The sequence below is a fragment of the Streptomyces sp. NPDC007901 genome, assembly GCF_042959465.1.
In the GTDB taxonomy this organism is placed as follows: domain Bacteria; phylum Actinomycetota; class Actinomycetes; order Streptomycetales; family Streptomycetaceae; genus Streptomyces.
This window is the reverse complement of the sequence record NZ_JBIBKW010000020.1, coordinates 57,019-114,566: the sequence shown is the minus strand read 5'-3', so window position 1 is coordinate 114,566 and position 57,548 is coordinate 57,019. Positions and strand designations below refer to the sequence as shown.

Here is a 57,548-nt window from a genome sequence, read left to right as displayed (position 1 = left end):
CGGATGTAGGTCTCCGCCATGTCGACGCCGATCAGCGCGCCCCCCGAGGAGTTGACGGCCACGAGTCCCCGGGGACGGCCGCCCGCCGAGTCCTCGAAGCCGACCTCCGTGATCATCCGGAGGTCGAGCAGCTCCCCGACGAGCGTGGCGACCGTGGCGACGCTCAGCCCGGTGGCGGCCGCCAGCGTCTGCCGGGAGGTGGGGGACTGGGCGATGATCTGGCGCAGCACCTCGTAGCGGTTCGCGGTGCGGATGTCGCGCGATGTGCGCTTCACGCGGCTGCCCCTCCCATCCCGTCACGACCGGCCGGGGCGTACGACGACACCGGCGCGGCGCAAGGCTATGGGCTTCGCGGGACTTTCGACAAGGGGTTAGGAAAGGGGCCGTAGAAACTTCCCCCGAGTCGACTGTCGTGCCCACCTGCGCCCAATGCATGGAAACGGCCCGCCAGTTGCCACTGGCGGGCCGTCGCAGAGCCACTCAGGGTGTCTTGTTCCACTCGGTGATCACGGGCCAGCCGTGCTCCGTGGAGAGCCGGCTGACGGTGCCGGTCGCCAGCTGGAACAGCCGGCCCTCGGCGGGCGGCAGCCCCAGGCGGCGGGCCGTCAGCACGCGCAGGAAGTGGGCGTGGGCCACCAGGATCACGTCACCCGTGCCGGTGTTGAGGGCCGTCTCGACCTTCCGGAGCACCCGGTCGGCCCGTGCGCCGATCTGCTCCGGCGACTCGCCGGGGTGGCCCGCCGGGCCCGGGGGCACGCCGTCGGTCCACAGGTACCAGTCGGGACGGGAGCGGTGGATCTCCGCCGTGGTGATGCCCTCGTAGCCGCCGTAGTCCCATTCGTGCAGGTCGGGGTCGGGTTCGGCCCCGGTGAGTCCGGCCAGTTCGGCCGTGCGTATCGCGCGGCTCAGCGGGCTGGCCAGAACCAGCGCGTAGGTCCGGCCGGTGAGGAGCGGAGCGAGTGACTTGGCCTGTTCCTCGCCGTGCTGGGTGAGGGGCAGGTCGGTCCAGCTGGTGTGCTGTCCCGACACGCTCCACTCCGTCTCACCGTGGCGGACCAGGAGGAGGTCGCCCACGGCGCACTACTCCTTCGACTCGACGGCGTGGCCGCCGAACTGGTTGCGCAGTGCCGCGATCATCTTCATCTGCGGCGAGTCGTCCTGCCGGGACGCGAACCGGGCGAAGAGGGAGGCCGTGATCGCCGGCAGCGGCACCGCGTTGTCGATGGCCGCCTCGACGGTCCAGCGGCCCTCGCCGGAGTCCTGCGCGAAGCCCTTCAGCTTGTCCAGGTGCTCGTCGTCGTCCAGCGCGTTGACCGCGAGGTCGAGCAGCCAGGAGCGGATGACGGTGCCCTCCTGCCAGGAGCGGAAGACCTCGCGGACGTTGTCCACGGACTTGACCTTCTCCAGGAGCTCCCAGCCCTCCGCGTACGCCTGCATCATGGCGTACTCGATGCCGTTGTGGACCATCTTGGAGAAGTGCCCGGCGCCGACCTTGCCCGCGTGGACATAGCCGTACGGGCCCTCCGGCTTGAGCGCCTCGAAGATCGGGTGGAGCCGCTCGACGTGCTGCTTGTCGCCGCCGACCATCAGGGCGTAGCCGTTCTGCAGGCCCCACACACCGCCGGAGACACCGGCGTCGACGAAGCCGATGCCCTTGATGCCGAGTTCGGCGGCGTGCTTCTCGTCGTCCGTCCAGCGGGAGTTGCCGCCGTCGACCACCGTGTCGCCCTCGGACAGCAGGTCCTTGAGCTCGTCGACGACGGACTGGGTGGCGTGGCCGGCCGGGACCATCACCCACACCACGCGCGGCGCGTCGAGCTTCTCGACCAGTTCTTCGAGGGACTTGACGTCGGAGACGTCGGGGTTGCGGTCGTAGCCGATGACGGTGTGCCCTGCGCGGCGGATCCGCTCGCGCATGTTGCCGCCCATCTTGCCGAGGCCGATGAGGCCCAACTGCATGGCTGTCATGTCAGTTCACTTCCTTGAGCGTGCGGTACGTCGAGACGAGGGCCGTGGTGGACGGGTCGAGGCCGGGCACGTCGGCGCCCTCGGTGAGGGCGGGCTCGATGCGCTTGGCGAGCACCTTGCCCAGCTCCACGCCCCACTGGTCGAAGGAGTCGATGTTCCAGATCGCGCCCTGCACGAAGACCTTGTGCTCGTAGAGCGCGACGAGCTGGCCGAGCACCGACGGGGTCAGCTCGCGGGCCAGGATCGTGGTCGTGGGGTGGCTGCCCCGGAAGGTGCGGTGCGCCACCTGCTCCTCGGCCACTCCCTCCGCGCGGACCTCCTCGGCGGTCTTGCCGAAGGCCAGCGCCTGGGTCTGGGCGAAGAAGTTCGCCATCAACAGGTCGTGCTGCGCCCTGAGTTCACCGCTGAGCTCGGCGACCGGCTCGGCGAAGCCGATGAAGTCGGCCGGGATCAGCTTGGTGCCCTGGTGGATCAACTGGTAGTAGGCGTGCTGGCCGTTGGTGCCGGGCGTGCCCCACACCACCGGGCCGGTCTGCCACTGCACCGGCCGGCCGTCCCGGTCCACCGACTTGCCGTTGGACTCCATGTCCAGCTGCTGGAGGTAGGCGGTGAACTTGGAGAGGTAGTGGCTGTACGGCAGCACCGCGTGCGACTGGGCGTCGAAGAAGTTGCCGTACCAGACGCCCAGCAGGCCGAGCAGCAGCGGCGCGTTGGCCTCGGCGGGCGCGGTGCGGAAGTGCTCGTCGACCAGGTGGAAGCCGTCCAGCATCTCGCGGAAGCGGTCCGGGCCGATGGCGATCATCAGCGAGAGGCCGATCGCCGAGTCGTACGAGTAGCGGCCGCCGACCCAGTCCCAGAACTCGAACATGTTGTCCGGGTCGATACCGAACTCCGTCACCTTGCCGGCGTTCGTGGAGAGGGCCACGAAGTGCTTGGCCACGGCCTTCTCGTCGCCGCCGAGCCCGTCAAGGAGCCAGGTGCGCGCCGAGGTCGCGTTGGTGATCGTCTCGATCGTGGTGAACGTCTTGGACGCCACGATGAACAGCGTCTCCGCCGGGTCCAGGTCCCGGGTCGCCTCGTGCAGGTCGGCGCCGTCCACGTTGGACACGAAACGGAACGTCAACTCCCGTGCCGTGAAGGCGCGCAGCGCCTCGTAGGCCATCGCCGGACCGAGGTCCGAGCCGCCGATGCCGATGTTGACGACGTTCCGGATGCGCTTGCCGGTGTGGCCGGTCCACTCGCCCGAGCGGACCCGGTCGGCGAAGGCGCCCATCTTGTCGAGCACGGCGTGCACGCCCGGGACGACGTTCACCCCGTCCACCTCGACCACCGCGTCACGCGGGGCGCGCAGCGCCGTGTGCAGTACCGCGCGCCGCTCGGTGATGTTGATCTTCTCGCCGCGGAACATGGCGTCCCGCAGCCCGAACACGTCGGTGGCGGCGGCCAGTTCCTGGAGCAGGGCGAGCGTCTGGTCCGTGATCAGGTGCTTGCTGTAGTCGATGTGCAGGTCGCCGACGCGGACGACGTACCGCTCGGCGCGCGCCGGGTCGGCCGCGAACAGCTCACGCAGGACCGGCCGGCCCTCGGCCCGGTGGTCCTCCAGGGCGGTCCACTCGGGACGCCGGGTGAGCTCGGGGGTGTCAGGCATGGGAGACGGTCTCCTTGGTGCCCTCGCCGCGCAGGGCGATGGCGTACATCTCGTCGGCGTCGAGGCGGCGCAGCTCCTCGGCGATCAGTTCGGAGGTGGCGCGGACCTTGAGGGCGAGGGTGCGCGGCGGCTGGCCCGGCAGGGTCAGGGTGGCGAGCGGGCCCTCGGGGCGGTCGATGACGATCTCGCCGCTCGCGGTCCCGAGCCGTACGGCCGTGACCACCGGGCCGGCGGAGACCACGCGGTCCACCGTGACCTTGAGGCGGGCCTCCAGCCAGCGGGCGAGGAGTTCGGCGCTGGGGTTGTCCGCCTCGGCCTCGACGGCCGCCGAGGTCACGGTGGCCCGGGCCTGGTCGAGGGCGGCGGCCAGCATCGACCGCCACAGGGTCAGCCGGGTCCAGGCGAGGTCGGTGTCGCCGGGCGCGTAGTTGCGGGCGCGGGACTCCAGGACCTGCATCGGCCGCTCGACCGCGTACAGGTCGGTGATCCGGCGCTGGGCGAGCGCGCCCAGCGGGTCCTTGGACGGGGTCTCGGGGGACTCCACCGGCCACCACACGACCACCGGGGCGTCCGGCAGCAGCAGCGGCAGCACCACCGAGTCGGCGTGGTCGGAGACCTCGCCGTACGTCCGCAGCACGACCGTCTCGCCGGTGCCGGCCTCGGAGCCGACCCGGACCTCCGCGTCCAGGCGGGAGGTGGTGCGGTCGCGCAGGGTGCGGGCGTGCCGCTTGATGACGACCAGGGTGCGCGAGGGGTGCTCGTGCGAGGCCTCCTCGGCCGCCTTGATCGAGTCGTAGGCGTTCTCCTCGTCCGTGACGATCACCATCGTCAGGACCATGCCCACCGCAGGGGTTCCGATGGCGCGGCGACCCTGCACCAGCGCCTTGTTGATCTTGCTTGCCGTGGTGTCGGTCAGGTCGATCTTCATGGCCTGCGCCAGCTCCGTCCGTCTCGTGCGAGCATCTCGTCGGCTTCCTTCGGTCCCCAGCTTCCCGACTCGTACTGGGCGGGCCTGCCATGCTTCGCCCAGTACGTCTCGATCGGGTCGAGGATCTTCCAGGACTCTTCCACTTCCTGGTGACGGGGGAACAAATTGGCGTCGCCGAGCAGCACATCCAGGATGAGCCGCTCGTACGCCTCCGGGCTGGACTCCGTGAACGACTCGCCGTAGGCGAAGTCCATCGTCACGTCCCGGATCTCCATCGACGTACCCGGCACCTTGGAGCCGAACCGGACCGTCATGCCCTCGTCGGGCTGGACGCGGATGACGATCGCGTTGGCGCCGAGCTCCTCGGTGGCCGTGGAGTCGAACGGGGAGTGCGGGGCCCGCTTGAAGACCACCGCGATCTCGGTGACCCGGCGGCCCAGCCGCTTGCCGGTGCGCAGGTAGAAGGGGACGCCCGCCCAGCGGCGGTTGTCGATGCCCAGCCTGACGGCCGCGTAGGTGTCGGTCTTCGACTTGGGGTCGATGCCGTCCTCCTGCAGGTAGCCGATCACCTTCTCGCCGCCCTGCCAGCCCTCGGCGTACTGGCCGCGCACGGTGTGCCGGCCCAGCTCCTCCGGCAGCCGCACCGACTTGAGCACCTTGAGCTTCTCGGTGAGCAGCGCGTCCGCGTCGAACGCGATCGGCTCCTCCATCGCGGTGAGCGCCATCAGCTGGAGCAGGTGGTTCTGGATGACGTCCCGGGCCGAGCCGATGCCGTCGTAGTAGCCCGCCCGGCCGCCGATGCCGATGTCCTCCGCCATGGTGATCTGCACGTGGTCGACGTACGACCGGTTCCAGATCGGCTCGTACATCTGGTTGGCGAAGCGCAGCGCCAGGATGTTCTGGACGGTCTCCTTGCCCAGGTAGTGGTCGATGCGGAACACCTGGTCCGGGTCGAACACGTCGTGCACGACGGCGTTGAGGTCCTGCGCGGAGGCGAGGTCGTGCCCGAACGGCTTCTCGATGACCGCCCGGCGCCAGGACCCCTTGGGAGGGGTCGCCAGACCGACCTTCTTCAGCTGCTGGACGACCTTCGGGAAGAACTTCGGCGGCACGGAGAGGTAGAACGCGAAGTTGCCGCCGGTGCCCCGGGAGCCGTCCAGCTCGTCGACGGCGGCCTTGAGCTGCTTGAACGCCGTGTCGTCGTCGAAGTCGCCCGGGATGAACCGCATGCCCTCGGCGAGCTGCTGCCAGACCTCCTCGCGGAACGGGGTCCGGGAGTGCTCGCGCACCGCGTCGTGGACGACCTGCGCGAAGTCCTGGTCCTCCCAGTCCCGGCGGGCGAAGCCGACGAGCGAGAAGCCCGGCGGCAGCAGCCCGCGGTTGGCCAGGTCGTAGACGGCCGGCATCAGCTTCTTGCGGGACAGGTCACCGGTCACCCCGAAGATGACCAGGCCCGACGGGCCCGCCACCCTCGGCAGTCGCCGGTCGCGCGCGTCGCGCAACGGGTTGTCCCAGTCGGCGGCGGGCACCACCGGCACCCGCACCTCCTTGGCGGTCTCGCTCATCACGCCTCAACTCCCTTGCTGTCCAGGGACTTCGCGACGGCGTCCAGCAGCTCCTGCCAAGCCGTCTCGAACTTGGCGACGCCCTCGTCCTCCAGCTTGCCCACGACCTCGTCGTAGGAGATACCGAGCTTCTCGACGGCCGCCAGGTCCGCGCGGGCCTGGGCGTAGCCGCCGGTGACCGTGTCGCCGTGGATGTCACCGTGGTCGGCGGTCGCGTTCAGCGTCCCCTCCGGCATGGTGTTGACGGTGCCGGGCGCGACCAGCTCGTCGACGTAGAGGGTGTCCTTGTACGCCGGGTCCTTGACGCCGGTGGAGGCCCACAGGGGGCGCTGCTTGTTGGCCTTGGCGCCGGCGAGCGCGGTCCAGCGGTCACCGGCGAAGACCTGCTCGTACGCCTCGTAGGCCAGTCGGGCGTTGGCCAGCGCGGCCTTCCCCTTCAGAGCGAGCGCCTCGTCCGTGCCGAGGACCGTCAGCCGCTTGTCGATCTCGGCGTCCACGCGGGAGACGAAGAAGGAGGCCACGGAGTGGATGGTGGAGAGGTCCAGGCCCTTGGCGGCGGCCTGCTCCAGGCCGGCCAGGTAGGCGGCCATGACCTCGCGGTAGCGCTCCAGGGAGAAGATCAGCGTGACGTTGACGCTGATGCCCTGGGCGATGACCGCGGTGATCGCGGGGAGACCGGCCTCCGTCGCCGGGATCTTGATCATCACGTTGGGGCGGTCGACCAGCCAGGCGAGCTGCTTGGCCTCGGCGACGGTGGCCGCGGTGTGGTGGGCGAGGCGCGGGTCGACCTCGATGGAGACCCGGCCGTCCCGGCCCTCCGTCGCGTCGTACACCGGGCGCAGCACGTCGGCCGCGGCCCGTACGTCCTGGGTGGTCATCATCCGTACGGCCTCGTCGACCGTGACACCCCGCACGGCCAGGTCGGCCAGCTGCTCCTCGTAGCCCTCGCCGGAGCCGATGGCGGCTTGGAAGATCGACGGGTTGGTGGTGACGCCCACGACGTTCTTCGACGCGACCAGCCCGGCGAGGTTGCCGGTGCTGATCCGCTTGCGCGACAGGTCGTCCAGCCAGATCGAGACGCCTTCGTCGGAGAGGTGCTGCAGTGCTCCCGCGGAGGCGGTTGCTTCGGTCACAGTGATCATCTTCCTCTGTTGAACTGATTCTGGCTGGCGGATCAGGCGGTACGGGCGGCGGCGAGGGACTCGCGGGCCTTCGCGGCCACGTTCTCGGCGGTGAAGCCGAACTCGGCGAACAGGGTCCTGGCGTCGGCGGAGGCACCGAAGTGCTCCAGGGAGACGATCCGTCCGGCGTCGCCCACGAAGCGGTACCAGGTCAGGCCGATCCCGGCCTCGACGGCGACCCGCGCCTTCACGGCCGGCGGCAGGACGCTCTCGCGGTACTCGCGGGGCTGCTCCTCGAACCACTCCACGGACGGCATCGACACCACCCGGGTGCCGGTCCCCTCGGCCTCCAGGAGGTCGCGCGCCTCGACGGCGAGGTGCACCTCGGAACCGGTGGCGATCAGGACCACCTCCGGGGTCTCGGTCGACGACTCGCGCAGCACATAGCCGCCCTTGGCCGCGTCCGGGTTCGGCGCGTACGTCGGCACGCCCTGGCGGGTCAGCGCGAGCCCGTGCGGGGCGGGGTGCGTGGCGTGCCTCTTCAGGATCTCGGCCCAGGCCGTCGCGGTCTCGTTGGCGTCGGCCGGGCGGACGACGTTCAGGCCCGGGATGGCGCGCAGCGCGGCCAGGTGCTCGACCGGCTGGTGGGTCGGGCCGTCCTCGCCGAGACCGATGGAGTCGTGCGTCCAGACGTAGGTCACGGGGAGCTGCATGAGCGCCGACATACGGACGGCGTTGCGCATGTAGTCGGAGAACACCAGGAAGGTGCCGCCGTAGATCCGGGTGTTGCCGTGCAGGGCGATGCCGTTCATCTCGGCGGCCATCGAGAACTCGCGGATGCCGAAGTGGACGGTACGGCCGTACGGGTTCGCCTCGGGCAGCGGGTTGCCCTTCGGCAGGAAGGAGGACGTCTTGTCGATGGTGGTGTTGTTGGAACCCGCGAGGTCGGCGGAGCCGCCCCACAGCTCCGGCAGCACCGGGCCGAGCGCCTGGAGGACCTTGCCGGAGGCGGCGCGGGTGGCGACGGACTTGCCCTCCTCGAAGACGGGCAGCGCGTCCTCCCAGCCCTCGGGGAGCTGACCGGCGACGACCCGGTCGAAGAGCCGGGCGTGCTCCGGCTGGGCGGTGCGCCACTCGTCGATCCGCTTGTCCCAGGCCGCGTGCTCCTCGGCACCCCGGTCCAGGGCGCGCCGGGCGTGGGCCAGCACCTCGTCGGCCACCTCGAAGGACTGCTCCGGGTCGAAGCCGAGGAGGCGCTTGGTGGCGGCGATCTCGTCCGCGCCGAGCGCGGAGCCGTGCGAGGCCTCGGTGTTCCGCGCGTTCGGCGCGGGCCAGGCGATGATCGTGCGCATGGCGATGATGGAGGGGCGCCCGGTCTCGGCCTGGGCCGCCTTCAATGCTGTGTACAAGGCCTGAACATCGACATCACCCTCGGCGGTGGGCTCGATGCGCTGGGTGTGCCAGCCGTAGGCCTCGTACCGCTTCAGGACGTCCTCGGAGAAGGCGGTCGCGGTGTCGCCCTCGATGGAGATGTGGTTGTCGTCGTAGACGAAGACCAGGTTGCCGAGCTTCTGGTGGCCGGCCAGCGAGGAGGCCTCGGCGGAGGCGCCCTCCTCCAGGTCGCCGTCGGAGACGATCGCCCAGATCGTGTGGTCGAAGGGGGAGGCGCCCTCGGCGGCCTCGGGGTCGAAGAGGCCGCGCTCGTAGCGGGCGGCCATCGCCATGCCGACGGCGTTGGCGACGCCCTGGCCGAGCGGGCCGGTGGTGGTCTCGACGCCGGCGGTGTGGCCGTACTCCGGGTGGCCCGGCGTCTTCGAGCCGTGGGTCCGGAAGGCCTTGAGGTCGTCCAGCTCGACCTCGTACCCGGCGAGGAACAGCTGGGTGTACAGGGTCAGCGAGGTGTGCCCGGGGGAGAGGACGAAACGATCCCGGCCGGTCCACTCGGGATCGGCCGGGTCGTGGCGCATCGCCTTCTGGAAGATCGTGTACGCCGCCGGGGCCAGGCTCATCGCGGTGCCGGGGTGCCCGTTGCCGACCTGCTGTACGGCGTCGGCCGCGAGGAGGCGGGCGGTGTCCACGGCGCGCCGGTCGAGGTCGGTCCACTCGAAGCCGTCTGTTGTCTCCGTGCTCATCTTCAAGAAGTCCTCGTTCGAAGCGTGCTGGCTGGGCTGACGCGTTCAAAACTAAAAGTCTGACTTTTGAGAAGGAAGGTTGGAGTGTGTCAGCCTGTGGTGAAAGTGGGACACGGATCTTCGACAGGGACGGCACGAGAAGGACATGGCGGACAGAACGCCCGACCGGGCAGGCGACGGTGACGGAATCAGAACCTTCCCCTTCCCGGTGGATCTGAGCGTCGGCGGGGTCGGTATACAGGTCGGCCCGATGGGCACCGAGCGCCTGTGGCACGCGGACGCCCCCCTGGAGCGCGTGCACCGCATCGACTTCCACGTCGTCATGCTCTTCACCGAGGGGCCGGTCCGCCACATGATCGACTTCGCCGAGTACGAGGCCGGGGCCGGCGACCTGCTCTGGATCCGCCCCGGTCAGGTCCACCGCTTCTCGCGCACCTGCGAGTACCGCGGAATCGTCCTGACCATGCAGCCCGGCTTCCTGCCGCGAGCCATCGTCGAGGCGACGGGGCTCTACCGCTACGACCTGCCGCCCCTGCTCCGCCCCGACCCGCCCCAGCTCGCCGCGCTCCAGGCGTCGCTCGCCAACCTGCGACGCGAGTACGAGGACGCCGAGACCCTTCCCCTGAGCCTGCACACCTCGGTGCTGCGGCACTCCCTCACGGCGTTCCTGCTGCGGCTCGCGCATCTCGCGGCCAGCTCTGCGGAGGCGGCCCGCCGCCAGGCCGACACCACGTTCACCCTCTTCAGGGACGCGGTGGAGAAGGACTTCGCCGCCAATCACAGCGTCAGCGCCTACGCCGACGCCCTCGGCTACTCCCGCCGCACCCTGGTCCGCGCGGTCCGCGCGGCGACGGGGGAGACTCCCAAGGGCTTCATCGACAAGCGCGTCGTCCTGGAGGCCAAACGCCTGCTGGCCCACACGGACCTGCCGATCGGCCGGGTGGGCGCGGCTGTCGGCTTCCCCGACGCGGCGAACTTCTCGAAGTTCTTCCACCTGCACACCGGACAGACACCGGTGGCGTTCCGGGCGGAGCTGCGCTAGCGCGAGAGCCGCGGGGCAGAGGGAGTCGGTCGGCGGCTGTGGCTTCGAGGGGGGCGCCCACCTCGGCGGCTCTCCGCCCTTCGCCGGTGCGGCGGGCGTGTTCGCGCCGTCGCGAGGCCGGGGGTCGGGGGCGGGTGGCCGGGGCGATGGGGCGAGGCGGCCGGGTGTCGCGGGCCGGCGGTGGGGCGTCAGGAGTCGGACGGCCGGGCTTCAAGGGGGCGGGAGTCGGGCGCCAGGTGTCTGGCGGCCGGGCATAAGGGGACGGCGGGGGCGGGGGTGTGTCGCGTGGGCGGTCCGTGACAGTGTCCGTCGGACCGCCCGCCTGGCCGTCTGGCCGCCGCCCGGCGGTCGGGCGTCAGGAGTCGTCGGACGGCCGGGCTTCAAGGGGGCGGGAGTCAGGCGCCAGGTGTTTTGCGGCCGGGCATAAAGGGACGGCGGGGGCGGGGGTGTGTCGTGTGGGCGGTCCGTGACGGCGTCCGTCGGACCGCCCGCTCGCCGTCTGGCTGCCGCCCGGCGGACCCGGTTCGTCAGGGTCGGCCACGGGGCACGCGGCCCGCCCGGGGGTGTCGGCTCCGGCTTCGCCCCTGGGGGCGGCGGTGTGCCGACGGTCTCCCGTAACTCGCTCAGTACGCGGAGTTGACGTTGTCGATCGAGCCGTAGCGGTGGGCGGCGTAGTTGGCGGCCGCGGTGATGTTGGCGACCGGGTCGGTCACGCTGCGGGCGGTGCCGGCCACGTGGTAGGCGTTGAAGGTGGGGTCGATGACCTGCAGCAGGCCCTTGGAGGGGGTGCCCTGCTGGGCGTTGACGTCCCAGTTGTTCTGGGCGGCCGGGTTGCCGCCGGACTCGCGCATGATGTTGCGCTTGAGGCCCTCGTAGCTGCCCGGGATGCCCTTGGACTTCATGATCTGCAGGGACTGCTTGATCCAGCCGTCGAGGTTGTTGCCGGTGCCGGTCTGCTGGGACGTGGAGCGGCTGCTGTCGCCGGAGGCGGTGACCGCGCTGGACACGTGCGCCTGCGTCATGTCGGCGGCCTGTGCGTTCGCCGGCATCAGGGTGAGGGCGGCGGCCGCGGCGCCGGTGGTGGCGAGACCGGTGAGGCCGAGGGTGCGCAGGCGGGCGATGCGGGTGCGGGTGTTCGTGGTCATGGAAAAGCAATCCTCCGGTTGGGGGGCATCGTCGGCGTCGGCTGCGGCCGGCGTCCGCGTGGTGCGGGTCGCTGGCCGCGGTCGAGAGTGGGCGGACCTGGCGGGGATCCGTTCGGTCCATCGCCCGTCTCCCGGCGACGACAGCCATGGTTAGCGGCGGGCGGCGCGGGGCGCAATGATGTGACGTACTACCCAACTTAGGAGAGAATGACTGAAATGGTAGGTTATATGGGCTTTGTCTCCTGTTCAGGGCGTTTCGTGGCTACGGTCCCGCATAGGATGTGATCTGGCTCCTATGGGTGGCGTCACGCGTTCAGGCCCTCCGGAGGGGTGGAATCGGCAGCGGAAGGCGCCCCGCGGGACCCCGCTCGCGGAGCGCCTTCCCGGCCGGTGTCAGTGGCCGAAGTCGAACCAGTTGACGTTCACGAAGTCCGCCGACTGTCCGCTGGAGAAGGTCAGGTAGACGTCGTGCGTGCCGGTCACCGAGCTGATGTTGGCCGGGACCGTCGTCCAGGTCTGCCAGCCACCGGTGCCGGCCACCGAGAAACTGCCGATGGGGGAGTTGGAGGGGCTGTCGAGCCGGACCTGCACCAGGCCGCTCACCCCGGAGGCCGCGCCGCTCGCCACCCGTGCGTAGAACTGGGTGGCCGCCGTGGATCCGAAGTTCACGCCCTTGTAGAGGGCCCAGTCGCCGTTGGCGATGTAGCCGATGTCCTGGCCGCCGCCGGTGTCCGTGGTGGTCTCGGCCGTGACGCCGGACTGGCTGTCGTAGGACTCGGCCTGGATCGCGCTGTAGGCGTCCCGGCTGCCGGTGGGCGGGGTCGTGGTACCGCTCCCACTGGCCGACAGCACCTGGACGTAGTCCACGACCATGGGGTGGCCGGACTCGGTGGCGCTGGTCGGGCCGCCGCCGAACGCGTCCGGGAAGCCGCCGCCCATGGCCACGTTCAGGATGACGAAGAAGCCGTGGTTGGTGGCGTTCGCCCAGGTGGTGGCGTCGACCTGGCTGGAGGTCACCGTCTGGTAGTTGACGCCGTCGACGTAGAAGCGGATCGCCTCGGGGCTCACCGAGCGGTCCCACTCCATCGTGTAGGTGTGGAAGCCGGACTGGCAGGTGGTGTTGGGGCAGGCGGTCGAACTGCCGATGCCCGTGGTCTCGTTGCAGGGGCCGCCGGGGCTGGTGCCGCAGTGCATGGTCGCCCAGACCGTGTTCAGGCCCTGCACGTTCTCCATGATGTCCAACTCGCCGACGCCCGGCCAGTTCTGGTAGTTGCCCCGGTAGGGCGCGCCCAGCATCCAGAACGCCGGCCAGTAGCCGTACGCGGCGGTGCCGGTCACGTTCGGCATCTGGATCCGCGCCTCGACGCGCAGCTTGCCGCCGGCCGGGGGCTGGAAGTCGGTGCGGGTGGTCTCGATCCGGCCCGACGTCCAGTTCCCGGACGAGTCCCGCACCGGGGTGATCTTCAGGTTGCCGCTGCCGTCCAGGGCGACGTTGGTGGTGCTGGAGGTCATCGTCTCGACCTCGCCGGTGCCCCAGTTCGCGGGGCCGCCGGAGTACGAGGTCCCGGTGTCGTACTGCCAGTTGGAGGTGTTGACGCCGGTGCCGGCGGTGCCGTTGAAGTCGTCGAGGAAGACCTGGCTCCAGCCGGACGGCACGCTGGGCGCCGAGGCGCTGGCGGGGAGGGTGGCGGTCGTGGCGGCCGCCACCGCCAGACCGAGGGTGGCGAGTGCGGCGACCAGGGCACGGCGGAACGAGCGCCGCCGTCTGCGATCCGCGGGGGGTATACCGGAGGTTTCACTCATGGGGTGCCTCTCGGGTACGGAGTGGGGGCGTGCGGGGTGTCCCTGAGAGCGCCCGATCGAGTTGAGAGCGCTCTCAAAGTGGGCCCAATGTGCTCTCCGTGCCTCCGGTCGTCAAGAGTTAAAACGAAGAATCTCCTTGTTTCCCAGGGGAGTTCAGGCGGTGAAGGCGGGCCCGGGTCAGACCGCGCTGCCGGCCTTCCAGTCCGACCAGGACAGGTTCCAGCCGTTCAGGCCGTTGGAGGCCTCGACGGTCTTCTCGCCGGAGTTCTTGACGATCACCACGTCGCCGAGCATCGAGCTCTCGTAGAACTTGTAGCCCGCGACCGAGGAGTCGTTCGCGCCCTTGGCGTCGTGCAGGCCGACACAGCCGTGGCTGGTGTTCTGGCTGCCGAAGACCGAGGTGGACGCCCAGTAGTTGCCGTGCACGAAGGTGCCGGAAGTGGTCAGGCGCTGGGCGTGCGGGACGTCGGAGATGTCGTACTCGTCGCCGAGGCCGACCGTGGAGGACTCCATCCGGGTCTGCTTGAACCGCTCGCTGATCACCATGATCCCGGACCAGGTGGTGTGCTGGGCGTTGCCGCCGGAGACCGGGTAGGAGGCGTAGGTGGCGCCGTCCCGCTTCACGACCATCTGCTTGGTGGACAGGTCGACGGTGCTGATCTGCTCCCGGCCGATGTGGAAGGTCACGTCCTTCGACTGCACCCCGTAGACGCCGTCCGAGCCCTCGACGTCCTTCAGCGCCAGGCTCAGCGTGATCGTGGTGCCCTTCGCCCAGTACGTCTCCGGGCGGAAGTCGATGCGGGTGTCGCTGAACCAGTGCCCGACGATCTCCACCGCCGGCTCGGCCGTCACGGTGATCGCCTTCTGGACCGCGGCCCGGTCCGTCACCGCGTGCGTGAAGTTGATCGACACCGGCATGCCGACGCCGGACGTGGAGTCCGCCTCGGGTGTGAAGTAGCCGATGAACGTCTCGCCGGGGGACTTCGTGGTGAAGGTGGCCACCGTCTCGTCGGTCGCGCCCTGTGCCTTCGCCGTCACCGTGTACTTCGTGCCCGAGTACGGGTTCTTCGCCGACGTCCACTTCGTCTTCGCGTCGTTGAAGGTGCCCGACAGCGACGACCCGTCGTTGCCCGCGACGGTCACCGAGGAAAGCGTGCCGTCGGCCACGGTGACCTCGACCGGGTCGGCGAAGTCCGCCTTCTTGGTGCCGGAGGCGGGCGTGACCGTGATCGTCGCCTTCTTGGTCGCGGACTTCACGGAGGCCGTGGCGCCCTTGTCGTCCGTCGAGGCGGAGGCGTCCGCTGAGGAACTGCATCCGGCCAGCGCCGCGCCCGCGGGCACCGCGCCGAGGGCGGCGAGGATCCCGCGCCGGGACCACTTCTCCGACTGCCGCCCGGACCGGTTCGATATGTGCTGGACGCCCACGACACGCCTTCCTGACTTGTCCACCTGTGTCTGGGCATCCTGCGCCTGTTGTATGGGTGGTTCCTTTGAATCACGGGGGTGATCCCTGAGATTCCGATGAGGAGGCCGAGGGGGCCCGCGTGCGCCGGTGCGGGGCGAGTCGGCCGGAACCCGGGTTGTCCGCGCGGGTGTTCGTGAACAGAGTATGAACGGCCGAGCGGCGGCCTGAGTTTCCGGTGAGATCCCCCTCCCGGGATGGTTTCCCCATCTGACCGGTCGGAATAGTAGAGAAGCAGTACGCCGATCCCGCCGGAGGTATTCCGTGACCGACGTCCGCAAGCGGCACAGGGTGGCCATCGTGGGAGCAGGCGCGGCGGGCACGCTGACCGCCGTCCAGCTCTGCGAGACGGCGCACCGCCGCCGGACTCCGCTCGACCTCGTCCTGATCGACCCGGCGCCGGAGGCCGGCCGGGGCACCGCCTACGCCACCCGCGACCCACGGCACCGCCTCAACGTTCCCGCGGGCAACATGAGCGCCTACCCGGACGACCCCGGGCACTTCGTCCGCTGGCTCTGCCGGCACGGCGAACCCACCGTCACCGGCGCCGACTTCGCCACCCGCTACCGCTATGGCGCCTACCTCGCCGACACCCTCGGCCAGGCCCTCGTCCGCGCCCACGGCACGGTCGCCGTACGCCGGCTGCGCACCCTCGCGGAGAGCTGTACCGGCACCCCCGAGGGCCGGGTGGAACTCCACCTCGCCGACGGGGGACCCCTGGTGGCGGACAGCACCGTCCTGGCCACCGGCCCCGCCGGGGCCACCGCGGCCTGGGCCCCGCCCGCCCTGCGCGCCTCACCCCGCTTCATCGGCACGCCCTGGGTGCCGGGCACCCTGGACCCCGTACGGGACAGCCCCGACGACGTCCTGCTGGTCGGCACCGGTCTCACCGCCGTCGACCTCGCCCTCACCCTCGACCGTCCCGGCCGCACCGTGCACGCCCTCTCCCGCAGCGGCCTGCTGCCCCAGCCGCACGCCCTCGGCCCGGCCGGCGCCATGCCCGCCCCGGACGGCCTCGACGACACCTCGCTGGGCCGGCTGCGCCGCGCGGTCTGGCGCCATGTGAGCCGTTCCGTGCGCACCCACGGCGACTGGCGCCCCGCACTGGACAGCCTCCGCCCGCACACCGCACGGCTGTGGCGCAGCCTCACCCCCGAGGAGCGCGAGGAGTTCCTGGCCCGCGAGGGCGCCCTGTGGAACACCCACCGCCACCGGATGGCCCCGGCCACCGCCGAGCACGTCTCCCGCGCCCGCATCGCCCGCCGGCTGCACGTCCACACCGGCACGGTCGCCCGGGCCACCGAGGGCGCGGACGGCTCCCTCGCGGTCGAGCTGTCCGGCGGTCAGGTGCTGCACGCCGGCTGGGTGGTCGACTGCACCGGACCGGGCCGCGGTCTCGACAGCCCGCTCTGGCAGGACCTGTTCGGCTCCGGTACGGCCGTCCCAGGACCGCTCGGCATGGGCGCCGCCACCCGCGACGGACGGCTCCTCGACGCCCGGGGCCGGGCCGTGCTCCCGCTCTTCACGCTCGGCGCCCCGCGCCGGGGCGAGCTGTGGGAGACCACCGCCGTCCCCGAGATCCGCGTCCAGGCCGCCGAGCTGGCCCAGCGGCTGCTGCCGCTCCCGGCACCGCGGCGGGCCTCCCGGCGGCCCGTCGACGGCCACGGGCTGCCCCTCTCCACCCACGCCGAGGCCGCCGCCGCCTACCGCGGCGGCCTCGACCGGGTCCTCAAGGTGCGCTCCGGCGGCGAGGACGCCCTCGCCCGCGCGGTCGCCCTCGACCCCGGCTTCGCCCTCGGCCACGCGGCCCTCGCCCTGCTGGGCCACGAGTGCGCCGCCCCCGTCGACGTGCCCCGCGCCCTCGCCGACGCCCAGCGCAGCGCCCGTGAACGCGCCGACGCCCGCGAGCGGTCCTTCGTGGACGTGGTGACGCGCCGGGTGACCGGCGACGACGGGGACGAGGCGCTCGTACGGCATCTGCGGGAGCACCCGGGAGACGCGCTGGCGCTCGCGGCCGCCGTGCCCACCATCGCGTTCTCCGGGGTGAGCGATCTGCAGGACGACGACGCCCTGCGGCTGCTCGAACTGACCTCGCCCGCCTACGACGGGCACTGGTTCCACACCTCGCTGCTGGCCTTCCTGCGCCAGGAGCAGGGCCGGCTGCACGAGGCGGGGGAGCTGGCCCACCGGGCGCTGGCCGCCGAGCCGGCCTCCGGGCACGCGGTGCACGCCCTGGCGCACGTGCACTACGAGTCCGGGGCGCACCGGGCGGGCCGGGACTGGCTGGACGGGTGGGTGTCCGGGCGCGGGCGGGGCGCGGTGCACCGGGCGCACTTCTCCTGGCACATCGCCCTGCACGAACTCGCCCTGGACGACCGGGCCGCGGTCCGCAAGCGCTGGTTCGCGCAGCTCGCGCCGGGCCGGGTGCGCGGGATGCGGGCGCTGGTGGACTCCGGTTCGCTGCTGTGGCGGGCGCGGCTCAGCGACAGCTGGGACGGTGACCTGCCCACGGCGGACGTGCTGGACTCGGTGGCCCGGGAGGTCCTGGAGCGGCCCGGCACGGCCTTCACCGCCCTGCACGCGGCCGTCGCCCTCACCGCCGCCGGGGACCTCCCGGCGCTGCGCAGGCTGCGCGACCACGCGGCCGGCGCCGACCCGGTGCAGCGGGAGGTGATCGCGCCGCTGTGCGAGGCGTTCGCCGCGCTCGTCGAGGAACGCTTCCAGGAGGCGGCCGGGGGGCTCGACGCCCTGCTGCCGGTGCTGCGCCGGGTCGGCGGCAGCGCGGCCCAACGCGAGGTCGTCGAGGAGACCTTGCTGTACGCGCTCGTCGCGGCCGGCCGCTGCGACGCCGCCCGGCGCCTGCTGGACGCCCGGCTCGACCGAAGACCGGCGCCCCGCGACCGGCGGTTGCGCGCGGCCCTGCCCGCCTGAGCCGAGGGCACCCCCCCGGGCCCGGTGAGCCGGACCCGATCATGTGATCATTCTGACGTCTCGGAGAGGGAACCTCCGGCCCCCGGATTCCCTCTCACGAGTCGAAACAGAGCGTTCACAGCGTGTGCATGGTCCTGGACCGACGGCAGAGATCACCATCGGTTCAGCAGCACGCACGCCGTCACACCGGGGGACCCGTATGTCCAGCCGCCGCCGCTTCCTCACCGGGGTCGCCGCCGCGCCCGTCGCGCTCGCGGCCGTCGCGGGGTGCGAGGACGGGGACCGGGCCCAGCCCGCCCACGAGGCCCGGCACACCGTCAAGCCCGCCGTGGCGGCACCGGACGCGCAGACCCCCTCGGACCGGCTCAACTTCGTCGTGATCCTCGCCGACGACCTCGGCTACGGCGAACTCGGCTCCTACGGCCAGAAGCTGATGCACACTCCCCGGCTGGACACCCTCGCCGCCGAGGGCCTGCGCTTCACCCAGGCCTACGCCGCCGCCCCGGTCTGCGCGCCCTCGCGCTGCTCGCTGCTGACCGGCCTGCACAGCGGGCACGCGACCGTACGGAACAACCCCTTCGGACCCGGCGGCCAGGGCGCCCTCACCGAGAAGGACTTCACCTTCGCCGAGGCGCTCCGGGCGCTCGGCTACCGCACCGGCCTGATCGGCAAGTGGGGCTTCGGACCCAACGCCCCCGACCAGCCCAGCCACCCCAACGCCCGGGGCTTCGAGGAGTTCTACGGCTACCTCACCCACCACCACGCCCACGACTACTTCCCCGAGTACCTGTGGCACAACGGCACCCGCGAGGAGATCCCCGCCAACAAGGACGGCGCCCAGCAGGTCTACGCCCCCGACCTCATCTCCGAACGCGCCCTCGGGTTCCTGCACACCCACCACAAGGAGCCGTTCCTCCTCTACCTCGCCCCGACCGTGCCGCACGCCCCCGGCAAGGACCCGCACCTCGGCGCGTACGCCGACCGGCCCTGGACCGGACCCGACAAGCGGCACGCCGCCCAGGTCACCACCTTCGACACCCTGGTCGGCGACGTCACCGACAAGCTCACCGCGCTCGGCCTCGCGGACCGCACCATCGTCCTCGTCACCAGTGACAACGGACCGCACGAGGAGGCCGGCACCGACCCCGAACTCTTCGACGGCAACGGCCCGTTGCGCGGCTTCAAGCGCAACCTGTACGAGGGCGGCATCCGCGTCCCGTTCGTCGCCTGGTCACCGCGGCACGTCCCGGCCGGCACCACGGACCGGCCCACCCCGCTCACCGACCTGCTGCCCACCCTCGCCGACCTCGCGGGCGCGCCCGCCCCGGCCGACATCGACGGCCTCTCGATCGCCCCACTGCTGCGCGGCTCCGCCCACCCGGCCCGCCACGACAGCCTGTACTTCTACCGCAACCACGCGGGCGTCACCGCCCGCCAGAACACCGTCGACCACGGCCGGGGCGACCGGCTCGCCGAGGCGCTGCGCCGCGGTGACCTCAAGGCGATCCGGTTCGCCCCGGGCCAAAGCCGCCGGGCCCCGGACGACCAGTGGGACGTGGAGCTGTACGACCTCGCCCGCGACCCCGGCGAGGAGCACGACCTCGCCGCCGCCCGGCCCGCGCAGGCGGACGCCCTGGTGAAGCTGATGCGCGCGTCCTGGGCGCCGGTGTACCCGCGCAAGCCCTTCGGCGTGACCCTCGACGTCACCGGCGAGGGCGGGGAGTTCACGGTCACCGCCACCCTCGCCAACGGCTCCGCCCGCCCCTGGAACGCGGCCCGGCTCACCCTCGACGCCCCGAGCGGCTGGCTGGTCCACGCCCGGAACCCGGCCGGCGCGACCCGGCTGGACCCGGGCGAACACCTCACGGCCCGCTGGCTGGTCACCCGCCCCCAGGTCTCCACCGCCACCACGCTCACCTGCCGGGGCACGGCCCACCACGCGAACGACGAGGTCACCTACACGGCGACGGCGACGCTCGGCTGACCCGCGCTCACGTGCCGTACGCGTGCCGGGTCCCGGCCGGCACCGCCCACCACTGGTCCGGGCGGTCCACGACCGGGGCGTCCGGGCCGGTGTCGAGGTACCGGGCCAGGCGCAGCAGGTAGGCCGCGATGCCCGCCGCGCCCTGCATCCAGGACGTGCCGGGCGGCAGCAGCGGGTTCTCGATGCGGTACTCCACGAACCGCCAGCGGGCGCCCGCCGCGTCCCGGATCGCCCGCTCCACCAGGGCGTCGCCCATCCGTACCGCGGCCTCCGCCAGCGTCCTCGCCCGCGGTGTTCCCGCGCAGTCCTGGGCCGCGTCCAGGAGGACGTCCCCCACCCCCGCGGTGCCGCAGCAGCGGCCGTCGTTGTCCCAGAACCCGGGGCGCAGCCGCTCCGGGAGTCCCGAGGTGAGGATCGAGGTCATGCAGCGCTGCCGCAGTTCCCCGACGTCGTGCCCGGCCACCTCGGTGACGCCCGCGTGCGCCAGCGCCGCGAACAGGTGCGAGGTGCCCGCCGGTCCGTGGCACCAGGTGTAGGTGACCGGTTCCACCTCGCGCTTCGACGGCGGGATGGTGTGCGGGACGACGAAGCCGCCGTCGGCCAGCGAGCCCATGGACAGCACGTGCCGGGCCCCTGCCACGGCGGCCGTGACGAAGTCCTCGCGGTGCAGGGCCGCGCCCGCCACCGCCAGGGCGGAGGCCACCCCGGCGGCCCCGTGCGAGTAGTTCGGGCACCGCCACTCCGTGTTCGGCGAGATCCCCCAGTCCAGGCCGGCCTCGGTGCGGTCGGCCATCCGCAGCAGTGCCTCGCCGCCGGTCGTCGCGATCGGTTCCGCGTACTCCCCGCCCGCCCAGACGGCCGTCATGACCACGCCCGCGACGCCCATGATGATGTCGGTCAGGGGCGCGTCGGAGTCCGGTACGAACCCGGTGGTGGTCCGCCAGCCCTCGGGGGCCGCGAGCTCGGCGAGCCGCCGCAGCACGACCGTCTCGCTGCCCGGTTCGAGCAGCCGCAGCGCCGTGGCGTGGCCCGCCAGGCCGAGGTAGAGGGAGGGTTCCGTCACGACGGCGGCCTGTGCCGACAGGCGGCGCACGATCCCGGCCGCCAGGGTCTGCTCCCGCTCACCGAGTTCCCGGTACCGGGCGATCTCCGCGAGCACCGGGGCCAGCCCCGCGATGCCCGCGTACAGCGAGTCCCGGTCCTCGGCGGGCGCGGGGTCCCCGGTGTCCTCCTCCCGCACGTCCTCCGGCAGCCAGGGGCCCTCGTCCTCCCGTATCTGGTCCAGTACCCACGACCAGGCGGCCTCGCCCAGCTCCCTGTACACCTCGCTCGCTGTCACCCGGTCACGCTACACGGCCTGGTCAGTCCGCTCCGGCCGCCAGCCGAGAGCCCGGGAGATTCCGCGGGCCGCCAGTCGCACCGCCGGGACCAGCGCCGGTACCTCGGCGTCCGCCTGCGGCACCACCACCGACACGGCGGCGGCCACCTGTCCCGCCGCCGCGCGCACCGGGGCCGCCACCGACAGCGCGTCGTCCGTGACCTGACGGCTGCTCACCGCGACCCCGGTACGCCGGACCTCGGCCAGCGAACGGCGCAACCGGGCCGGGTCCGTGAGGGTGTACGGCGTGAAGGCGGTCAACGGCCCGGCGCAGTAGTCCTCCTGGAACCCGGGCGTCTCGTGGGCGAGCAGGGCGAGCCCCACTCCCGTGGCGTGCAGCGGCCAGCGGGCGCCCACCCGGATGTGCACACCCACCGCCGAACGCCCGGACAGCCACTCGATGTAGACGACCTCGGCGCCGTCCCGCACCGCCAGCTGCACGTTCTCGTGCGTCGCCTCGTACAGGTCCTCCAGGTACGGCAGCGCGATCTGGCGCAGCGCGAGCCCCCGGGGCGCCAGTGCGGCGAGCTCCCAGAGCCGCAGCCCCACGTGGTAGAAGCCGTCCGCGTCCCGTTCCAGCGCGCCCCAGGCGGTGAGCGCGCCGACCAGGCGGTGCGCGGTGGTGAGGGTGAGCCCGGCCCGGCGGCTGATGTCCGTCAGGCTCAGCGCCGGATGCCCGTGGTCGAACGCGGCCAGGACCGCGAGCAGCCGGTCGGGCGCGGAGCGCGCGGTGGTGGTCATGGCCGGTCGGCGATGCGCTGCAGGAGCGCGTGGAGCGTGTCGCGCTCGGCGGTGTCGAGCGGGCCCAGCAGGTCGTTCGTCACCCGTCGGCCCGCCTCGTCGGTGTCCCGCAGGAAGGCACCGCCGGCGTCGGTGAGGACGACGATCCGGCTGCGGCGGTCGTCGGGGGAGGGGCGCCGCTCGGCGAAGCCCAGCTTCTCCAGGTCGTCGACCAGGCCGACGATCGCGCTCGGGTCGTAGCCGAGCCGGGTGCTCAGCTCCCGCTGGAGCGCGCCCTCCGACGTGGCGAGGAACCGGAGCACCGCGTAGTGGCGCAGTCGCAGCCCGGATTCCTGCAGGAACGTGTTGAAGAGCTGTCCGGAGCGCAGTCCCAGGCGGTACAGCAGGTAACCGGCGTCCGCGTGCAGCCCGCGCATCCACGGCTCGTCCGCGTCGATCGGGGGCGGGTTCTCGGTGTGCTGGCGGGTGATGGCGCTCTCCCTGGTCTGGGCCCCGGGCGGCGGGGGCGGTCTGCGGCGGTCGGTCTGTGGCAGAGATTCCAGCATGACGCACCCGTGGGTCGACAACAACTATTGACGTCAACAATTATTGCTCTTAGCTTCGATCTCGCAGTCGCCATCGTCGTCCGTGAAGGGACACCGCCGTGCCCACCATCGATCTCACCGGCAAGGCCGCCGTCGTCACCGGCAGCGGCCGGGGCCTCGGCCTCGCCTACGCCCACGCCCTCGCCGCCCACGGCGCCTCCGTGGTCGTCAACGACGTGGACGAGGCCGTCGCCGAGCAGGCCGTGAAGTCCATCGTCGAGGCCGGCGGCACCGCCGTCGCCGAGGTGGTCCCGGTCGGCACCGCCGAGGCCGCCGACCGGCTCGTGAACCGGGCCGTCGAGGAGTTCGGACGGCTCGACGTGCTGGTCACCAACGCGGGCATCCTGCGCGACAAGGTGCTGTGGAAGATGACCGACGACGACTTCGACGCGGTGCTCACCACCCACCTCAAGGGCACCTTCACCTGCGCCCGCGCCGCCGCCGTACGGATGCGCGAGCAGGGCGAGGGCGGCACCCTGATCCTGGTCGGCTCCCCGGCCGGGCAGCGCGGCAACTTCGGCCAGACCAACTACGCCGCCGCCAAGGCCGGCATCGCCGCCATGGCCCGCACCTGGTCCATGGAGCTGGGCCGGGCGGGCATCACGGTCAACGCGATCGTCCCGGTCGCCGCCACCGCCATGACCGAGACCATCCCCGCCTTCGCCCCCTACATCGAGGCCATGAGGAACGGTGAGCCGCTCCCGGGCTTCCTGCGCAAGGGCGAGGGCTTCGGCACCCCCGAGGACTGCGCGGCCCTCGTCCCCTTCCTCGCCTCCGAGGCCGCCCGCGGCATCACCGGCCAGGCCATCGGCATCGGCGGCGACAAGGTGGCACTCTGGTCGCACCCCCAGGAGATCCGGGCGGCCTACGCCGACGGCGGCTGGACCCCCGACACCCTGGCCGACGCCTTCCCCACCTCGGTCGGCGCCGAACTCCAGACGGTCGGCATCCCGGCGCCCAAGCTCCCGGAGGCGTGATGGACATCGAGGCCCTCACCGCGATCGACGTCCACACCCACGCCGAGGTCTCCTCCAAGGGCCACTCCTCCCTCGACGAGGACCTGCACGACGCCTCCTCCGCCTACTTCAAGGTCGAGGGCAAGCGGAAGCCGACCATCGAGGAGACGGCCGCCCACTACCGCGAACGGAACATGGCCGCCGTGATCTTCACGGTGGACGCCGAGTCCGCGACCGGCACCGCGCCCGTCCCCAACGAGGAGGTCGCCGAGGCCGCCGCCGCCAACTCCGACGTCCTGATCCCCTTCGCCTCCATCGACCCCTTCCGGGGCAAGGCCGGCATCCGGCAGGCCCGCCGCCTGGTCGAGGAGTACGGGGTCAAGGGCTTCAAGTTCCACCCCAGCATCCAGGGCTTCTTCCCGAACGACCGCGCGGTGGCCTACGGCCTCTACGAGGTGATCGAGGAGACCGGGACCATCGCCCTCTTCCACACCGGTCAGACCGGCATCGGCGCCGGGGTCCCGGGCGGCGGCGGCATCCGCCTCAAGTACTCGAACCCCCTGCACGTGGACGACGTGGCCGCCGACTTCCCGCACCTGAAGATCATCCTGGCGCACCCGTCCTTCCCGTGGCAGGACGAGGCCCTCGCCGTCGCCACCCACAAGCCGGGCGTGCACATCGACCTGTCCGGCTGGTCGCCGAAGTACTTCCCGCCGCAGCTGGTGCAGTACGCCAACACGCTGCTCAAGGACAAGGTCCTGTTCGGCTCCGACTTCCCCGTCCTCACCCCCGACCGGTGGCTCGCCGACTTCGCGAAGCTGCCGATCAAGGACGAGGTCCGGCCGAAGATCCTCAAGGAGAACGCCGCCCGCCTGCTCGGGCTGACCAAGCCGTAAGGGACCGCAGATGCGCAACGAGGGACTGGGATCGTGGCCCGCACGCCGGGCCCGCAAGACCCCGCACCGCACGGCCCTGGTGTTCGGTGAGCGGTCGACCGACTACCGCACGCTGTACACGCGCACCACCCGCCTGGCGCACGCCCTGCGCGCCCTGGGCGTCCGCCGCGGGGACCGCGTCGCCTACCTCGGCCCCAACCACCCCGCCTACCTGGAGACCCTGTTCGCGGCCGGCATCCTCGGCGCGGTCTTCGTCCCCCTCAACACCCGCCTGGCCGGCCCCGAGATCGCCTACCAGCTCGCCGACTCCGGCGCCAAGGCCCTCCTGTACGGCCCCTCGCACGCCGCACTCGTCGCGGGCCTGCCCGGCACCACCGACGTCCGGACGTTCGTCGAAGTCGGCCCCGAGTACGAGCAGTTGCTGGCCGCGGCGGCGGACGACCCGATCGACGAGCCCGTCCTGCCCGACGACACCTGCATCATCATGTACACCTCGGGGACGACCGGCCGCCCCAAGGGCGCCATGCTCACCCACGCCAACCTGACCTGGAACGCGCTCAACGTCCTGGTCGACACCGACCTGATCGCCGACGAACGCGCCCTGGTCTCCGCCCCGTTGTTCCACACGGCGGGCCTGAACATGCTCACCCTGCCGGTGCTCCTCAAGGGCGGCACCTGTGTCCTGGTCGAGGCCTTCGACCCGGCGGTCACCCTCGACCTGATCGAACAGCACCGGATCACCTTCATGTTCGGGGTGCCGACGATGTTCGAGCAGGTGGCCCGCCACCCGCGCTGGCCCGGGGCGGACCTCTCCTCGCTGCGCATCCTCACCTGCGGCGGCTCCCCGGTGCCGACCCCGCTGATCGCCGCTTACCAGGCGCGGGGCCTGACCTTCCTCCAGGGCTACGGCATGACCGAGGCCTCGCCCGGCACCCTCTTCCTCGACGCCGAGCACGCGATCGACAAGGCGGGCTCGGCGGGCGTACCGCACTTCTTCAGCGACGTCCGGGTGCTACGGCCCGACCTCACCCCGGTCGACGTCGGCGAGACCGGCGAGATCCTGGTCCGCGGCCCCCATGTCATGCCCGGCTACTGGGGGCTGCCGGAGGAGACCGCGGCCTCCTTCGCGGACGGCTGGTTCCGCAGCGGGGACGCGGCCCGCGTCGACGAGGACGGCTATGTCTTCATCGTCGACCGCCTCAAGGACATGATCATCTCCGGCGGCGAGAACATCTACCCCGCCGAGATCGAGGACCTGCTGCTCGCCCACCCCGACATCGTCGAGTGCGCGGTCATCGGGGTGGCGGACGACAAGTGGGGCGAGGTACCTCGTGCGGTGGTCGTGCCCCGCGAGGGCGCCGACCTCGACCCCGAGGAGGTGCTCGCCTCCCTGTCCGGCCGGCTCGCCCGGTACAAGCTCCCCAAATCGGTGGTGCTCGCGGACGAACTCCCGCGCACCGCCTCCGGAAAACTCCTCAAGTCCCGTGTGCGCAAGCGCTACGGCACCGACTCCTGAGTAAGGACAGCCATATGACCGTCACCGCCAACGGCCTCGACGAACTGAAGAAGCTCGCGGGCAGCGACCTGGGCAGCAGCGACTGGATCGAGGTCACCCAGGACCGCATCGACACCTTCGCCGACGCGACCGGCGACCACCAGTGGATCCACGTCGACCCCGAGCGCGCCGCCGCCGGACCCTTCGGCGCCCCGATTGCGCACGGCTACCTCACCCTGTCGCTGTTCATCCCCCTGTTCACCGAGCTGCTGGACGTCCAGGGCGTCACCACGAAGGTCAACTACGGCCTGAACAAGGTGCGTTTCCCGTCCCCGGTGAAGGTCGGCTCCCGCATTCGGCTGGTCGCGCGGCTGGCGGAGGTCGAGGAGGTGGCGGGCGGGGTGCAGATCGTCGTCGACGGGACGATCGAGATCGAGGGCGGGGCCAAGCCCGCTGCGGTGCTGCAGAGCCTGTCGCGGTTCTACGCGTAGGGCCGGCTGTGGTGGGGAACCGCGGGCCGGTGGGGGCCGGTCGCGCAGTTCCCCGCGCCCCTACGGGGCGCTCCACTCAGCTCAGTTCACCACGTCCACGAAGACCGGGTTCGAGTAGAACCACGTGTCCGCCCACGGGTCGCCGTTGCCCGGCTCGTGCGGGATCGGGCCGTGCGGGTCGATGGACGCGCCCAGGTAGCCCGTACCGCCCCGCTTGCCGTCGCTGCCGCGCAGCCGGACGTAGAACGACTCGTCGCCCGCGGTGATCGGGAAGCGGAGCGTGTACGTGCCCTTGCGGCCGGAGACGTCCTTGGTCTGGACGACCTTGGTGTCGGGCGCCTGCCAGGTGTCGCGGTCGGCGACCGGGCCGCGCACCGCGCCCCGGATGACGTCGACGTGCGCCAGCTGGGGCAGGATGCCGTGCGGGTTGACGCGGGACGCGCTCGTCACCGTCACGTTCAGGGTGATGCGCTCGCCCTTGCGGACGCGCAGCCGGCCGCCGAGGGTGACGCCCTGGCCGTGGTCGCAGTCCCGCGTCAGCCGGACGTCGAGGCCGTCGAGCAGGTGGCCGTGGTCCAGCCAGACCCGGCCCGCGCGCAGGCCCGCCATCACCGCGCGGTAGCCGTAGCGGGTGACACCGACGTGGGTGCGGCTGAACTCGCCGGGCCAGAAGTCGGAGCCCGGCTGCGTGGTGTCGGTGTCGACCGGGTCGGGCAGCTTGCCGGTGTTGTCGAAGTTCTGTCCGGCCGGCCAGTCGCCGTTCTTCCAGGTGTCGAAGACCGTGCGGTGGTTGTCGGAGTTGGTGGTGATCGTGAAGAGCCTGCCCTCCGACAGCATCGCGTCCCACAGACCGCCCACCGTCGCGGTCGCCCAGTCGAAGCCGCCGTACGTGACATAGGCGCCCGTGGGGAAGCCCGCCCAGGACTGGGCCGACCGGCTGTTCTGGTACTCGCCGCGGATCGCGGTCGCGCTGCCCCAGCCCGGGATCGCGGCACCCTGGGCGCCGGGCGCGCCCTCCATGCCGATCATGATCTCGGCGGCGGCGTCCCGCCAGTTGCGCATCTCGTGCGGGGAGTCGATGCCGAGGCGCAGCGGGTGGTTGGCGAGGACCAGGACGTCGTCGACGTAGCCGGTACGGCGCTGCTCGGCGAGCCACTGGATGGCCTTGACGGCGTGCGCCTCGTTGCGGGCGGTGTCCGTGGCGCCGGCCGAGCCCTCGGTGTAGCCGAGGAGCTTGCCGTCGTAGGCCAGCTCGAACTGGGTGAGCAGGTCGGTCTCGTGGGGGCCGGGCGCGGCGAAGACCGTGCAGTGCTCGGCGGCCGGGATGTACCACTCCAGGCCCTGGAAGATCAGCTGGCGCGGGTTCTCGGCGCGCGCCCTGAGGATCTCCGCGTGCTCCATCTTGGCGCCGTAGTAGGCGTGCCCGAAGTTGGAGTGCTCGTTGAACACCATCCAGTCCAGGCCGTACTTCGCGGCGGCCTGGGCCTGCTGGGAGAACGTGTACTTGGCGTCGTGGCTGTACACGGAGTGCACGTGGTGGTCGCCGACCAGGTAGGCGAGGCGCGGGTCCTCGCCGCCCAGGCCCTGGCGGGCGGGGGAGGCGGCGAACGCGGGCGTCGCCGCGGACCCGAGGGCGAACGCGGCGCCGAACAGGCCCGCGCGGCGCAGGAGTCCGCGCCTGGACAGGCCCTGGGCGTCGAGGTCGGTGGCGGAGACGGAGGGATCGGCCCAGGTGGGCAGCTGCTGCTCGGTCATGAGAGTGGTGAGCCTCGTAACGGGGTCAGTGGGTCATGAAGGAGGAGACGGGCAGCGCCCGCGCGACGATCCGGACGTCGCCGAGGCGGCCGTGCAGGATCTGGTCGATCTTGTCGGCGTACTCGTAGCCGCCGAGCAGCCAGGGCTTGCCGGAGGAGGCGATGCCGATCGCGGGGGCGTGCGGGTTGCGGGCCACCGGGCAGCCCTGCACGTACATGACCGTGTGCCGGCCGTCGTTGACCACGGCCACGTGCCACCAGATCTCGGGGTCGGTCTCGTCGCCCCAGTTGGTGGCGAGCTGCTGCTGGTTGAGCGGATGCACCGCCCACTGCGGGCCGGGACCGTCGGACAGGGAGAGGGTCGCGAGGGGCTCGTCGGGGTCGTCGGTCACGGTGCCGACCGAGCCGTTGCGGCCGGTGCGGCTGACCAGTCCGGACCAGGCGTTGTGCGAGGCGTCCCAGTCGGCGGGCAGCCGGTAGAACGCCTCGATGGTGTAACCGTCCTTGAAGGTCGCCGAGTTGAGCGGGGCGCCGTCGACGGTCCGCAGGTAGGCGCCCTTGAGCGGCGACTTGTAGCCGGTGAACTCCAGGCTGCCGTGGCCCGGCTGGTCCGGGTGGTGGTCCGCCGACCAGCCGAGGGTGCCGCCGCCCACCGAGACCACGGTGAGGTCGTTGCCGTTGCCGGACAGGTCACGGACCGTCCCGGAGACCGCCGAGTCGAACCGCCAGTAGGCGGCCGTGCCCCGGACCAGCAGCTGCGAGGCGGGCCGCGCCGGGCGCACCGGCACCGGGTCGAAGCCTTCGAAGCGGGCCGCGAAGTCGATGTCGACGGAGAAGCGGTCCGCGTCGCCGCTCAGCTCCATCTCCTGCCGCTCCAGCTCGTTGAGGCCCTTCTTGGCCCGGCCGAGGATCCACGGCGAGACCGTCTCCACGTCGATGACGTCACGGTCCAGATCGAAGTGGTAGAGGCGGATCATCGCCGCGCCGCCGAAGTACCGGTTCTGGTAGTTCGTCAGGTGCAGGTGCACGTCGTTGCCGGCCGCGTTCTTGCGGGTGGCGCGGCCCGCCGGCCAGTAGTGGCCGTTCAGGGTGAGGAAGATCTGGTCGTGCTCGTTGACCAGCTGGTCCCAGAGCTGCTGCCCGTACGACGACAACGTGTCGTCGTCCACGACCAGTTCGTGCGTGGTGAGGATGACCGGCGTCTTCGGGTGCCGGGCGATGACGTCCTTCGCCCAGGCGTACCCCTTCGCCGACAGCCGCCAGTCCAGCGCCAGGACCAGCCACTTCCGCCCCGCCGCCGTGAACAGGTGGTAGGTGTTGTAGCCGTCCGAGGAGGCGCCGCCGAACGTGGACCTGTCCTCGAAGCGCTGCGGTCCGAAGGCGTCCAGGTACGGGGTGGAGCCGCGCTGGTCGTCCGTGGAGGACCGGATGTCGTGGTTGCCGGCCAGCACGCTGTAGCCGATCCCGTGCCGGTCCAGGATCCCGAACGCGTCGCTGATCGCGGCGAACTCCTCCTCGGCGCCGTTCTGGGTGAGGTCGCCGAGGTGGGACAGGAAGACGATGTTCTCGTCCTTCCCGTGCTCCAGGAGGTAGCGCAGCGAGGCCTCGATGGGCGCCGGGTTGATGCTCGGCCCGTCGAAGAGGTACTGGGTGTCGGGCATCACCGCGAGCGTGAAGCGGCGGCTCTCCGGGTCGGGCCGCCGGCCGGAACCGGAGCCGGTGGACGCCTCGGCGGCGGTCGGCAGCGCCACCCCGGCGGTGGCGGCGGCGCCGAGCAGCGCGGTGGCCCTGAGGAAGCTGCGTCTTCCGGCTCCGGCCTGCTCGGCCTCGCCCTGAGGATGGTCATGCGAAGTACACACGTGTGCTCCGTGAGTAAGCAGAAGTGACGGCGAAGGGCGTGGGGGGATCTCAGAGGACGCGCAGGGTCCAGCTCCAGCGGTGGACGCCCGGTGCGACGAGGTAGGAGGGGAAGGTGTCGGGACCGCACGAGGCCGTACCGAGGCCCCGGTGTGCGGCGTCGATGTGGACCACACAGACCGGACGCGGCACGAGTTCGTCGTGGTGCGTGGCGGCGGTGAGGTCCTCGGCGCGGTGGCGGGTGACGGAGACCTGGCGGGGCTCGTCCAGTTCGACCGCGAGTCCGGTGGCGTCCGGCGCCGACAGCGTGAACCGCCGTACGCCGTGGCGGCCGCCGCTCTCCTGCGGCCGGAGGTACGGCGTGAACAACTCGTCCACGGGAAGGGAGTGGTGGCCGACCGGGGCACCGGCGGCCCGGTCGGGGTACGACTCCCAGGGACCCTGACCGAACCACTCCAGCAGGTCGAGGCCGGCCACCGTCTCGAAGACCGAGCCGACCCGGGCCACGTCGTGGAACTCCTCGGGGAGTTCGGCCGACTCGTCGACCCGGACCCCGCCCTCGACCGGCGTGAACTCCTGCCGGTGCCGTACCACGCCGACCGTGCCGGCGTACTCGGCGAGCACGGTCACCCTCTCGCCCTTCTGGTGCACGGACACCACCTTGCGCACCAGCTGGTCCAGACCCCAGGTCCGCCAGCGCAGCGCCATACCGCCGAGTTCGTCGTTGTCGGTCGGCGCCCGCCACAGTGACAGCGTCGGCGCGGTGGTGAGCAGCGGGTGGCGCAGCAGCCCCTCGCCGTCCACCTCGACGGCAGGGCCGGCCGGCACCGGCTCGCCGAGCGGGTCCGCCGCCCGGATCCGGATCTGCGGGGAGCAGACCTCGGTGCCGGCCGGTGCCCACGCCTGGTCCTCGCCGACCGTCACCCGCAGCGTCAGCCAGGCCTCGCCGCCGTCCGCCGGCACCTCGAAGGGCAGCGGCACGGCCGCGGTCTCGCCGGGGCACAGCTCGGGCAGTTTCGCCGGGCCGGTCAGCGTACGGCCGTCGGCCAGCGCCAGCTCCCAGGTGCCCGTCAGCCACTCCAGGCCGCGGAAGTGCTGGTGGTTGGCGAGCACGATGCCCTCGTGCCGGAAGCACCGGATGCGGACCGGCGCCGCGATCTCCCGGTGCTCGTACATCGCGGGCTTCGGGGTGCGGTCGGGGAAGACGACGCCGTCCGCGACGAACGCCCCGTCGTGCAGGGCCTCGCCGAAGTCGCCGCCGTACGCCCAGCGGTGGCCGGGCGCGGCGACACCGTTGTCATACAGTCCGGCGCCCGTGCGCCCGACCGGTCTTCCATCGCTCACCCGCTGGAGAATTCCGTGGTCCCAGAACTCCCAGATGAACCCGCCCTGAAGCCCCGGAGTGGACTCGATGGCGGCCCAGTGGTCGGCCAGCGTGCCGTTGCTGTTGCCCATGGCGTGCGAGTACTCGCACTGGATCAGCGGCTTCGTCTGCTCCCCGGACAGCGCGTGCGCCACGCAGTCCTCCAGCGCCGCGTACATCGGGCAGGCGATGTCGGACGCCACGTCCGGGTCCGCCCAGCCGAGCTTGGCCGCCCCCTCGTACTGGATCGGCCGGGTCGGGTCGTGCCGCCGCACCCAGCCCGCCGCCGCGTCGTGGTTCGCCCCGTAGTCGGACTCGTTGCCCAGCGACCAGATGATGATCGAGGGGTGGTTCTTGTCCCGCAGCACCATCCGCGAGACCCGGTCCACGAAGGCGTTCAGATAGCGCGGGTCGTCGGCGATCTCGTGGGCGTGGTCGTGGGACTCGATGTCCGCCTCGTCCACGACGTAGAAGCCGAGCTCGTCCGCGAGGTCGTACAGGGCCGGGTCGTTCGGGTAGTGCGAGGTGCGGATCGCGTTGAACCCGAACCGCTTCAGCACCACCAGGTCCGCGCGCATGTCGTCGTACGACACCGTCCGCCCGGTCAGCGGATGGAAGTCATGGCGGTTGACACCCCGGATGAACACCCGCTCGCCGTTGACCAGCAGGTCCCGGCCGACGATCTCGACGTCCCGGAAACCGATGCGATGGAACGAGGTGTCGGCGACCGTGCCGTCCGCGCGGTGCAGCCGGACGGTCAGCCCGTACAGCTCGGGCTGCTCCGCGTTCCAGGTGCGCACCTCGGGCACGGTGGCATGGATCCGGGCCTCGCCGAGGAAGTCGGAGACCCGGTCCTCCTCGGTGTTGATCCGGTCGAACTCGGCGTCCTGCGCGAGGAGTTCACCGTCCAGGTCGGCCGTGACGTACCAGCCGTCGGGCAGCGCCCGGTCGCCTGCCGCGTTCCGTACCAGACAGTCCACCCGCAGCTCGCCGTCCTGCCGCGCCCGCACGCTCACGTCCGCGAGATGCAGCGGATCGGTGGCGTACAGCAGCACGGACCGGGTGATCCCGCCGTGCCACCAGTGGTCCTGGTCCTCGACGTGCGTGGCGTCCGACCACTTGACGACGGTCAGCCGCAGGACCGACCGCTCGCCGGGGCGGACCACCGCGCTCAGGTCGAACTCGGCCGCCAGGTGGGAGTCCTTGGAGACGCCGACGGGCCGCCCGTCGACGTGCACCAGGAGCACGCTCTCGGCCGCGCCCACCTGGAGCACGATCCGGCGCCCGGCCCACTCGGCGGGGACGTCCAGCTCCCGCTCGTAGACCCCGGTCGGGTTCGCGGCCGGCACCTGCGGCGGGAACTGGCGGAACGGCATGGTGACGTTCGTGTACTGCGGCAGGTCGTCGGTGTCCTGCACGGTCCAGGCGCCGGGGACGTACGCCGTGGACCAGGCACCGCCGACCGGCGCGTCCGGAGCTGGCAGCAACTGGAAGCGCCAGTCGCCGTCCAGGGGGAGTGCTCCGGAGCGCCGGTCGACGGCGTTCATGGGGAGCCGGCCCCAGGAGGTCACCTCGGGTGCCTCCCAGGGGCGCAGGGCGATCAGGCGGTCGGTGGGAAGTTCGTCGGTCATGACCATTCCGAAGTCGGTGGGGCGGGGCTGGGCAGGACCCGTCCCGCCCAGCCCCAGGCGGGGTCGACGGGGATGCCGAGACGGTCCAGGGCGGTGGGGGCGATGTCGATCAGCCGGGGGGAGTCGAGCCGCGTGCGGGCGGCGGGCGCGCCGGGTTCGGCGAGGATCACGAAGACCTCGCGTTCGGCGTGCGTGTCGCCGCCGTGGCCGCCGGTGTCGAGATGACCGTGGTCGGTGGTGACCAGGACGGTCCACCGCTCTCCGGGGCCCCGGCCGTCGATCGCCGCCAGCAGCCGCCCGAGGTGCGTGTCCTGGGCGAGCAGGGCGTGGTCGTAGGCGGGGGAGAGGGGGCCGGTGGCGTGGCCGGCCTCGTCGGTGGCGCCGAAGTACACGAACAGCAGGTCCGGGTCGTGCTCGGTGAGCCAGCGGACGGCGGTGCGGGCGACGAGGTCGTCCGCGGTGGCGTAGCCGTCGCTCTCGCCGTCGTGGTGCACCCGGCGGCCGACGGCGGGGCCGAGGACGCCGCGGTGGACCAGCTCCGGCCAGGACACCGCTGCCGCGGTGCGCAGACCGGGGCGGGCGGCGGCCGCGCGGCTGAGGAAGTCGGGGTGGCTGGTGTAGTCGGCGCCCACGAAGTCGTTGCCGGTGACGCCGTGCCGGTCGGGCCAGACCCCGGTCAGCACGCTCGACCAGCCGGGGCCGGAGTCGGTGTAGGCCATGCTGGTGGACGGCCCGTCCGGGGCCTGGCCGTCCGTTTCGCCGTACGGCAGCAGGCTGGTGCCGTACGCGCCCGTTGCCATCAGGCCGTGCAGCACGGGCGCGTGGGCGGCGGAGAGGGCCAGCCGGTCGGGGCGCAGCCCGTCCATGCCCACCACGAGTACCTTGCCGTGCGCGGTGCCGCCCCGGCCCGGGGGCACGGCACGGCGCCGGGCGAACGGCAGGCGGGCGGAGGGCCCCGTACCCTCCGCTGCCCGCGTCCGCCCGGCGTCGGCGTCCGTCACCGGATCCCTCCTCTGTCTCACGTGTGTGTCCCACACGTGGCGCGGGTCAGGTGCCCTGCACCGCGCCCTCGGTGGCGCCCGCGATGAAGCCGCGGGCGAAGATGGCGAAGACCAGTACCAGCGGGAGCGACGCCATCAGCACACCGGCCATGACCATGCTGTAGTCGGTGGTGTGGCCGACGTTGAGCTGGGCGAGCTCCACCTGGAGGGTCACGTGGTCGGGGTTGGTGAGCACGATGAGCGGCCAGACGTAGTCGTTCCAGGCGCCGACGAAGGCGTAGATGGCGAGGAAGGACAGCGCGGGCCTGATCATCGGCAGCGCGATGTTCCAGTACTGGCGGAAGAACCCGGCGCCGTCGATGCGCGCGGCGTCGAGGAGTTCGTCGGGCACGCCGTTCTCGATGTACTGGCGCAGCCAGAAGATGCCGAAGGCGTTGGCCAGGGCGGGCGGGACCAGCGCCTTGAGCATGCCGACCCAGCCGATGTTCGACATGAGGATGAACTGCGGCAGGATCGCCAGCTGCAGCGGCAGCATCATGAACAGCAGCAGCGTGCCGAAGAGCACCTTGCGGCCGGGGAAGTCGAACTTGGCGAAGGTGAAGGCCGCCAGCGAGTCGATGAACAGCACCAGGACGGTGGTGACGCTCGCGACGATGACCGTGTTGAGCATCGACCCGAAGAAGTCGATGGTGTTCAGCACGTGCCGGATGTTCTCCAGCAGGTGGGAGCCGAAGGTGAACTTCGGCGGGCTCTTGTAGATGTCCTGGGTGGTGTTGGTCGCCATGACGATCGTCCACACGAACGGGAAGACCGACAGCAGGACGGCCGCCATGAGGACGATGTGCGCGGTCAGGCCCTTGGGGCGGCGCAGCCGCCTCGCGCGCGGGGCCGGCCGCGTCGGGTCGGCCGGCGTGACGGCCGTGGTGTCGGCTGTGGTCACGGCTTCCTCCCTCGTTGGGTGATGCGCCAGTTGACGGCGACGAGGACGATGATCAGCAGGAAGAAGGCCCACACGATGGCGGCGCCGTAGCCGTAGTCGTTGTTGAGGAAGGCCGACTGGTAGAAGTACAGCAGCGTGGTCAGACCGGCCTGTCCCGGGCCGCCGAGGTTCGCGTTGGCGGCGTTGTTGGCGAACAGGACCTGGGGTTCGCTGAAGCTCTGCAGACCGTTGATCGTCGAGATGACGACGGTGAACAGGATGATCGGCCGCATGATCGGGATGGTGATCTGGAAGAAGGTGCGGACCGGGCCGGCGCCGTCCATCTTCGCCGCCTCGTAGATCGAGGCCGGGATCGCCTGGAGACCGGCCAGGTAGATGATCATGTTGTAGCCGGTCCACATCCAGGTCATCAGCAGCGAGATGACCACCTTGATCAGCCACGGGTTGCTCAGCCACGGCACCGGCGAGATGCCGACCGTGCCCAGGATCGCGTTGACCAGACCGAAGTTGTTGCTGAACACCGCGCCGAAGAAGATCGCCACGGCGACGATCGAGGTGACGTTCGGTACGTAGAGGGCGATCCGGTAGAAGCCCTTGAAGCGGCGCACCGAGTGCAGCAGTGTCGCCAGCACCAGAGCGCCCAGCAGGGTGGGCACGGTGGACAGCACCCAGATCACCAGGGTGTTGCGGATCGACAGCCAGAAGACCGGGTCCGACCACAGGAACCTGAACTGCTGCAGGCCCACGAACTGCATGTCGCCGAGGCCGTCCCAGCGCTGGAAGGCCAGGTACAGCGAGTAGAAGACCGGGAAGAACGAGAACGCGGCGAAGATCAGGTAGAAGGGCGAGATCGCCAGGTACTGCCGCCAGTACGACAGCAGCCCGCGCCGCGGGGGCCGTGCGGTGGTGCCCGCGGGCGTGGCGCGCCGCGGGCGGAACCGGGCCGGGCCCGGCCCGCCGCGGTGTTCGGGCACCGCGGCGGGACCGGTCACCGGAGGTGACGTCACCTCAGTTCACCCCCTGCCGCCGGGCGATCTGCTTGGCCTGGCTGACCGCGTCGTTCCAGGCGTCGTCGGGCTTCTTGCCCTTGGCCTCGATGTTGGTCAGCTCCGTCATGTACGGGGCCATGACGGCCGCGTCGGCCGGCGCCTCGTAGCTGTTCGGGACGGCCTTGGCGGCCGGCCCGAACACCTCGATGATCTTCTGTCCGCCGAAGAAGGCGTCGGGGCCGGTCATGGCGGGCATGGTGTAGGCGGCCGGGGCGGCCGGGAAGATGGCGGCGTCGGTGAAACCGCGGGCGTCGTTGGCGGGGCTGAGGATCCAGCTGATGATCTTGAAGGCTTCCTCGGGGTTCCGGCACTGCTTGGGCAGCGCCAGGTAGGAGCCGCCCTGGTTGGACGGCCCGACCGGGTTGGCGCAGACCCGCCACTTGCCCTTGGTCTGGGGCGCGGCCTGCTCGATGTCCAGCGCGTGCCAGGCGGCGCCGAGCTCGGTGAGGAGGTTCTTGCCGACGGCGGCGTTCCAGCTGTTGTCGTTGATCTTGGCGTCGATGCCCAGGGTGTAGGGGCGGACGGCCGTGGTCCACGCGGCGCGGATGTGGTCCTTGTCGCCGATGAAGTGGTTGTTCTTGTCGATGAACCGCTGGGTGCCCTGGCCGACCACGATGTTGAAGACGGAGCTGATGTTGTTGACCAGGAAGGTGCCGGGGTTCTTCTTCTGCAGCTCGGTGCCGAGCGTGAAGTAGTCCTCCCAGGTCGTGACCAGGGCGGCGACCTTGTCGGGGTCGGTGGCCACGCCGGCCTTGGCGAACAGGTCCTCGCGGTAGAAGAGCGCGGTGGGGCCGATGTCGATCGGGAAGCCGATCTGCTTGCCGTCGGAGGTCTGGGCGAGCTTGGTCTTCCAGCCCAGGTACTGGGAGGAGAGCTTCTTGAAGCCCAGGTCGTTCAGGTCGAGGAAGCGGGAGGCGTTGGGCAGGAAGGAGGCTATGTCCTCGCCCTTGATGCCGGTGATGTCGGGCACGGAGGAGCCGCCCGCGGCGAGCGTGGTGGTGAGCTTCTGCTTGAAGTCGCCGCCGATGGAGGCGGCGGTCAGCTTGACCGAACCGCTGAAGTGGGTCTTCGCCTCCGCGACCACCTTGTCGCTGAGCGCACCGCCCCAGTACCACAGGGTGAGGTTCTTGCCGTTCTTGGTGCCGCCCGATCCTGAGCCGCCGCATGCGACGGTCAGGCCGGACGCGGCCGCGGTGAGCGCGGCGGCCTGGAGGAAGCCTCTACGTGAAAGGTCCACGGGTCACTCCTGTTGTTCCTGTTCGTGGTACTGAGGGGCGTGGTACTGAGGGGCGTGGGGGCTGTCGGGCGTGGGGCTGCGGATGGGGTGCGGGTCAGTGCTGCCGGGCGGGCGGGGTGACGGGGGCGTGGCGCACGGGCGGGCCCACGTCGGCCGGGATGCGGTCGGCCAGGAAGCCGTATGCGCGGCGCAGTTCGGGGTCGGTCTGTGAGCGCCACCAGCGGTCGACGCCGTACCAGCCGGGGGCGGCGAGTGCCCCGCCGTGCTGCTGGACGGAGAGGCCGGCCGCGAGCACCGCGAACCGGAGCCGCTCGGCCAGCGGCCAGCCGCCGAGCGAGGCCGCGACGAAGCTCGCGCCGAACACGTCCCCGGCGCCGGTGGCGTCCAGGACGTCGACGGCCAGCGCCGGGACCTCCGCGTACTCGCCGGTGGACTGGTCGACGGCCACCGCGCCGTCCCCGCCGCGGGTGACGACCGCCACCGGCACCAGTTCGGCGAGGGTGCCGAGGGCGGCGACCGCGGTGTCGGTGCGGGTGTAGGCCATCGCCTCGGTCTCGTTGGGGAGGAAGGCGTGGCACAGGGCCAGCTGGTCGAGGAGGTCCTGGGACCACTCCTGGGTGGGGTCCCAGCCGACGTCGGCGTAGACGTGGGTGCCGTTCGCGGCGGCTTTGGCGATCCACTCGCGGGGCTCGGCCTCGAGGTGCACGAGCGCCGTGCGCGCCTCGGGCGGGTCGCCCATCAGCACGTCCTGAGAGTACGGGGGCTCCTGGCCGTGGGTGACGAGGGCCCGGTCCTGACCGGTGGCGAGGGAGACGGTGACGGGGGTGGGCCAGCCGTCCGCGGTGCGGGAGAGCGAGAGGTCGATGTCCTCCTGGTCGCACAGGACGTCCCGGCAGTACTCGCCGTAGAAGTCGTCCCCGAAGACCGTGGCCAGCGAGGTGCGCAGGCCGAAGCGGGACGCGGCCACCGCGAGGTTGGCGATGCCGCCGGGGCCGCAGCCCATGCCCGCCGTCCAGATCTCCTCGCCCGCTGTCGGCGGCTTTCCCAGCCCCGTGAGGACGAGGTCGTAGAAGAGCAGCCCGGTCAGCAGCACATCGGGCCTGTCGTCGTCCACGCGCACACCCTCTCGTCAAAACTCGTCAATTTCGATGACCGGAATCGTGCGCCGCTCTGCGAGATTGGTCAATACCCGAGCAGAACTGAGCATGGATTTGATTGAAGATGACGAGTAGTGTTCGCCGCGTGCTGGCAGAACGACGACATCAACTCATCCTGCGGGCCCTGCGTGCCGGCGGCCCCGCGGCTGTGACCGACCTCTCCGAGCAGCTGGGTGTGAGCCCCGCCACGATCAGGCGCGACCTGGTAAAGCTGGAGGAGGACGGGCTGCTCACGCGTGTCCACGGCGGTGCCGTCGTCGAGGAGGGCGACCAGCCCTTCGCCGAGGTCGCCGAGGTGCGGGTGGCCGAGAAGGACGCGATAGCCGAGCGTGCCGCGGCTCTGGTCAGGGACGGCCAGTCGGTGCTGCTCGACATCGGCACCACCGCCTTCCGGCTCGCCCGCCAGCTGCACGGCCGCCGCCTCACCGTCATCACCAGCAACCTGGTGGTGTACGAGGAACTCGCCGACGACGAGGGCATCGAACTGGTGCTGCTCGGCGGCATGCTCCGCCGTGAGTACCGCTCCCTGGTCGGCTTCCTCACCGAGGACAACCTGCGCCAGCTGCACGCCGACTGGCTCTTCCTCGGCACCAGCGGGGTCCGCCCGGGCGGACAGGTGATGGACACGACGGTCGTGGAGGTGCCCGTCAAGCGCGCCATGATCAAGGCGAGTGACAACGTCGTGCTGCTCGCCGACACCGCCAAGTTCCCGGGGACGGGCATGGCGAAGGTCTGCGGTCCCGAGGACCTGGACATGGTGGTGACCAACGCGCCGATGGACCCGGCGACCCGGTCCGCCCTCGAGGAGGCCGGTGTCGAGGTGGTTCTGGCAGGAAAGGCTCAAGCGTGAAACTGACGATTCTGGGCGGCGGCGGGTTCCGCGTGCCGCTCGTGTACGGCGCACTGATGATGGACCGGGCCGAGGGGCGGGTCACCGAGGTCGTGCTGCACGATCTCGACGCCGGCCGGCTGTCCGCGGTCGCCCGGGTCCTGGCCGAACAGGCGGCGGGCGTCCCGGACGCCCCCGCCGTGACCGCCACGACCGACCTGGACGAGGCCCTCACCGGCGCCGACTTCGTCTTCTCGGCGATCCGGGTCGGCGGCCTCGAAGGCCGGGCGAACGACGAACGGGTGGCCCTCGCCGAGGGCGTCCTCGGCCAGGAGACGGTCGGTGCGGGCGGCATCGCCTACGGCCTGCGGACCGTCCCGGTCGCCGAGGACATCGCCCGGCGGGTGGCGCGCCTGGCCCCCGACGCCTGGGTCATCAACTTCACCAACCCCGCAGGACTGGTCACCGAGGCCATGTCCCGGCACCTCGGCGACCGCGTCATCGGCATCTGCGACTCCCCGGTCGGCCTCGGCCGCCGGATCGCCCGGGTGCTCGGCGGGAACCCGAAGGAGGCCTGGATCGACTACGTCGGCCTCAACCACCTCGGCTGGGTCCGCGGCCTGCACATCGCGGGCCGCGACGAACTCCCGCGCCTGCTCGCCGACCCCGACCTGCTCGGCTCCTTCGAGGAGGGCAAGCTCTTCGGCGTCGACTGGCTGCAGTCCCTGGGCGCCATCCCGAACGAGTACCTGCACTACTACTACTTCAACCGCGAGGCCGTCCGCGCCTACCAGCAGGCCGAGAAGACCCGAGGCGCCTTCCTCCGCGACCAGCAGGCGCACTTCTACGAGGCGGTCGCCGCCCCCGGTTCGAAGGCCCTGGACGTCTGGGACCGCACCCGCGCCGAGCGCGAGGCCACCTACATGGCGGAGAACCGGGAGACGGCCGGCGCCGGCGAGCGCGATGCCGACGACCTCTCCGGCGGCTACGAGAAGGTCGCCCTGGCTCTCATGCGGGCCATCGCCCGCGACGAGCGCACCACCCTGATCCTCAACGTGCGCAACCGCGACACCCTCGCGGTCCTCGACGGCGACGCCGTCATCGAGGTGCCCTGCCTGGTCGACGCCAACGGCGCCCACCCGGTCACCGTCGCCCCGCTGCCCGACCACGCCACCGGCCTGGTCTGCGCGGTCAAGGCGGTCGAGCGCGAGGTGCTCGCCGCGGCCGAGTCCGGCTCCCGTACGACGGCCGTGAAGGCGTTCGCGCTGCACCCGCTGGTCGACTCGGTGAACGTGGCCCGCCGGCTGGTCGAGGGGTACACCGAGGTCCACCCCGGCCTCGCGTATCTTAAGTAGCCAGCCGCCCGGAAAGCGCTTTCCATCCCTCTTCTGGAGACTTCCATGCACGACGAACGCCGCCGGATCGAGGAGCGCGTAGAGCGCCTCCAGAACCAGCGCATCAAGCCCGCGATCTACGCGGCCACCGTCCCCTTCGAGGTCGCCGCCTGGCAGGCCCCGGGGGAGCCGGTCTCCTTCGAGGAGGCCGCGGCGGCCCCGTACGAGCCCTTCGCCATGGACACCCCGTGGGGCCCGCCCTGGGGCACCACCTGGTTCCGGATGCGCGGCCAGGTGCCCGCCGAGTTCGCGGGCCGCCGCGTCGAGGCCGTCATCGACCTCGGCTTCGTCGGCGACTGGCCCGGCAACCAGGCCGAGGCCCTGGTCCACCTCACCGACGGGACCCCGCTCAAGGCGGTCAACCCGCTCAACCAGTACGTGCGGATCGCGAACCCGGCGGCCGGCGGCGAGGTGATCGACTACCTGGTCGAGGCCGCCTCCAACCCGGACATCCTGGCCAACAACTTCGAGGCCCCGACCCCGCTCGGCGACGTCCTGACGGCGGGTGACAAGCCGCTCTACACCTTCAAGCGCGCCGACATCGCCGTCCTCGACGAGGACGTGTGGCACCTCGACCTCGACATCCAGGTGCTGCGCGAGCTGATGCTGGAGCTGGGCGAGCACGACCCGCGCCGGCACGAGATCGCGCACGCCCTCGACCACGCGATGGACCTGCTCGACCTGGACGACATCTCCGGCTCGGCCGCCGCCGTCCGCGAGGCCCTGAAGCCGGCGCTCTCCAAGCCCGCGCACGCCAGCGCCCACATCGTCTCCGGCGTCGGCCACGCCCACATCGACTCGGCCTGGCTGTGGCCGATCCGCGAGACCAAGCGCAAGACCTCCCGTACCTTCTCCAACGTGACCTCGCTCGCCGACGAGTACGAGGAGTTCGTCTTCGCCTGCTCGCAGGCCCAGCAGTACGAGTGGGTGCGCGACAACTACCCGCAGGTCTGGGCCCGGATCCAGGAGTCCGTGAAGAAGGGGCAGTGGGCGCCGGTCGGCGGCATGTGGGTCGAGTCCGACGGCAATCTCCCCGGCGGCGAGGCGATCGCCCGCCAGCTCGTGCACGGCAAGCGGTTCTTCATCGAGCACTTCGGGATCGAGACCAAGGGCGTCTGGCTGCCGGACTCCTTCGGCTACAACGCGGCCTACCCGCAGCTCGCCAAGCTGGCCGGCAACGAGTGGTTCCTCACCCAGAAGATCTCCTGGAACCAGACCAACACGTTCCCCCACCACACCTTCTGGTGGGAGGGCATCGACGGCACCCGCATCTTCACGCACTTCCCGCCGGTCGACACCTACAACGCCCGCTTCAGCGGCGAGGAGATGTCCCGCGCGGTCCGCAACTACGCCGAGAAGGGCGCCGCCACCCGCTCGCTGGCCCCCTTCGGCTGGGGCGACGGCGGTGGCGGCCCCACTCGCGAGATCATGGAACGCGCCCGTCGCCTGAAGGACCTGGAGGGCTCCGCGAAGGTCGAGGTCGAGCACCCGGACGCGTTCTTCGCCAAGGCCCGCGCCGAGTACGAGGACGCCCCGGTCTGGGTCGGCGAGCTCTACCTGGAGCTGCACCGCGCCACCTACACCTCGCAGGCCCGCACCAAGCAGGGCAACCGGCGCAGCGAGCACAAGCTGCGCGAGGCCGAGCTGTGGGCGACCACGGCCGCGCTGCACGCGCCCGGCTACAGCTACCCGCACGAGAAGCTGGACCGGCTCTGGAAGACGGTCCTGCTCCACCAGTTCCACGACATCCTGCCGGGCTCCTCGATCGCCTGGGTGCACCGCGAGGCCGAGGCCGAGTACGCCCGTGTCGCCGAGGAACTGGAGGCGCTCACCACCGAGGCGGTCACCGCCCTGGGCGGCGGCACGGCCCGCGTCTTCAACACCAGCCCCTACGACCGCGCCGAGGTCGTCCGCGACGCCACCGGCACCCCGGTGTACGTCGAGGTCCCGGCGAGCGGCAGCGCCCCGCTGACGGCCGCCCCCGAGGCCCCGCTGCCGGTGACCGTCGAGGGCCGGGTCCTCGACAACGGACTCGTCCGGGTGGAGATCGCCGAGGACGGCACCCTGTCCTCTGTGTACGACCACCGGGCCGGGCGCGAGGTCCTCGCCGGCCAGGGCAACCTGCTCCGGCTGCACACCGACCTCCCCAACTACTGGGACGCCTGGGACGTCGACAAGCACTACAAGAACCGCTACACGGACCTGCTCGACCCCTCCGAGATCACGGTCGCGGACACGGACCCGCTGCTCGGCTCGATCCGCGTCACCCGCCCCTTCGGCAACGGCTCGACGATCATCCAGACGGTCACCGTGCGCGCGGGCAGCCCCCGGATCGACTTCGAGACCGACATCGACTGGCACGAGGCCGAGAAGTTCCTCAAGGCCGGCTTCCCGGTGGACATCCGCGCCGCGCACTCCTCGGCCGAGATCCAGTTCGGCCACATCCAGCGGCCCACGCACACCAACACCAGCTGGGAGGCGGCCCGCTTCGAGGTCTCCGGCCACCGCTGGGTGCACCTTGCCGAGCCCGGCTACGGCGTCGCCGTCATCAACGACTCGACGTACGGCCACGACGTCTCCCGCACGGTCCGCGAGGACGGCGGTACGACCACCACGGTCCGCCTCTCCCTGGTGCGCGCCCCGCGCATCCCGGACCCGGGCGCCGACCAGGGCCGTCACCGCATCACCTACTCGCTCCTGCCCGGCGCGAGCATTGAGGACGCGGTCGCGGCGGGCTACGCCCTCAACCTCCCGCTCCGGGTGGCCGACGCGGCGGGCGAGCCGCAGCCGGTGGTCTCGGTGGACGGCGCGGGCGTGACCGTCGAGGCGGTCAAGCTCGCCGACGACGCCTCCGGCGATGTGGTCGTCCGCCTCTACGAGTCCCGCGGCGGCCGTGCCCAGGGCGTCCTGCGCACCGGCTTCCCGCTGGCCGGCGCCCAGGTGACCGACCTGCTGGAGCGCCCGCTGGAGGACGCGGCAACCGACGGCGACAGCGTCTCCGTCGAACTCCGCCCCTTCCAGATCCTCACCCTCCGCCTCCGCAGGAGCTGACCGGATGGCCATGCAACCCTGGTTCACCGACGCCAAACTGGGGATCTTCGTCCACTGGGGCATCTACGCCGTCGACGGGGTCCAGGAGTCCTGGTCCTTCTACGACGACATCGTGCCGCACGACCAGTACATGTCCCAGCTGGACCGCTTCACAGGCGCCCAGTACGACCCGAAGGCGTGGGCGGACCTGTTCGCCCGCGCCGGCGCCAAGTACGCCGTCCTCACCAGCCGTCACCACGACGGCGTCGCCCTGTGGGACACGGCGTACGGCGACCTCAACCTCGGCAAGGACTACCTCGGCCCCTACGCCGAGGCCCTGCGCGAGAAGGGGCTGAAGGTCGGCCTCTACTACTCGCACTCCGACTGGAACCACCCCGACTACGCCTCCACCCGCAAGCCGGGCCGGCCGCCGGAGCTGGAGGACAACCGCTACTCGGAGGTGGCCGCCGAGGACGAGGACCTGGCCGCCTGGGAACGCTTCATCGCCTACCGGGACGGCCAGATAACGGAGCTGGCCTCCCGCGTCCGGCCGGACCTGATGTGGTTCGACGGGGAGTGGGACCGCAGCGAGGAGCAGTGGCGGATCCCCGAACTCGCCGCGCTCATCCGGTCGTACGTCCCGCACGTCGTCTTCAACGCGCGGATGCTCAGCGAAGGGGACTACGCGACCCCGGAGCAGGGCGCCCCCATCGTGCCGCCGGACGGCCCCTGGGAGCTGTGCCTGACGATCAACGACTCGTGGGGCTACCAGCACCACGACCACAACCACAAGTCGCTCGCCCAGCTGGTCCGCTACTTCACCGAGACCATCGGTGGCGGCGGCAACCTGCTGCTCGACGTCGGCCCCATGGAGGACGGCACCATCCCGCAGCCGCAGGTGGAGCGCCTCGAAGGGCTGGGGAAGTGGATCCGCAGGCACGCGGAGGCGGTGTACGGCACCGGGCGCGGCCTGCCGGCCGGGCACCACTACGGGCCCAGCACCCTCTCCGCGGACCGGCGCACCCTCTACCTCACCCTGTTCGACGCCCCGCGCGCCGAGATCGGCGTCCGGGGGCTGGCGACCAGGGTCAACAGGGTCACCGTCCTCGGCACCGGCACCGAACTCGGCCACCGGGTGGTCGGCGGGCTGCACGAAGCGGTCGGCGTGCTGTGGATCGACCCGCCTGCCGCGGCCGACCTGGACCCGTACGCCACCGTCCTCGCCGTCGAACTGGACGGCGAGCTCGAGCTGTACCGGGGCTCCGGTCGGTTCTGAGCGGGTTTGCCGGCAAAAGCCCAGAATTCTCATATGAAGAATTAAGAGAACGGTAAGTTGGCTGGTCACGGCGGCTTTTCGGGTCGCCGTGACCCTGGCGGTTTGCCTCTTGGTCACCTTGAGTTCGCCTGGCACCCCTGGGATGCGTGACGGCAGGGACGACAGAGAGGCATCACCGTGCGAGACCCGCGAATGTCAGCGATCGCCAAGGGGCTGAAGCGCCGGGGACGGCTCATGGCGCAGGCCGTGAGTCCGCCGCGCAAGACCCTGGACGCGATCCCGACCCAGCGCCCGGTCGAGCACAGGCCGGCCCCCACCGGCGACTACGTGGCCCCGCTCGCCCCGCGCCTCGTGGAGTCCCCGGTCTTCGTCCTGTCCTCGGTGCGCTCCGGCTCCACCCTGCTGCGCGTCCTGCTGAACAGCCACAGCCGCATCCGCGCCCCGCACGAGATGCATCTGCGCACGGTCCACGTCCGCATGTCCCGCGACTTCACGGCCGACGCCATGAAGGAACTCGCCCTGGACCGGGACGAGCTGGAGCACGTCCTGTGGGACCGGGTGCTGCACCTGGAGCTCAGCCGCAGCGGCAAGGACGTCATCGTCGACAAGACCCCGCCGAACACCCTCATCTGGCCGCGCCTGGAGCGATGTTGGCCCGAGGCCAAGTTCGTCCTGCTGCTGCGCCACCCCGGCGCCGTCATCCAGTCCCTGACCAACCGCCGTGCCGAGCCCAACCACGAGGCGATCCGCGCCGAGGTCCTCAGCTACGCGGAGAAGCTCGAAGAGGCCCGGCAGCGGCTCACCGGCGCCCATGTGATCACGTACGAGGACCTCACCGCCGAGCCCGAGCGGGTCACCCGCGGCCTGTGCGAGTACATCGGGGTCCCGTGGGAGAGCGGCATGCTCGACTACGGCAAGCAGCACCACGGCACCTTCAAGCCGAAGCTCGGCGACTGGTCCCGCGAGATCAAGTCGGGCAGGATCCAGGCCGCCCGGCAGGCCGACCCCACCGCCGAACTCCCGCCCCGCCTCGCCGAGATAGCGAAGGCGTGGGGATACCCGCTCTAGGCACCCCCACGCCGTTCCACCTTTCCCCGGTCAGCCGGTGAAGCCGGCCGTGATCCCGGTGAACTGCCAGTTGTTCTGGCTGATGCCGGAGCAGTTGCTCACCACTCCGCCGCCCGCGCAGCCGCGGTCCCGGTTGACGGACCAGAAGGCGAGCCGGGCGATGTGGTGCGCGTTCGACCAGTCACGGATCTGCGTCCAGATCGCCGGGGTGGTGGTCTCCTGCTGGTCGGAGAGACCGTTCATGCCGGAGATCCCGATGTGCGCGTAGGCCGTGGCGTCGTCCCAGCCGAAGGCGGACTTCAGCTTGGTCTTCAGCCCCTCGGCCGCGCTCACGGTGTTGCCGTACATGTCGGAGCCGCCGCCGAAGTCGAACGGCATGATCGTGAAGACGTCGATGTTGGCGCCGATCGACTGAGCCTGCTCGATCAGCCGGTTGCCGTAGTACGTCGGCCCGGTGGTGGACGTGCCGAAGGTGACGATCGTCTTCAGACCGGGGTTGTTGGCCTTGACCGTCTTCAGGGCGGTCAGGATCTTCGCCTGCACGGCCTCGTTCTCGAACTCGTCCGTGTTCTCGATGTCCATGTCGACGGCCTTGAGGCCGTAGGCGTCGATCACCTTCTGGATCGCCCCGGCCAGCGCGCTCGCGGACGAGCAGTTGGCGCCGAGCTTGCTGCCCTGCCAGCCGCCGAACGAGGGCACGATGTCACCGCCGGCCGCCCGGATCTGGTTGATCGCGGTCTGGTCGACGCCGCCGGTCAGTGCCCGGCTGCCGTCCCAGGCCGGCGTGCAGCCGCCCGAGTCCAGCATGAAGGCCATCGTGAACCACTTGACGCCGGTCGCGCTCATCACCGTGGTCGGACTCGGCGGATCGCCCCAGCCCTCGTACAGATAGGGCGCGGCCTGCTTGAAGCCGGTCCCGCCGCCGCTGCCCGCGTCGGTCGTGACGCTCACCGCGTTGGAGGCGGCCGACACGTTCCCGGCCGCGTCCCGCGCCTTCACGGTGAACGTGTACGCCGTACTGGCCGACAGTCCGCTCACCGTCGCGGAGGTCCCCGAGACGCTCAGCACCTGGCTCGACCCGCTGTAGATGTCGTAGGCCGCCACCCCGACGTTGTCCGTCGCGGCCGACCACGACAGCGAGACGCTCGACGAGGTCTTCCCGGTGGAGGTCAGGTTCGAGGGCGCACTGGGCGCCTGCGTGTCCGAACTCCCGCCGGGCCCGTCGAGACTGATGTCGTCGGCGTAGTACGTGCCCTGCGCGTACCACCCGTGCACATAGATCTGCGCGCTGGTCTGCGAGGCACCGGTGGTGAAGGAGACCGTCAGCTGGCTGTACTGGGATGCCGAGGTCGTCCAGGTCGAGGCGCCGCCGGTCACCCCGAGGTAGACGTACGAGCCGCGGACCCAGCCGCTGAGCGAGTACGTCGTGTTGGGCTGCACGGCGACGGTCTGCGTGCACTGGGCGTTGTCACTGGAACTGGCCGCCCCCGCGAGGGCCTTGGAGCCGCCGTGCACGGGCGAGGACACGACCGAGCCGAGGTTCCCGGAGCAGGACCAGGGCGACAGACTCCCCGACTCGAAGCCGGGGTTGGTCAGAATGTTGGCCGCCTGCGCGGTACCGGGCAGCGCGATGGCCCCGGCAAGCGCGAGAGCGGCCGACCCGAGCAGCGCGAATATCCGACGTCTGGAACGTCTGAGCGAGTTACGCACACGATCTCCCTGATGGAATGGGGGTGTTCGGGGAGTTGCACCAAGGTGCAAGGGGAGTGCGCAACCAAGTTGGTATGGACCAATCCACGTGTCAAGGAGAGAGACGTGAATTGGTCCATACCGGTGAGCTGAAGCGCCCCGCCGGGGGCGCGGGGCTGTATCAATATGCGGCTCCGCCGCGTGGGCGCGAGCAACCACACACAACCCGCACCCGGCCGACAAGCTAAAGCGGCAGCACCTCGGCCGCCGCCCGCACGGCAACAGGAGAAGCAGCCGGGGACGGCAGCACCACCTCGTCGGCCTCCTCCCGTACCGCCGGCACGGACGGCAGCACAGGCTTCGGCCCCGACACCACCGCGTAGTCCTGCCCAAGGAACGGCGGCTCGATCATCCCGGGGTCCTCACCCAGCGCCAACTGCACAGCCGCCCACGGCGCGTTGACCCCGCAGAGCGACAGCTGGTGCAGCCCCCCGGCGGGCCGCGTGTTGACATCGAGCAGCACCGGCTCGTCGCCGTACATCCGGAACTGGATGTTGGAGAGGTAGTGCAGCCCGAAGCCCTCGGCGATGATCCGGGCCGGCTTCAGCCACCGCTCGTCGAGCGTGAAGCCGCGCCGCCGCCCCTTCTTGGTCCGGCCGAGGGCCAGCCGCAGCAGGTTGTCGGGCCCGGTGAGGCAGTCGACGGACACCTCGGGCTCCTCCAGGCGGGGCATCACCAGCCAGTCCACCGGCTGGTCGGCGCGCCGCAGCGCGTCCAGGACCAGGTCGAGCTGGACATAGGGCCCCGGGAACCCGTTGAGGTGAAAGAGCGAGAAGGGGGCGCGTGTGATCACCCGGAAGCCCACACCGCCCGCACCGGCGGCCGGCTTGAAGCAGGCCTTGTGCCCGCCGGCCTCCAACTCCTCGACAGCGACGGCCAGTTCGTCCGCCGTGCGGACCCGCCACCACGGCGGCACCGGGACCCCGACCGAGGCCACCGCCTCGTACGCGGTCGCCTTGTCCTCGAAGACCGCGGTCCCCTCCGGCGTCGGCGCCAGCAGGGCCGTACCGATCGCCTCGAAGTCCGCGCGGTGGGCGACGATCGCCGACTGGTGCAGGCGGGGCACGAAGACATCGATGCCACGGCGCTGGCACTGGTCGAGCGCGTACTCGACGTAGGCGGCCGGGGAGAGACCCTCCGGCTCCAGTTCGGCGGTGTCGGCGGCGGCCAGCACGGGGGAGTCGGCGTCACCGTGCGTCGCATGGATCTCGACCGCCCGGTCGCTGGGATTTCTCCGCAGCTGATCCATGAAGAACACGTTCTCCGCGTACGTGCGGTTGAGCCAGACGCGTACGCGAGAGCGCATTAATGCCGCCTTTCGGGGTTTTCGGGCAGGGCTCAGCGGGCCCGTGCCCGGGCAGGGTGGTTGGAGGGACACCAAACCGCCCTGGGCGAAGGGGCGTTCGTGGCGGTGGTGTTGGGGGGATCATACGGCTTTCAAGGGGCCCGCGTGCAACGCGAGTGTTACGGATTTCCCCGGACTGTCCACGCGCGTTTTCCTGCACCGTCCGCCCCGGTTTCCTTGACGACGGCCGATCGCCCCGGGCCGGCCGGCGGACGGCGGGAACCGGTCGGCGACAGGCCGACAGGGGCCCTTGTTCCCCGCCCCCGTCATGTGTTGTGGTGGGGGGACGACGACATGATCGGAAGGGGTGCGGTGTGGAGTCCACGGCCGGTGCCGGGCGGTTGCTGGCCATCAGCGATCTGCACATCTCGTACCCGGAGAACCGCGAGCTCGTCGAGAAGATGCGCCCGGAGACGGATGACGACTGGCTGATCGTCGCCGGTGACGTCGCGGAGACCGTCGCCGACATCCGCTGGACGCTGGAGACCTTCGCGAACCGCTTCCGCAAGGTGCTGTGGGCGCCCGGCAACCACGACCTGTGGACCCACCCCAAGGACCCGGTCACCCTGCGCGGAGTCGCCCGCTACGAGCATCTCGTCGAGCTCTGCCGCGAGCTCGGCGTGGTCAGCCCCGAGGACCCCTACCCGGTCTGGGAGGGCGCGGGCGGTCCCGTCGTCGTGGCCCCGCTGTTCCTGCTGTACGACTACTCCTTCCTCCCGGCCGGCTCCGCCACCAAGGAGGAGGGCCTCGCCTACGCGCACGGCACCGGCATCGTCTGCAACGACGAGTACCTGCTGCACCCCGACCCCTACCCGACCCGCGAGGCCTGGTGCCGGGCCCGGGTCGAGGCCACCGAACGCCGGCTCGCCGAGCTGCCCGAGGACCTGCCGACCGTGCTGGCCAACCACTATCCGCTGGACCGGCACCCCACGGACGTCCTCTGGTACCCGGAGTTCGCCATGTGGTGCGGCACCACCCGCACCGCCGACTGGCACCGCCGGTTCCGCGTCGACACGATGGTCTACGGTCATCTCCACATCCCCCGGACCACCTGGCTGGACGGCGTCCGCTTCGAAGAGGTCTCTGTGGGATACCCCCGCGAGTGGCGCAAGCGCTCCCGTCCGCCGGGCGAGCTGCGCCGCATTCTGCCGATGGAGGTCGCAACCGGTGATCGAGGAGCTGCTCCCGGAGTCGGTGGTGGCCGTGGAGATGCTCGGTGACGAGGCGGTCCGCGAGGCCCCCCTCTACCCCGAGGAGGCGGCGCTCGTGGCCCGCGCCGTGCCCAAGCGGCGCCGCGAGTTCTCCGCCGTGCGCGCCTGCGCCAGGAGCGCCATGGAGAAGCTCGGAGTGGAGCCGCAGCCCGTCGTGAGCGGCGAGCGCGGCGCCCCGCGCTGGCCGGACGGGCTGATCGGCAGCATGACCCACTGCGAGGGCTACTGCGCCGCCGCCCTGGCCCGCGCCGGCGACCTGGCCTCCCTCGGCATCGACGCCGAACCGCACGCGGCGCTCCCCGAGGGCGTCGGCGAGTCCGTGCTGCTGCCCTCCGAGCGGGAGCGCCTGGCCCGGCTCGCGGCCGAGCGGCCCGGCGTGCACTGGGACCGGCTGCTGTTCAGCGCCAAGGAGTCCGTCTACAAGGCGTGGTTCCCCCTCACCGGCAGGTGGCTGGACTTCATGGAGGCCGACATCGAGCTCGTCCCGGAGCCCGGCGCACGGCCGCACGGCACCCTGAGCGCCCGCCTCCTCGTCCCCGGCCCGCAGCTCGGCGCGGAGCGGCTGCAGCTCTTCGAGGGCCGCTGGAGCGTGGGGCACGGCATGCTGACCTCGGCTGTGGTCGTGCCGCACCCCTGACCGCCCCGCCGCCGGCTCAGGTGGGTGGGCACCAGTCGTGCAGCAGCCGGAAGAACGCCTCCTCGTTGCCCATGAGTCCGGTCCGGGCCAGTGCCTCCTCGGCCTCGGCGAGCACGGCCGGTGGGACCACGAAGGGACGGGCGCCGTCGGGTGGTCCGTCGAAGGCGGCGCGCACGGTGTGCAGCAGCCGCAGATAGGCCTGGACGGCGGTGCGCTCACGGTCGGTCAGTACGGCGGTGGGCATCGGTCGGCTCTCCCCGTCGGTCGTCACGGTCACGCGCCCGCGCGGCGCGGGCACACCGCGTGTGCGGTGCGCACCCCCCAGCTTGCCGTCCGCCACTGACAACGCCCCCGAGCCCGCTTCCGGTTCGCCCGCTTAGCGGAGGCGAAACCTCGCCGAAATTCCCTGAGGGAATGTCTCCCTACCCTGGAAGGAAGGGACATCGGGCGGCGGCACACGCGCCCGGGAGAGCGGGGGAGGCCGAGCCGTGGAGGACGTGACGCATGGCCGCCCGGGACGCCCCACGCGGCTGCGGCCGGTGGGCGACCGGGAGCTGATGACTCACCACCGGGTCGTGCACGGCTACCGGCGCGCCTTCCGCATGGCCGGCGAGGGGCCCGCCCTCGTGCTGGTGCACGGCATCGGGGACTCCTCGGCGACCTGGGCCGAACTCATCCCCGACCTCGCCCGCACCCACACCGTGATCGCCCCCGACCTGCTCGGCCACGGCGAGTCCGACAAGCCCCGGGCCGACTACTCGGTCGCCGCCTACGCCAACGGCGTGCGGGACCTGCTGACCACGCTGGGCGTCGAGTCCGCGACCCTGGTCGGGCACTCGCTGGGCGGGGGCGTGGCGATGCAGTTCGCCTACCAGTTCCCCGAGCGCACCGAGCGGCTGGTCCTGGTCAGCGCCGGCGGTGTCGGCCGTGAGGTCAACCCCGTGCTCCGGCTCGTCTCGCTGCCCGGCGCCCATCTGCTGCTGTCCGCGCTGCGGCTGCCCGGCATGCGGCTCCAGGTCGGCCTCGCGGCACGGCTGCTGAGGCTCCTGGACACCGACCTCGGCCAGGACGCCCCCGAACTGCTCACCCTGGTCGACGCCCTCCCCGACGAGACCTCCCGCAACGCCTTCATCCGCACCCTGCGCGCGGTCGTCGACTGGCGCGGCCAGGTCGTCACGATGCTCGACCGCTGCTATCTCACCGAGGGCATGCCGACGATGCTGCTGTGGGGCGACCGGGACAGCGTGGTCCCGGTACGGCACGCCCACCGCGCCCTGGCGGCGATGCCGGGCGCCCGGCTGGAGATCTTCGAGGGCGCCGGCCACTTCCCGTTCCACACCGACCCGGCCCGGTTCGTCGCCCTGGTGGAGGAGTTCACCGCGGGCACGGCCCCGGCGGACTGGAGCCGCGAGCACTGGCGCGCGCTGCTGCGGGACGGGCGTCCGGACTCCGGCACCGCCCCCGGCCTCGCCGCACCCCACGACCTGCGCGAGGCCAGCGAGCGCAGTGCCACCTGACGGCGCGTCGGCGGCCCTGGGTCACGTGCCGCGCGTCACTTCCCCGGATAGCCCAGCGACGCCTCGATACGACCGGCCACGTCGTGCCGCCGCACCGGCCCGCGCAGGGCCGAACCCGCGAACCAGGTCCGGCACTTGCTGGCCAGCAGCAGCCCGAAGGTCTCCGCGTCCCGTTCCTCGCCCCGGTCGAAGCGGGTGCGGGCGGCCACCCCCTGGACGGCGGCCCGCACGGCGGCCTGCACCGCGGCCCGGTCGGCGCCCGGCCCGGTGTCATCCGTGCCCGTGCCTGCGCCCGCATGCCTGCCCGTGGCCTCGTCGAGGAGCCGTGCCGCCGCGCCGATCCCCTCGACGTCATGGCCGTGGTGCCCGGCGTACAGGTGCCACAGCTCGTGGCCGAGGATCACCAACTGATGGTCGGGCGCGGTGCCTTCCTCGACCACGACCAGGTCGCGGTCGGTCAGGTCGAGCCAGAGCCCGCTGGCCGTGCCGGGCGGGAAGACGGCCGTACGGCACAGGACGGGGCGGCCGTGGCGGCGGCTCATCGCCTCGCACAGGGCCCGGTACAGCTCGTGCGGCGGGGCGGGCGCGGACAGCGTCAGTTCCCCGACCAGCTCACCGCTGAGCCGGCGCATGTCCCTGCCGATGCCCACTGTCCGCGCTCCCTCAGCTCACGACTCCGGCCGCCGGACGCTCTCCAGCAGCATGTCCAGCCACTGCGCGACCTTGTCCCGGTGCTGGTCCGTGGGCAGCTGGGCGGCCCGCCAGGCGATGCCGCGCACGCCGTGATCCTGGAGCAGCCGCTGCAGCGGGTCCTCGGCGGCCTCGGCCGCGGCCCGCTCCCGGTCGGCCAGCTTCTGCAGCAGCTCCTGCTCGACGCGCTGCAGGGCCCCGGCGAGCGCCTCGGGGTCCTCCGCGGTCAGGAAACCGGCGTGCACGCGGAAGAACCGCTGGAGGGCGTCGCAGTGCTCCATGGTCGGACGCCGGTCGCCGTTGATGAGGGCACCGGCCTGCTGCCGGGACATGCCGGCGCCGTCGGCGATCTCCTGCTGGGTGTGTTTGCGGCCGCCGGGCTTGAGCCGGGTGCGGCGCAGCAGGTCGAGGCGTTGCAGGAAGCGGGCCTGGACGTCGGGCTCGCCCGCGGTCCGGCCGCTCAGCAGGGCCTTGACCACGGACTCGGGGGCGCCGCAGGCGTAGGAGAGCCGTCCGACGTCGAAGACCTCGGCGTGCGGCACGCCGAGCCGGTCTGCGAGTGCGGTGACCCGGGCGACGACGGCCGGCAGCTGGGCGGTCGCCGAGGCGCCCGGATCCTCGTAGCCATCCGTCACCGACAGAACTCCTACGTCTCTCAGAGGAATCAGGGGCTTCTCACAAGCGTTGCCGTGAGCCTCCCGGAGATTAGCGGGTGGTTCGAACTCGCATCCAGGTCTCGCCACAACTGTGGCCAGTTTCGGACGTCAACAGGCATGAAATGCCACGATAGTTGACATGACTCTGGGTGGGGCAGCAGGATCACAACGCCGCGAGAAGGCCGCATAGGCAAGAGGGGTGACCTCCCGATGGCATATCAGGCAGGTGGGCGGCGGCCGGTGCCGCGGCCCGTCCCCGAGAGTCTTGAGGCGCAGGCCTATCTCCAGGACTACGCGTTGCTGCTGGACGCGGTCCCCTTTCCGTCCCTGGTGGTCGACCACCGCTGGGACGTGGTGCTCGCCAACAGCGCGTTCGAGACACTTTTCCGCGGGATCGCCCCGCACCCCACGGCCATGCCCGGGGACAACTTCCTCCGGTTCGTCCTGTTCCATCCCGAGGTCGGCTCGGTGCTCGGCGCGCACGAGGCCGGCTGGTGCCTGCCGATGCTGGCCCAGTTCAAGACCACCCTGGAGCGGTACGGCCACGACCACGAACTCCAGTCGATCCGCCGGGAGATCGCCCAGGACCCCATCATGGAGGCCGCCTTCCGGCACGGCCTGCCGCACTGGCTGCGCGTGGTCGGCGAGCAGGGCGCACAGCTCGACGGCGCCGTCCGGCTGCTGCTGCACCCCGATCCGCTGCTCGGCGTCACCGAGTGCCGGGTCGTCGGCGAGACCCCCAAGACCCTGTGCGACATGGGCTACGCGCGTTACACCCTGGTGCTGCGCGACTCCCCCCGCCCCGCCACCGCCCCGCGCCGCTCCCGCCGGCCCGGCGGCCTGGGCGCCCATCTGACCGTGGTCCCCGTCACCGAAGTCTGACCCGGCACCGCCGGCGTTCAGGTCGCCGACGGCGCCGGGCCGGCCGTCCGCTCCGGTGCGCTTCGGGGACCGCCTCAGGCCGGGGCCACCACCAGCACGAGCGGCACCCCCTGGCACGGCACCAGCCGGGCCCCGGCGAACACGCCCGGCCGCCCGCTCTCCAGCACGGCCGCGAAGTCCGGGCCCTTGGTGAGCGAGCCGGCCAGCCGCGCCGGGTCCGCCGACGCCGCCACCCGCCCGCGCGCGTTGACCAGCCGGGCGGGTCCGGGCAGTTCGCGCAGCAGGGGCAGCGCGGCCGCCTCGAAGTGCCGTAGATACACGTCGGCCGCGGCCACGCCCAGGAAACGGCCGGCCAGCTCCACCGGCGCGGACAGGGTGAGGCTGTACTCGTCCGAGCAGAGGTAGTCGACGTACGGCCCGGCCACCGCCCGCCGCCCGGTGTCCCGGGGCAGCGCGAACCAGTCCCAGTGCGTGTAGTCCGAGTACGCCGACGATCGCGGGTCGAGGTCCAGGAGGAGCGGTCGTACGTCTCCCTGGGCGTCGGTCTGCCACCACTCCAGCCAGGCCGGGACGTCGGCCAGCAGTCCGGGCGCGGCCACGAAACCGACGCCGGAGACCAACTCCTGCCGGGTCAGCCGGAGGTGGAGGCCGGGGCGGAGCGCGGCCAGGTCCGCGGTGACCGGCCGGCGGCCCTCGGCGGCCACCCGGGCCAGCAGCGCGGCCGTGTCGGCGCGGGTCTGCGCGACGGCGTCGAACACCGTCTCCAGGGCGTGGCCGACCCGCGCGGCCACGTGCTCCGCGGCGGTGTCGAGCGTGGCGGTCAGGGCACCGGAGGGGGCGGTGCTGCGGCTCATGCTGCCCTCCAGCGGACGGGGGAGCGGGCGCGGCGCGGCTAGAGGGCCAGACGCAGGGCGATGAGCCGCGCCGTCGAGTCCCGTACGCACCGCTCGGCCAGCTCCCTGGCCGATGTGTGCGCCCCATCCTGCACGGCGGAGATTACGGACCGGTGACGGTCCGCCACCTCTTCACGATATTCGTCGTCACCGAGCACAAGGCAGAGCAGCGCCCCGACCTCCGTCTGGAGGGCGACCTGTTCGCGGGTGAGCCGGGCCGACTGGGCGGCGGCGGCCAGCTCGACGTGGAAGCGGCCGTACACCCGGCTGCGGGCGGGCGCGTCCGGTGCCTTGCGCAGCTCCTCGGTGGTCCGGCGGAGCTGGTCCAGGTCGTGGTCCTCGGTGCGCTGGGCGGCGAGGTGGGCGGCGGTGCCGGACAGGGCCGCCCAGTGGTCGCCGAGGTCGCGCAGCTCCTCGGGGCTCCAGCCGCGCAGCCGCTCCCTGAGCCGTTCCTCGCCGGGCAGGTCGGGGAGCGCGACGAAGCTGCCGCCGCCGCGGCCCCGGCGGGTGACGACCAACCCCTGCTGGCGCAGCGCCATCAGCGCCTCCCGCAGGGTCACCGTGGACACCCCGAGCTGTCCGGCCAGCTCCGTCTCGCCCGGCAGCTGCTCCCCGTCGGCGAGCAGGCCGAGTTCGATGGCGTCGCCGATCCGGCGCACCACGGCGTCCACCCGGGCCCGGCTGTCCACCGGGGCGAAGACGGCCTTTCGGGCGCCGCCGTCCATCTGCTGCTGTTCCACGGCCCACCACCCTATGCGTTGACCCAAGCTTTACCTCAGAAGGGTCTTGAGCTTTGAACTATGACTTCATATCTTTCCGATCATCACGTTCAACGCAAGAGAGCTCCAGAAAGGTTCCCGCCCATGGAGGCCAGCGCGATCCGGTTGCGGGATCTGCGGAAGTCGTTCGGCGAGACCAGCGCCGTGGCCGGGGTCGACCTGGAGATCCGCGACGGCGAGTTCTTCTCGATGCTCGGCCCCTCCGGCTCCGGCAAGACCACCGTCCTGCGTCTGATCGCCGGCTTCGAGACCCCCACCGCGGGCGTGATCGAACTCGCCGGCCAGGACGTCACCCGCCGCGCCCCCTTCGAACGGGACGTGCACACGGTCTTCCAGGACTACGCCCTGTTCCCGCACATGACCGTCGAGCAGAACGTCGCGTACTCGCTGAAGGTCCGTGGCACCCCCAAGGCCGAACGCCTGGTCCGCGCCCGCAAGGCGCTCAGCGAGGTCCGCCTGGAGGGCTACGGCGGGCGCCGTCCCTCCCAGCTCTCCGGCGGCCAGCGCCAGCGCGTGGCCCTCGCCCGCGCCCTCGTCGGCCGCCCCCGCGTCCTGCTCCTCGACGAACCCCTCGGCGCCCTCGACCTCAAGCTCCGCGAGCAGATGCAGATCGAACTCAAGGCCCTGCAACGCGAGGTGGGCATCACCTTCGTCTTCGTCACCCACGACCAGGAGGAGGCCCTGACGATGAGCGACCGCGTCGCCGTCTTCCACCAGGGCCGTATCGAACAGGTCGGCACCCCCGCGGAGATCTACGAACGCCCCGCCACGCCGTTCGTCGCCTCCTTCGTCGGCACCTCCAACCTGCTCACCGGCGACGCCGCCCGGCGCGTGCTCGGCGAGGACGGCACCCACAGCATCCGGCCCGAGAAGATCCGGGTCGTCGAGGAGACCGACGACGCGGACGCCCCGGACCAGGCCACCGCCGTCGGCACCGTCGCCGAGGTCGTCTACCTCGGCGACGCCACCCGCTTCCTGGTCGACCTGGACGGCGGCGGCCGGCTCACCGCGCTCCAGCAGAACCTCGACACCTCGGCCGAGGACGTCGCCGCCTACCGCGGCACCCGCGTCCGGCTGCGCTGGCAGCGCCGGCACACCGTCCACGTCCCCGACTGATCCGCCGTCCCTCACGTCTGGAGTACGTCGTGCGCCTCACCCGTCCCCTCACCTCGGCCGCCGTGGCCGCCCTGCTGCTGGCCGCCACCGCCTGCGGCTCCTCCGGCTCCGGCTCCTCGACCGGCCTCAACCCGCCCGACCTCAAGCCGCTCGCCAAGCTCGGCAAGACCGAGGGCGAGGTGAACCTGATCGCCTGGGCGGGCTATGTCGAGGACGG

General features: G+C 71.6%; 47 protein-coding genes (2 of these 47 only partly in view). 18 read left to right on the top strand and 29 right to left on the bottom strand.

The window, feature by feature from the left end:
* The 8 genes from ACFZDK_RS43150 to tkt form a co-directional block, all read right to left on the bottom strand.
* Window positions 1–275, bottom strand: the 5' portion of a protein-coding gene (locus tag ACFZDK_RS43150; RefSeq protein WP_390981234.1) for an ROK family protein. It extends 970 nt beyond the left edge of the window; only the first 275 of its 1,245 coding nucleotides appear in the window; the start codon lies at window positions 273–275; the stop codon falls past the left edge of the window.
* Window positions 276–480: 205 nt separating this feature from the next.
* Window positions 481–1,074, bottom strand: a complete 594-nt coding sequence (locus ACFZDK_RS43145) for a histidine phosphatase family protein (RefSeq protein ID WP_390981232.1) — start codon at window positions 1,072–1,074, stop codon at window positions 481–483.
* A gap of 6 nt (window positions 1,075–1,080) precedes the next feature.
* Complete coding sequence (gnd, locus tag ACFZDK_RS43140; RefSeq protein ID WP_390981361.1) at window positions 1,081–1,959, bottom strand: phosphogluconate dehydrogenase (NAD(+)-dependent, decarboxylating); 879 nt, start codon at window positions 1,957–1,959, stop codon at window positions 1,081–1,083.
* 10 nt (window positions 1,960–1,969) lie between these two features.
* On the bottom strand, window positions 1,970–3,616 hold the full coding sequence (gene pgi, locus ACFZDK_RS43135) for a glucose-6-phosphate isomerase (protein WP_390981230.1): 1,647 nt from the start codon (window positions 3,614–3,616) through the stop codon (window positions 1,970–1,972).
* Window positions 3,609–4,544 (bottom strand): glucose-6-phosphate dehydrogenase assembly protein OpcA, encoded by a 936-nt coding sequence (opcA, locus tag ACFZDK_RS43130; RefSeq protein ID WP_390981227.1) that lies wholly within the window; start codon window positions 4,542–4,544, stop codon window positions 3,609–3,611. The genes pgi and opcA overlap by 8 nt, the downstream gene beginning before the upstream one ends.
* Window positions 4,541–6,109, bottom strand: a complete 1,569-nt coding sequence (zwf, locus tag ACFZDK_RS43125) for a glucose-6-phosphate dehydrogenase (protein WP_390981225.1) — start codon at window positions 6,107–6,109, stop codon at window positions 4,541–4,543. The genes opcA and zwf overlap by 4 nt, the downstream gene beginning before the upstream one ends.
* Complete coding sequence (gene tal / locus ACFZDK_RS43120) at window positions 6,109–7,251, bottom strand: transaldolase (protein WP_390981223.1); 1,143 nt, start codon at window positions 7,249–7,251, stop codon at window positions 6,109–6,111. The genes zwf and tal overlap by 1 nt, the downstream gene beginning before the upstream one ends.
* Before the next feature lie 32 nt (window positions 7,252–7,283).
* Window positions 7,284–9,362 carry a transketolase gene (gene tkt, locus ACFZDK_RS43115; protein ID WP_390981221.1) on the bottom strand — a complete coding sequence of 693 codons (2,079 nt, stop codon included), beginning with the start codon at window positions 9,360–9,362 and terminating at the stop codon, window positions 7,284–7,286.
* Window positions 9,363–9,507: 145 nt separating this feature from the next.
* On the opposite strand from tkt, the gene ACFZDK_RS43110 reads away from it, so the two are divergent.
* The gene (locus ACFZDK_RS43110) at window positions 9,508–10,404 is read left to right on the top strand and encodes a helix-turn-helix domain-containing protein (RefSeq protein ID WP_390981219.1); all 897 of its coding nucleotides are present in this window, start codon (window positions 9,508–9,510) and stop codon (window positions 10,402–10,404) included.
* A gap of 623 nt (window positions 10,405–11,027) precedes the next feature.
* On the opposite strand, the gene ACFZDK_RS43105 is transcribed toward ACFZDK_RS43110, so the two are convergent.
* The 3 genes from ACFZDK_RS43105 to ACFZDK_RS43095 form a co-directional block, all read right to left on the bottom strand.
* Window positions 11,028–11,657, bottom strand: a complete 630-nt coding sequence (locus ACFZDK_RS43105; protein ID WP_390981359.1) for a transglycosylase SLT domain-containing protein — start codon at window positions 11,655–11,657, stop codon at window positions 11,028–11,030.
* A 285-nt stretch (window positions 11,658–11,942) separates the two neighbouring features.
* Window positions 11,943–13,352: a carbohydrate-binding protein gene (locus ACFZDK_RS43100; RefSeq protein WP_390981217.1), complete on the bottom strand. Its 1,410-nt coding sequence runs from the start codon at window positions 13,350–13,352 to the stop codon at window positions 11,943–11,945.
* A gap of 177 nt (window positions 13,353–13,529) precedes the next feature.
* Window positions 13,530–14,777, bottom strand: coding sequence for an Ig-like domain-containing protein (locus tag ACFZDK_RS43095; protein ID WP_390981215.1), 1,248 nt, complete (start codon window positions 14,775–14,777; stop codon window positions 13,530–13,532).
* 301 nt (window positions 14,778–15,078) lie between these two features.
* Between ACFZDK_RS43095 and ACFZDK_RS43090 the strand changes: the two genes are divergently transcribed.
* Window positions 15,079–17,745: an FAD/NAD(P)-binding protein gene (locus tag ACFZDK_RS43090; RefSeq protein WP_390981213.1), complete on the top strand. Its 2,667-nt coding sequence runs from the start codon at window positions 15,079–15,081 to the stop codon at window positions 17,743–17,745.
* A gap of 199 nt (window positions 17,746–17,944) precedes the next feature.
* Complete coding sequence (locus ACFZDK_RS43085) at window positions 17,945–19,729, top strand: sulfatase-like hydrolase/transferase (RefSeq protein WP_390981211.1); 1,785 nt, start codon at window positions 17,945–17,947, stop codon at window positions 19,727–19,729.
* Between the two features lie 7 nt (window positions 19,730–19,736).
* Here the strand turns inward: ACFZDK_RS43085 and ACFZDK_RS43080 are convergent, their stop codons facing one another.
* Genes ACFZDK_RS43080 through ACFZDK_RS43070 form a run of 3 tightly spaced genes read right to left on the bottom strand, consistent with a single transcriptional unit; the run spans window position 19,737 to window position 22,264 of the window.
* A complete protein-coding gene (locus ACFZDK_RS43080; protein ID WP_390981209.1) occupies window positions 19,737–21,068 on the bottom strand; it encodes a lanthionine synthetase LanC family protein in 1,332 nt (443 codons plus the stop codon).
* A 9-nt stretch (window positions 21,069–21,077) separates the two neighbouring features.
* On the bottom strand, window positions 21,078–21,848 hold the full coding sequence (locus ACFZDK_RS43075; RefSeq protein WP_390981207.1) for an IclR family transcriptional regulator C-terminal domain-containing protein: 771 nt from the start codon (window positions 21,846–21,848) through the stop codon (window positions 21,078–21,080).
* On the bottom strand, window positions 21,845–22,264 hold the full coding sequence (locus ACFZDK_RS43070) for a MarR family transcriptional regulator (protein WP_390981356.1): 420 nt from the start codon (window positions 22,262–22,264) through the stop codon (window positions 21,845–21,847). Before ACFZDK_RS43070 ends, ACFZDK_RS43075 begins: the two co-directional genes overlap by 4 nt.
* A 227-nt stretch (window positions 22,265–22,491) precedes the next feature.
* Between ACFZDK_RS43070 and ACFZDK_RS43065 the strand changes: the two genes are divergently transcribed.
* Genes ACFZDK_RS43065 through ACFZDK_RS43050 form a run of 4 tightly spaced genes read left to right on the top strand, consistent with a single transcriptional unit; the run spans window position 22,492 to window position 26,270 of the window.
* A complete protein-coding gene (locus ACFZDK_RS43065; RefSeq protein ID WP_390981205.1) occupies window positions 22,492–23,409 on the top strand; it encodes an SDR family oxidoreductase in 918 nt (305 codons plus the stop codon).
* Window positions 23,409–24,284 carry an amidohydrolase family protein gene (locus ACFZDK_RS43060; RefSeq protein ID WP_390981203.1) on the top strand — a complete coding sequence of 292 codons (876 nt, stop codon included), beginning with the start codon at window positions 23,409–23,411 and terminating at the stop codon, window positions 24,282–24,284. Before ACFZDK_RS43065 ends, ACFZDK_RS43060 begins: the two co-directional genes overlap by 1 nt.
* Window positions 24,285–24,294: 10 nt before the next feature.
* Window positions 24,295–25,800, top strand: coding sequence for a long-chain-fatty-acid--CoA ligase (locus ACFZDK_RS43055; RefSeq protein ID WP_390981201.1), 1,506 nt, complete (start codon window positions 24,295–24,297; stop codon window positions 25,798–25,800).
* A gap of 14 nt (window positions 25,801–25,814) precedes the next feature.
* Complete coding sequence (locus ACFZDK_RS43050; protein ID WP_390981199.1) at window positions 25,815–26,270, top strand: MaoC/PaaZ C-terminal domain-containing protein; 456 nt, start codon at window positions 25,815–25,817, stop codon at window positions 26,268–26,270.
* 81 nt (window positions 26,271–26,351) lie between these two features.
* Here ACFZDK_RS43050 and ACFZDK_RS43045 read toward each other — a convergent pair whose 3' ends face one another.
* From ACFZDK_RS43045 to ACFZDK_RS43010, 8 genes are all read right to left on the bottom strand, one after another.
* Complete coding sequence (locus ACFZDK_RS43045; protein ID WP_390981197.1) at window positions 26,352–28,025, bottom strand: PHP domain-containing protein; 1,674 nt, start codon at window positions 28,023–28,025, stop codon at window positions 26,352–26,354.
* Between the two features lie 25 nt (window positions 28,026–28,050).
* Complete coding sequence (locus ACFZDK_RS43040) at window positions 28,051–29,883, bottom strand: LamG-like jellyroll fold domain-containing protein (RefSeq protein WP_390981195.1); 1,833 nt, start codon at window positions 29,881–29,883, stop codon at window positions 28,051–28,053.
* A gap of 49 nt (window positions 29,884–29,932) precedes the next feature.
* Window positions 29,933–32,875, bottom strand: coding sequence for a glycoside hydrolase family 2 TIM barrel-domain containing protein (locus ACFZDK_RS43035; protein WP_390981193.1), 2,943 nt, complete (start codon window positions 32,873–32,875; stop codon window positions 29,933–29,935).
* Entirely contained in the window at window positions 32,872–33,792 is a 921-nt protein-coding gene (locus ACFZDK_RS43030) for an alkaline phosphatase family protein (protein WP_390981354.1), read from the bottom strand. The genes ACFZDK_RS43035 and ACFZDK_RS43030 overlap by 4 nt, the downstream gene beginning before the upstream one ends.
* A 130-nt stretch (window positions 33,793–33,922) precedes the next feature.
* Window positions 33,923–34,708 carry a carbohydrate ABC transporter permease gene (locus ACFZDK_RS43025; RefSeq protein WP_365688200.1) on the bottom strand — a complete coding sequence of 262 codons (786 nt, stop codon included), beginning with the start codon at window positions 34,706–34,708 and terminating at the stop codon, window positions 33,923–33,925.
* A 104-nt stretch (window positions 34,709–34,812) separates the two neighbouring features.
* Window positions 34,813–35,697 (bottom strand): ABC transporter permease subunit, encoded by an 885-nt coding sequence (locus ACFZDK_RS43020; protein WP_390981351.1) that lies wholly within the window; start codon window positions 35,695–35,697, stop codon window positions 34,813–34,815.
* Between the two features lie 127 nt (window positions 35,698–35,824).
* Entirely contained in the window at window positions 35,825–37,102 is a 1,278-nt protein-coding gene (locus tag ACFZDK_RS43015; RefSeq protein WP_390981191.1) for an extracellular solute-binding protein, read from the bottom strand.
* Window positions 37,103–37,196: 94 nt separating this feature from the next.
* Window positions 37,197–38,216: a PfkB family carbohydrate kinase gene (locus tag ACFZDK_RS43010; RefSeq protein WP_390981189.1), complete on the bottom strand. Its 1,020-nt coding sequence runs from the start codon at window positions 38,214–38,216 to the stop codon at window positions 37,197–37,199.
* A gap of 128 nt (window positions 38,217–38,344) precedes the next feature.
* On the opposite strand from ACFZDK_RS43010, the gene ACFZDK_RS43005 reads away from it, so the two are divergent.
* The 5 genes from ACFZDK_RS43005 to ACFZDK_RS42985 all read left to right on the top strand — a co-directional run bounded on the left by ACFZDK_RS43005 (window position 38,345) and on the right by ACFZDK_RS42985 (window position 45,856).
* The gene (locus tag ACFZDK_RS43005) at window positions 38,345–39,109 is read left to right on the top strand and encodes a DeoR family transcriptional regulator (RefSeq protein ID WP_390981187.1); all 765 of its coding nucleotides are present in this window, start codon (window positions 38,345–38,347) and stop codon (window positions 39,107–39,109) included.
* The gene (locus ACFZDK_RS43000; RefSeq protein ID WP_390981185.1) at window positions 39,106–40,443 is read left to right on the top strand and encodes a 6-phospho-beta-glucosidase; all 1,338 of its coding nucleotides are present in this window, start codon (window positions 39,106–39,108) and stop codon (window positions 40,441–40,443) included. Before ACFZDK_RS43005 ends, ACFZDK_RS43000 begins: the two co-directional genes overlap by 4 nt.
* A gap of 45 nt (window positions 40,444–40,488) precedes the next feature.
* The gene (locus tag ACFZDK_RS42995; RefSeq protein WP_390981183.1) at window positions 40,489–43,533 is read left to right on the top strand and encodes a glycoside hydrolase family 38 C-terminal domain-containing protein; all 3,045 of its coding nucleotides are present in this window, start codon (window positions 40,489–40,491) and stop codon (window positions 43,531–43,533) included.
* Between the two features lie 4 nt (window positions 43,534–43,537).
* Window positions 43,538–44,788 (top strand): alpha-L-fucosidase, encoded by a 1,251-nt coding sequence (locus tag ACFZDK_RS42990; RefSeq protein WP_390981181.1) that lies wholly within the window; start codon window positions 43,538–43,540, stop codon window positions 44,786–44,788.
* A gap of 192 nt (window positions 44,789–44,980) precedes the next feature.
* A complete protein-coding gene (locus ACFZDK_RS42985; RefSeq protein ID WP_390981179.1) occupies window positions 44,981–45,856 on the top strand; it encodes a sulfotransferase in 876 nt (291 codons plus the stop codon).
* A 30-nt stretch (window positions 45,857–45,886) separates the two neighbouring features.
* Here the strand turns inward: ACFZDK_RS42985 and ACFZDK_RS42980 are convergent, their stop codons facing one another.
* Window positions 45,887–47,566: a carbohydrate binding domain-containing protein gene (locus tag ACFZDK_RS42980; RefSeq protein WP_390981177.1), complete on the bottom strand. Its 1,680-nt coding sequence runs from the start codon at window positions 47,564–47,566 to the stop codon at window positions 45,887–45,889.
* A gap of 223 nt (window positions 47,567–47,789) precedes the next feature.
* Complete coding sequence (locus ACFZDK_RS42975; protein ID WP_390981175.1) at window positions 47,790–48,911, bottom strand: ATP-grasp domain-containing protein; 1,122 nt, start codon at window positions 48,909–48,911, stop codon at window positions 47,790–47,792.
* A 353-nt stretch (window positions 48,912–49,264) separates the two neighbouring features.
* Here ACFZDK_RS42975 and ACFZDK_RS42970 point away from each other — a divergent pair, with 353 nt between their 5' ends.
* Both ACFZDK_RS42970 and ACFZDK_RS42965 read left to right on the top strand, forming a co-directional pair.
* Window positions 49,265–50,170 (top strand): metallophosphoesterase, encoded by a 906-nt coding sequence (locus tag ACFZDK_RS42970; protein ID WP_390981173.1) that lies wholly within the window; start codon window positions 49,265–49,267, stop codon window positions 50,168–50,170.
* Window positions 50,118–50,798: a 4'-phosphopantetheinyl transferase superfamily protein gene (locus ACFZDK_RS42965; RefSeq protein WP_390981171.1), complete on the top strand. Its 681-nt coding sequence runs from the start codon at window positions 50,118–50,120 to the stop codon at window positions 50,796–50,798. The genes ACFZDK_RS42970 and ACFZDK_RS42965 overlap by 53 nt, the downstream gene beginning before the upstream one ends.
* Before the next feature lie 16 nt (window positions 50,799–50,814).
* On the opposite strand, the gene ACFZDK_RS42960 is transcribed toward ACFZDK_RS42965, so the two are convergent.
* Window positions 50,815–51,042, bottom strand: coding sequence for a hypothetical protein (locus ACFZDK_RS42960; RefSeq protein WP_390981169.1), 228 nt, complete (start codon window positions 51,040–51,042; stop codon window positions 50,815–50,817).
* Window positions 51,043–51,355: 313 nt separating this feature from the next.
* Between ACFZDK_RS42960 and ACFZDK_RS42955 the strand changes: the two genes are divergently transcribed.
* The gene (locus ACFZDK_RS42955) at window positions 51,356–52,315 is read left to right on the top strand and encodes an alpha/beta fold hydrolase (protein ID WP_390981349.1); all 960 of its coding nucleotides are present in this window, start codon (window positions 51,356–51,358) and stop codon (window positions 52,313–52,315) included.
* A 35-nt stretch (window positions 52,316–52,350) separates the two neighbouring features.
* Here the strand turns inward: ACFZDK_RS42955 and ACFZDK_RS42950 are convergent, their stop codons facing one another.
* Both ACFZDK_RS42950 and ACFZDK_RS42945 read right to left on the bottom strand, forming a co-directional pair.
* Window positions 52,351–52,947 carry a toxin-antitoxin system, toxin component gene (locus ACFZDK_RS42950; protein WP_390981347.1) on the bottom strand — a complete coding sequence of 199 codons (597 nt, stop codon included), beginning with the start codon at window positions 52,945–52,947 and terminating at the stop codon, window positions 52,351–52,353.
* 36 nt (window positions 52,948–52,983) lie between these two features.
* Complete coding sequence (locus ACFZDK_RS42945) at window positions 52,984–53,640, bottom strand: helix-turn-helix domain-containing protein (protein WP_390981167.1); 657 nt, start codon at window positions 53,638–53,640, stop codon at window positions 52,984–52,986.
* Between the two features lie 231 nt (window positions 53,641–53,871).
* On the opposite strand from ACFZDK_RS42945, the gene ACFZDK_RS42940 reads away from it, so the two are divergent.
* Window positions 53,872–54,543: a hypothetical protein gene (locus ACFZDK_RS42940; RefSeq protein ID WP_390981165.1), complete on the top strand. Its 672-nt coding sequence runs from the start codon at window positions 53,872–53,874 to the stop codon at window positions 54,541–54,543.
* Between the two features lie 74 nt (window positions 54,544–54,617).
* On the opposite strand, the gene ACFZDK_RS42935 is transcribed toward ACFZDK_RS42940, so the two are convergent.
* Entirely contained in the window at window positions 54,618–55,397 is a 780-nt protein-coding gene (locus tag ACFZDK_RS42935) for a cache domain-containing protein (protein WP_390981163.1), read from the bottom strand.
* A gap of 38 nt (window positions 55,398–55,435) precedes the next feature.
* Window positions 55,436–56,161 (bottom strand): GntR family transcriptional regulator, encoded by a 726-nt coding sequence (locus ACFZDK_RS42930; RefSeq protein ID WP_390981345.1) that lies wholly within the window; start codon window positions 56,159–56,161, stop codon window positions 55,436–55,438.
* A 138-nt stretch (window positions 56,162–56,299) separates the two neighbouring features.
* Between ACFZDK_RS42930 and ACFZDK_RS42925 the strand changes: the two genes are divergently transcribed.
* Together ACFZDK_RS42925 and ACFZDK_RS42920 are read left to right on the top strand one after the other, a co-directional pair.
* Window positions 56,300–57,331, top strand: a complete 1,032-nt coding sequence (locus ACFZDK_RS42925) for an ATP-binding cassette domain-containing protein (RefSeq protein ID WP_390981161.1) — start codon at window positions 56,300–56,302, stop codon at window positions 57,329–57,331.
* Window positions 57,332–57,360: 29 nt separating this feature from the next.
* Window positions 57,361–57,548, top strand: the beginning of a protein-coding gene (locus ACFZDK_RS42920; protein ID WP_390981159.1) for an extracellular solute-binding protein. 1,003 nt of this gene lie beyond the right edge of the window; 188 of the gene's 1,191 nt are visible here — the first part of the coding sequence; it begins with the start codon at window positions 57,361–57,363; its stop codon lies off the right edge, out of view.

Bases quoted from the DNA above. Each gene is read 5' to 3' on its own strand.
- gnd (WP_390981361.1), bottom strand. From the start codon at position 1,959: ATGCAGTTGGGCCTCATCGGCCTCGGCAAGATGGGCGGCAACATGCGC.
- pgi (WP_390981230.1), bottom strand. From the start codon at position 3,616: ATGCCTGACACCCCCGAGCTCACCCGGCGTCCCGAGTGGACCGCCCTG.
- opcA (WP_390981227.1), bottom strand. From the start codon at position 4,544: ATGAAGATCGACCTGACCGACACCACGGCAAGCAAGATCAACAAGGCG.
- zwf (WP_390981225.1), bottom strand. From the start codon at position 6,109: ATGAGCGAGACCGCCAAGGAGGTGCGGGTGCCGGTGGTGCCCGCCGCC.
- tal (WP_390981223.1), bottom strand. From the start codon at position 7,251: ATGATCACTGTGACCGAAGCAACCGCCTCCGCGGGAGCACTGCAGCAC.
- tkt (WP_390981221.1), bottom strand. From the start codon at position 9,362: ATGAGCACGGAGACAACAGACGGCTTCGAGTGGACCGACCTCGACCGG.
- ACFZDK_RS43110 (WP_390981219.1), top strand. From the start codon at position 9,508: ATGGCGGACAGAACGCCCGACCGGGCAGGCGACGGTGACGGAATCAGA.
- ACFZDK_RS43100 (WP_390981217.1), bottom strand. From the start codon at position 13,352: ATGAGTGAAACCTCCGGTATACCCCCCGCGGATCGCAGACGGCGGCGC.
- ACFZDK_RS43085 (WP_390981211.1), top strand. From the start codon at position 17,945: ATGTCCAGCCGCCGCCGCTTCCTCACCGGGGTCGCCGCCGCGCCCGTC.
- ACFZDK_RS43075 (WP_390981207.1), bottom strand. From the start codon at position 21,848: ATGACCACCACCGCGCGCTCCGCGCCCGACCGGCTGCTCGCGGTCCTG.
- ACFZDK_RS43070 (WP_390981356.1), bottom strand. From the start codon at position 22,264: ATGCGCGGGCTGCACGCGGACGCCGGTTACCTGCTGTACCGCCTGGGA.
- ACFZDK_RS43060 (WP_390981203.1), top strand. From the start codon at position 23,409: ATGGACATCGAGGCCCTCACCGCGATCGACGTCCACACCCACGCCGAG.
- ACFZDK_RS43055 (WP_390981201.1), top strand. From the start codon at position 24,295: ATGCGCAACGAGGGACTGGGATCGTGGCCCGCACGCCGGGCCCGCAAG.
- ACFZDK_RS43050 (WP_390981199.1), top strand. From the start codon at position 25,815: ATGACCGTCACCGCCAACGGCCTCGACGAACTGAAGAAGCTCGCGGGC.
- ACFZDK_RS43045 (WP_390981197.1), bottom strand. From the start codon at position 28,025: ATGACCGAGCAGCAGCTGCCCACCTGGGCCGATCCCTCCGTCTCCGCC.
- ACFZDK_RS43035 (WP_390981193.1), bottom strand. From the start codon at position 32,875: ATGACCGACGAACTTCCCACCGACCGCCTGATCGCCCTGCGCCCCTGG.
- ACFZDK_RS43025 (WP_365688200.1), bottom strand. From the start codon at position 34,708: ATGGCGGCCGTCCTGCTGTCGGTCTTCCCGTTCGTGTGGACGATCGTC.
- ACFZDK_RS42995 (WP_390981183.1), top strand. From the start codon at position 40,489: ATGCACGACGAACGCCGCCGGATCGAGGAGCGCGTAGAGCGCCTCCAG.
- ACFZDK_RS42990 (WP_390981181.1), top strand. From the start codon at position 43,538: ATGGCCATGCAACCCTGGTTCACCGACGCCAAACTGGGGATCTTCGTC.
- ACFZDK_RS42985 (WP_390981179.1), top strand. From the start codon at position 44,981: ATGTCAGCGATCGCCAAGGGGCTGAAGCGCCGGGGACGGCTCATGGCG.
- ACFZDK_RS42975 (WP_390981175.1), bottom strand. From the start codon at position 48,911: ATGCGCTCTCGCGTACGCGTCTGGCTCAACCGCACGTACGCGGAGAAC.
- ACFZDK_RS42960 (WP_390981169.1), bottom strand. From the start codon at position 51,042: ATGCCCACCGCCGTACTGACCGACCGTGAGCGCACCGCCGTCCAGGCC.
- ACFZDK_RS42955 (WP_390981349.1), top strand. From the start codon at position 51,356: ATGACTCACCACCGGGTCGTGCACGGCTACCGGCGCGCCTTCCGCATG.
- ACFZDK_RS42950 (WP_390981347.1), bottom strand. From the start codon at position 52,947: ATGCGCCGGCTCAGCGGTGAGCTGGTCGGGGAACTGACGCTGTCCGCG.
- ACFZDK_RS42940 (WP_390981165.1), top strand. From the start codon at position 53,872: ATGGCATATCAGGCAGGTGGGCGGCGGCCGGTGCCGCGGCCCGTCCCC.
- ACFZDK_RS42935 (WP_390981163.1), bottom strand. From the start codon at position 55,397: ATGAGCCGCAGCACCGCCCCCTCCGGTGCCCTGACCGCCACGCTCGAC.
- ACFZDK_RS42930 (WP_390981345.1), bottom strand. From the start codon at position 56,161: ATGGACGGCGGCGCCCGAAAGGCCGTCTTCGCCCCGGTGGACAGCCGG.
- ACFZDK_RS42925 (WP_390981161.1), top strand. From the start codon at position 56,300: ATGGAGGCCAGCGCGATCCGGTTGCGGGATCTGCGGAAGTCGTTCGGC.